Source organism: Microbulbifer maximicatervae (SeqCode), assembly GCF_052468155.1.
The window spans coordinates 3,868,335-3,926,005 of sequence record NZ_CP174335.1 but is presented as its reverse complement, the minus strand read 5'-3'; the positions used below and the strand labels follow the sequence as shown (position 1 = coordinate 3,926,005).

The 57,671-nt window shown below is 48.3% G+C and carries 52 protein-coding genes (2 of these 52 cut by a window edge); 39 read left to right on the top strand and 13 right to left on the bottom strand.

Annotated features, from left to right (window positions below):
- The 11 genes from gspF to ACJJIY_RS16670 all read left to right on the top strand — a co-directional run.
- Positions 1-650 carry the 3' portion of a type II secretion system inner membrane protein GspF gene (gene gspF / locus ACJJIY_RS16720; RefSeq protein ID WP_413665695.1) on the top strand. It extends 568 nt beyond the left edge of the window, so the window shows 650 of its 1,218 coding nt (coding positions 569-1,218); the start codon falls outside the window, past its left edge; the stop codon is at positions 648-650.
- Between the two features lie 267 nt (positions 651-917).
- Positions 918-1,346, top strand: coding sequence for a type II secretion system major pseudopilin GspG (gspG, locus tag ACJJIY_RS16715; RefSeq protein ID WP_282932708.1), 429 nt, complete (start codon positions 918-920; stop codon positions 1,344-1,346).
- Between the two features lie 19 nt (positions 1,347-1,365).
- Positions 1,366-1,932 (top strand): type II secretion system minor pseudopilin GspH, encoded by a 567-nt coding sequence (gspH, locus tag ACJJIY_RS16710; RefSeq protein WP_445358414.1) that lies wholly within the window; start codon positions 1,366-1,368, stop codon positions 1,930-1,932.
- Positions 1,922-2,293: a type II secretion system minor pseudopilin GspI gene (gspI, locus tag ACJJIY_RS16705; RefSeq protein ID WP_444897205.1), complete on the top strand. Its 372-nt coding sequence runs from the start codon at positions 1,922-1,924 to the stop codon at positions 2,291-2,293. The genes gspH and gspI overlap by 11 nt, the downstream gene beginning before the upstream one ends.
- Positions 2,294-2,298: 5 nt before the next feature.
- Positions 2,299-3,027, top strand: coding sequence for a type II secretion system protein GspJ (locus ACJJIY_RS16700; protein WP_445358413.1), 729 nt, complete (start codon positions 2,299-2,301; stop codon positions 3,025-3,027).
- Between the two features lie 3 nt (positions 3,028-3,030).
- The gene (gene gspK, locus ACJJIY_RS16695; protein WP_444927724.1) at positions 3,031-4,032 is read left to right on the top strand and encodes a type II secretion system minor pseudopilin GspK; all 1,002 of its coding nucleotides are present in this window, start codon (positions 3,031-3,033) and stop codon (positions 4,030-4,032) included.
- 11 nt (positions 4,033-4,043) lie between these two features.
- Positions 4,044-5,387, top strand: coding sequence for a type II secretion system protein GspL (gene gspL / locus ACJJIY_RS16690; RefSeq protein ID WP_445358412.1), 1,344 nt, complete (start codon positions 4,044-4,046; stop codon positions 5,385-5,387).
- A 57-nt stretch (positions 5,388-5,444) separates the two neighbouring features.
- The gene (locus ACJJIY_RS16685) at positions 5,445-5,933 is read left to right on the top strand and encodes a type II secretion system protein M (RefSeq protein ID WP_413665700.1); all 489 of its coding nucleotides are present in this window, start codon (positions 5,445-5,447) and stop codon (positions 5,931-5,933) included.
- Between the two features lie 184 nt (positions 5,934-6,117).
- Complete coding sequence (locus ACJJIY_RS16680; RefSeq protein WP_282932716.1) at positions 6,118-6,390, top strand: acetyltransferase; 273 nt, start codon at positions 6,118-6,120, stop codon at positions 6,388-6,390.
- A gap of 109 nt (positions 6,391-6,499) precedes the next feature.
- On the top strand, positions 6,500-6,703 hold the full coding sequence (locus tag ACJJIY_RS16675) for a DUF2788 domain-containing protein (RefSeq protein WP_282932717.1): 204 nt from the start codon (positions 6,500-6,502) through the stop codon (positions 6,701-6,703).
- 46 nt (positions 6,704-6,749) lie between these two features.
- Entirely contained in the window at positions 6,750-8,963 is a 2,214-nt protein-coding gene (locus ACJJIY_RS16670; protein WP_445358411.1) for a hybrid sensor histidine kinase/response regulator, read from the top strand.
- A gap of 220 nt (positions 8,964-9,183) precedes the next feature.
- On the opposite strand, the gene ACJJIY_RS16665 is transcribed toward ACJJIY_RS16670, so the two are convergent.
- On the bottom strand, positions 9,184-12,324 hold the full coding sequence (locus ACJJIY_RS16665) for a TonB-dependent receptor (protein WP_445358410.1): 3,141 nt from the start codon (positions 12,322-12,324) through the stop codon (positions 9,184-9,186).
- Positions 12,325-12,615: 291 nt separating this feature from the next.
- Here ACJJIY_RS16665 and ACJJIY_RS16660 point away from each other — a divergent pair, with 291 nt between their 5' ends.
- Positions 12,616-13,383: a S1/P1 nuclease gene (locus tag ACJJIY_RS16660; RefSeq protein WP_445358409.1), complete on the top strand. Its 768-nt coding sequence runs from the start codon at positions 12,616-12,618 to the stop codon at positions 13,381-13,383.
- A gap of 999 nt (positions 13,384-14,382) precedes the next feature.
- Entirely contained in the window at positions 14,383-14,955 is a 573-nt protein-coding gene (locus ACJJIY_RS16655) for a hypothetical protein (RefSeq protein ID WP_413665704.1), read from the top strand.
- Between the two features lie 141 nt (positions 14,956-15,096).
- Here ACJJIY_RS16655 and ACJJIY_RS16650 read toward each other — a convergent pair whose 3' ends face one another.
- Entirely contained in the window at positions 15,097-15,993 is an 897-nt protein-coding gene (locus ACJJIY_RS16650) for an aldo/keto reductase (protein WP_445358408.1), read from the bottom strand.
- 859 nt (positions 15,994-16,852) lie between these two features.
- On the opposite strand from ACJJIY_RS16650, the gene ACJJIY_RS16645 reads away from it, so the two are divergent.
- The 5 genes from ACJJIY_RS16645 (at position 16,853) to ACJJIY_RS16625 (ending at position 21,635) form a co-directional block, all read left to right on the top strand.
- The gene (locus ACJJIY_RS16645) at positions 16,853-17,239 is read left to right on the top strand and encodes a c-type cytochrome (RefSeq protein ID WP_444913705.1); all 387 of its coding nucleotides are present in this window, start codon (positions 16,853-16,855) and stop codon (positions 17,237-17,239) included.
- A gap of 5 nt (positions 17,240-17,244) precedes the next feature.
- On the top strand, positions 17,245-18,639 hold the full coding sequence (locus tag ACJJIY_RS16640) for an FAD-linked oxidoreductase, L-gulonolactone oxidase family (RefSeq protein ID WP_444913706.1): 1,395 nt from the start codon (positions 17,245-17,247) through the stop codon (positions 18,637-18,639).
- 41 nt (positions 18,640-18,680) lie between these two features.
- On the top strand, positions 18,681-19,970 hold the full coding sequence (locus ACJJIY_RS16635; protein ID WP_445358407.1) for a DSD1 family PLP-dependent enzyme: 1,290 nt from the start codon (positions 18,681-18,683) through the stop codon (positions 19,968-19,970).
- Between the two features lie 91 nt (positions 19,971-20,061).
- Positions 20,062-20,487 carry a hypothetical protein gene (locus ACJJIY_RS16630; RefSeq protein WP_413665710.1) on the top strand — a complete coding sequence of 142 codons (426 nt, stop codon included), beginning with the start codon at positions 20,062-20,064 and terminating at the stop codon, positions 20,485-20,487.
- Positions 20,488-21,062: 575 nt separating this feature from the next.
- Entirely contained in the window at positions 21,063-21,635 is a 573-nt protein-coding gene (locus tag ACJJIY_RS16625) for a hypothetical protein (protein ID WP_444897219.1), read from the top strand.
- A gap of 1,633 nt (positions 21,636-23,268) precedes the next feature.
- Here the strand turns inward: ACJJIY_RS16625 and ACJJIY_RS16620 are convergent.
- Positions 23,269-23,508, bottom strand: coding sequence for a hypothetical protein (locus tag ACJJIY_RS16620; protein WP_444897220.1), 240 nt, complete (start codon positions 23,506-23,508; stop codon positions 23,269-23,271).
- Complete coding sequence (locus ACJJIY_RS16615; protein ID WP_445358406.1) at positions 23,505-23,903, bottom strand: hypothetical protein; 399 nt, start codon at positions 23,901-23,903, stop codon at positions 23,505-23,507. The genes ACJJIY_RS16620 and ACJJIY_RS16615 overlap by 4 nt, the downstream gene beginning before the upstream one ends.
- Before the next feature lie 130 nt (positions 23,904-24,033).
- Here ACJJIY_RS16615 and ACJJIY_RS16610 point away from each other — a divergent pair.
- Positions 24,034-25,172, top strand: a protein-coding gene (locus tag ACJJIY_RS16610) for an IS3 family transposase (RefSeq protein ID WP_444897222.1) whose coding sequence is annotated in 2 segments (ribosomal slippage) — positions 24,034-24,283 and positions 24,283-25,172 — 1,140 coding nt in all. Because the reading frame shifts where the segments join, the coding sequence is not laid out codon by codon here.
- A gap of 334 nt (positions 25,173-25,506) precedes the next feature.
- Here the strand turns inward: ACJJIY_RS16610 and ACJJIY_RS16605 are convergent.
- The gene (locus tag ACJJIY_RS16605) at positions 25,507-26,415 is read right to left on the bottom strand and encodes a LysR family transcriptional regulator (RefSeq protein WP_445358405.1); all 909 of its coding nucleotides are present in this window, start codon (positions 26,413-26,415) and stop codon (positions 25,507-25,509) included.
- A 153-nt stretch (positions 26,416-26,568) separates the two neighbouring features.
- On the opposite strand from ACJJIY_RS16605, the gene ACJJIY_RS16600 reads away from it, so the two are divergent.
- The 3 genes from ACJJIY_RS16600 to ACJJIY_RS16590 all read left to right on the top strand — a co-directional run bounded on the left by ACJJIY_RS16600 (position 26,569) and on the right by ACJJIY_RS16590 (position 29,144).
- On the top strand, positions 26,569-27,579 hold the full coding sequence (locus ACJJIY_RS16600; RefSeq protein WP_444897224.1) for an NADP-dependent oxidoreductase: 1,011 nt from the start codon (positions 26,569-26,571) through the stop codon (positions 27,577-27,579).
- A 263-nt stretch (positions 27,580-27,842) separates the two neighbouring features.
- On the top strand, positions 27,843-28,499 hold the full coding sequence (locus tag ACJJIY_RS16595) for a DUF6962 family protein (protein WP_445358404.1): 657 nt from the start codon (positions 27,843-27,845) through the stop codon (positions 28,497-28,499).
- Positions 28,500-28,550: 51 nt separating this feature from the next.
- A complete protein-coding gene (locus ACJJIY_RS16590) occupies positions 28,551-29,144 on the top strand; it encodes a cytochrome b (protein WP_444897226.1) in 594 nt (197 codons plus the stop codon).
- 268 nt (positions 29,145-29,412) lie between these two features.
- On the opposite strand, the gene arsJ is transcribed toward ACJJIY_RS16590, so the two are convergent.
- The 6 genes from arsJ to ACJJIY_RS16560 all read right to left on the bottom strand — a co-directional run bounded on the left by arsJ (position 29,413) and on the right by ACJJIY_RS16560 (position 35,745).
- On the bottom strand, positions 29,413-30,660 hold the full coding sequence (arsJ, locus tag ACJJIY_RS16585; protein WP_445358403.1) for an organoarsenical effux MFS transporter ArsJ: 1,248 nt from the start codon (positions 30,658-30,660) through the stop codon (positions 29,413-29,415).
- A gap of 121 nt (positions 30,661-30,781) precedes the next feature.
- Positions 30,782-31,786 (bottom strand): ArsJ-associated glyceraldehyde-3-phosphate dehydrogenase, encoded by a 1,005-nt coding sequence (locus ACJJIY_RS16580; protein WP_445358402.1) that lies wholly within the window; start codon positions 31,784-31,786, stop codon positions 30,782-30,784.
- An 84-nt stretch (positions 31,787-31,870) separates the two neighbouring features.
- On the bottom strand, positions 31,871-32,215 hold the full coding sequence (locus ACJJIY_RS16575; RefSeq protein ID WP_282932732.1) for a metalloregulator ArsR/SmtB family transcription factor: 345 nt from the start codon (positions 32,213-32,215) through the stop codon (positions 31,871-31,873).
- Complete coding sequence (locus ACJJIY_RS16570; protein ID WP_445358401.1) at positions 32,212-32,640, bottom strand: arsenate reductase/protein-tyrosine-phosphatase family protein; 429 nt, start codon at positions 32,638-32,640, stop codon at positions 32,212-32,214. Before ACJJIY_RS16570 ends, ACJJIY_RS16575 begins: the two co-directional genes overlap by 4 nt.
- A gap of 98 nt (positions 32,641-32,738) precedes the next feature.
- The gene (gene xthA / locus ACJJIY_RS16565; protein ID WP_413665722.1) at positions 32,739-33,554 is read right to left on the bottom strand and encodes an exodeoxyribonuclease III; all 816 of its coding nucleotides are present in this window, start codon (positions 33,552-33,554) and stop codon (positions 32,739-32,741) included.
- Between the two features lie 91 nt (positions 33,555-33,645).
- On the bottom strand, positions 33,646-35,745 hold the full coding sequence (locus ACJJIY_RS16560; RefSeq protein ID WP_445358400.1) for a carboxy terminal-processing peptidase: 2,100 nt from the start codon (positions 35,743-35,745) through the stop codon (positions 33,646-33,648).
- Positions 35,746-36,290: 545 nt separating this feature from the next.
- Between ACJJIY_RS16560 and ACJJIY_RS16555 the strand changes: the two genes are divergently transcribed.
- The 4 genes from ACJJIY_RS16555 (at position 36,291) to ACJJIY_RS16540 (ending at position 39,255) form a co-directional block, all read left to right on the top strand.
- Positions 36,291-36,872: a TetR/AcrR family transcriptional regulator gene (locus ACJJIY_RS16555; protein WP_413665724.1), complete on the top strand. Its 582-nt coding sequence runs from the start codon at positions 36,291-36,293 to the stop codon at positions 36,870-36,872.
- 357 nt (positions 36,873-37,229) lie between these two features.
- A complete protein-coding gene (locus ACJJIY_RS16550; RefSeq protein ID WP_445358399.1) occupies positions 37,230-37,796 on the top strand; it encodes a carboxymuconolactone decarboxylase family protein in 567 nt (188 codons plus the stop codon).
- Positions 37,797-37,936: 140 nt separating this feature from the next.
- A complete protein-coding gene (locus tag ACJJIY_RS16545) occupies positions 37,937-38,671 on the top strand; it encodes an SDR family oxidoreductase (protein WP_445358398.1) in 735 nt (244 codons plus the stop codon).
- Positions 38,672-38,781: 110 nt separating this feature from the next.
- Positions 38,782-39,255 (top strand): thioredoxin family protein, encoded by a 474-nt coding sequence (locus tag ACJJIY_RS16540; protein ID WP_445358397.1) that lies wholly within the window; start codon positions 38,782-38,784, stop codon positions 39,253-39,255.
- Between the two features lie 166 nt (positions 39,256-39,421).
- Here ACJJIY_RS16540 and ACJJIY_RS16535 read toward each other — a convergent pair whose 3' ends face one another.
- Positions 39,422-39,958, bottom strand: a complete 537-nt coding sequence (locus ACJJIY_RS16535; RefSeq protein WP_413665728.1) for a lipocalin family protein — start codon at positions 39,956-39,958, stop codon at positions 39,422-39,424.
- Between the two features lie 217 nt (positions 39,959-40,175).
- On the opposite strand from ACJJIY_RS16535, the gene ACJJIY_RS16530 reads away from it, so the two are divergent.
- The 12 genes from ACJJIY_RS16530 (at position 40,176) to ACJJIY_RS16475 (ending at position 55,657) form a co-directional block, all read left to right on the top strand.
- A complete protein-coding gene (locus ACJJIY_RS16530) occupies positions 40,176-41,435 on the top strand; it encodes an FAD-dependent oxidoreductase (RefSeq protein WP_445358396.1) in 1,260 nt (419 codons plus the stop codon).
- Between the two features lie 253 nt (positions 41,436-41,688).
- Complete coding sequence (locus ACJJIY_RS16525; protein ID WP_445358395.1) at positions 41,689-42,858, top strand: Gfo/Idh/MocA family protein; 1,170 nt, start codon at positions 41,689-41,691, stop codon at positions 42,856-42,858.
- Positions 42,859-43,056: 198 nt separating this feature from the next.
- Complete coding sequence (locus ACJJIY_RS16520) at positions 43,057-44,118, top strand: sugar phosphate isomerase/epimerase family protein (RefSeq protein ID WP_444913013.1); 1,062 nt, start codon at positions 43,057-43,059, stop codon at positions 44,116-44,118.
- A 56-nt stretch (positions 44,119-44,174) separates the two neighbouring features.
- Positions 44,175-45,497: an MFS transporter gene (locus tag ACJJIY_RS16515; protein ID WP_445358394.1), complete on the top strand. Its 1,323-nt coding sequence runs from the start codon at positions 44,175-44,177 to the stop codon at positions 45,495-45,497.
- Positions 45,498-45,553: 56 nt separating this feature from the next.
- Positions 45,554-46,561 carry a LacI family DNA-binding transcriptional regulator gene (locus ACJJIY_RS16510; protein WP_445358393.1) on the top strand — a complete coding sequence of 336 codons (1,008 nt, stop codon included), beginning with the start codon at positions 45,554-45,556 and terminating at the stop codon, positions 46,559-46,561.
- 70 nt (positions 46,562-46,631) lie between these two features.
- Positions 46,632-47,342, top strand: a complete 711-nt coding sequence (locus ACJJIY_RS16505; RefSeq protein WP_445358392.1) for a 3-keto-disaccharide hydrolase — start codon at positions 46,632-46,634, stop codon at positions 47,340-47,342.
- A 3-nt stretch (positions 47,343-47,345) separates the two neighbouring features.
- Positions 47,346-47,564: a twin-arginine translocase TatA/TatE family subunit gene (locus ACJJIY_RS16500; RefSeq protein WP_108733294.1), complete on the top strand. Its 219-nt coding sequence runs from the start codon at positions 47,346-47,348 to the stop codon at positions 47,562-47,564.
- On the top strand, positions 47,561-48,472 hold the full coding sequence (locus tag ACJJIY_RS16495) for a sugar phosphate isomerase/epimerase family protein (RefSeq protein ID WP_445358391.1): 912 nt from the start codon (positions 47,561-47,563) through the stop codon (positions 48,470-48,472). Before ACJJIY_RS16500 ends, ACJJIY_RS16495 begins: the two co-directional genes overlap by 4 nt.
- Before the next feature lie 251 nt (positions 48,473-48,723).
- Positions 48,724-50,520, top strand: a complete 1,797-nt coding sequence (locus ACJJIY_RS16490) for a GMC oxidoreductase (protein WP_445358390.1) — start codon at positions 48,724-48,726, stop codon at positions 50,518-50,520.
- 1 nt (position 50,521) lies between these two features.
- Positions 50,522-51,217: a gluconate 2-dehydrogenase subunit 3 family protein gene (locus ACJJIY_RS16485; protein WP_445358389.1), complete on the top strand. Its 696-nt coding sequence runs from the start codon at positions 50,522-50,524 to the stop codon at positions 51,215-51,217.
- 159 nt (positions 51,218-51,376) lie between these two features.
- Entirely contained in the window at positions 51,377-54,133 is a 2,757-nt protein-coding gene (locus ACJJIY_RS16480; RefSeq protein ID WP_445358388.1) for a TonB-dependent receptor, read from the top strand.
- 423 nt (positions 54,134-54,556) lie between these two features.
- On the top strand, positions 54,557-55,657 hold the full coding sequence (locus ACJJIY_RS16475) for a SagB/ThcOx family dehydrogenase (RefSeq protein ID WP_445358387.1): 1,101 nt from the start codon (positions 54,557-54,559) through the stop codon (positions 55,655-55,657).
- A 175-nt stretch (positions 55,658-55,832) separates the two neighbouring features.
- On the opposite strand, the gene ACJJIY_RS16470 is transcribed toward ACJJIY_RS16475, so the two are convergent.
- Complete coding sequence (locus tag ACJJIY_RS16470; RefSeq protein WP_444917098.1) at positions 55,833-56,495, bottom strand: TetR family transcriptional regulator; 663 nt, start codon at positions 56,493-56,495, stop codon at positions 55,833-55,835.
- Between the two features lie 272 nt (positions 56,496-56,767).
- Between ACJJIY_RS16470 and ACJJIY_RS16465 the strand changes: the two genes are divergently transcribed.
- Positions 56,768-57,671, top strand: partial view of an efflux RND transporter periplasmic adaptor subunit gene (locus tag ACJJIY_RS16465; protein ID WP_444917099.1) — the 5' portion only. It continues 281 nt past the right edge of the window; 904 of the gene's 1,185 nt are visible here — the first part of the coding sequence; the start codon lies at positions 56,768-56,770; the stop codon falls past the right edge of the window.

Sequence of the window (57,671 nt, the reverse complement as noted above, 5' to 3'; positions counted from 1 at the left end):
TGTACGTGGTACCTGATGTTATCGAGGTATTTACCGGCACCGGGCAGGTTTTGCCGCTGGCTACCCGCATCCTGGTCTCCATGAGCGATTTTATTTCTGCCTGGGGCTGGCTGGTGCCGCCGGCACTTGGGGCGCTTATTTTTGGCGCTGTGATGATGCTGCGGCGCCCGGCAATTCGATATCGTTTCCACCACCGTTTGCTGGAGCTGCCAATTATTGGCTGGATGATGCGAGGGACACAGAGTGCTCGCTATGTAGGGACCTTGGCGATTCTTACGGGCAGCAGTGTGCCGCTGGTTCAAGCCATGGGTATTGCCGGTGGAGTAATGACCAATACCTTCCTTAAAGACCGACTCGATGCGGCTCAAAAGAGCGTGCGCGAGGGCGGGAGCCTTCGTAAAGCCCTGGAAGATGTAGGCTATTTCCCACCGATGATGATCTATATGATCGCAAGTGGTGAGTCTTCGGGCACTCTCGATGAAATGCTTCAGCGTGCGGCGGATTCGCAAGAGCAGGATTTGCAGGGTGCGGTAACTGCCTTTGTGAGCATCTTTGAACCTCTGATGCTGCTGATAATGGCTGCCATCGTGTTGTTCATCGTTATGGCTATTATGATGCCGATTCTGAGCATGAACGAATTGGTTGTTTAATGCTCAAATTAGATGTAGGTCGAAGAGAAATTGCGTAGCTGCTTCAGGAGGTTGGTATGAAATCCTTGCGCAACAGCGCCGGCTTTACACTGCTAGAGGCGTCGAAGATTCTTGTTGGGCTGGGAGCGGCAGTTTTGCTGGGCATGTTGCTGCTTTAGGCTGGGGAATCGTGTAATTTACTGATTTGGTGACTTTTAAATAATTGGGGTCACGAAGGGTATCGTGACCCTTGGGGTTCCCAGAATTAGAGTGAACTAGGAGAGAAAAATGAAAACCCTACGTAAAAGTGGTGGCTTTACCCTGATTGAAATTATGGTGGTGATCGTAATTCTCGGGGTGCTTGGTGCACTGGTTGTACCTAATGTTCTTGGCAAGACCGGCGAAGCTCGAATGAAAGCGGCCAGGGTTGACCTGAAAGCTATCGAGACTGCACTAGACCTTTACCGCATGGATAACTTTGTCTACCCCAGCTCTGATCAGGGCCTGATGGCACTGGTATCCCGCCCATCCGGCTTCCCCGAAGCGAAGAACTGGACTGAGCCCTACCTGAAGAAAGCGCCAAAAGATCCCTGGGGCTATGAATATCAGTACATCAGCCCAGGCAGTGCCGGTGCCTACGACCTATTCACCCTCGGTGCCGATGGCAAAGCGGGCGGTGAGGGCGAAGCTGCTGATATCTACGTTACTGACCTGTAACACCTGAAATTTGCACTTGATGTATAGCATCGGTCGAAGCCGTGGCTTTACGCTGATCGAACTGTTGGTAGTGATTGTCATCATCGCCTCTCTGGCTGGCATGGCGACTCTATCGATGGGGAATTCCGGCGGGCGCGTGTGGCAAAAAGAAGCCCAGCGCTTGTCGGCCCTTTTGCAGTTGGTTGCGGATCGAGCCCTGATTGACAAAATGCATTACGGCGTTGTTTTTGAACAGGGCACTTATAGCGTGGTGCATTTTGAGCAAGAAACAATGACCTGGTTGCCGATAGATTCGGTTGCGTCGGGGAGGCGTGCTGCGCGTTTTGCCACCCATGAATTGCCGGAAATTGTTCGCCTTGAAGTGATAACTGAGGCGGAGCTGCCGTCGACAGAATCCACGGAATTTGCAGAAGAGACCAATGAAGATCGAGTCGTTCCGCAATTTGTTGCTCTCTCCAGTGGAGAGGTACTTCCCGTGGAAGTTGCCATGTACCTTGTCGAAAATGGCAACGATGTTCGAGGTGCAACTATTTCTTACACCAGCCTGAACGGATTGCAGCTAGAGTGGCAGGCCGATGAATTTTAAGAGAGCCCAGCGCGGTTTTACATTGGTAGAAGTCTTGATAGCCCTGGTTATTTTTGGGGTTATTGCCGCCAGTGTTCTGAAGGCAATGCAGCGCAGTGTTGGCCAGCAGCGGGTGATGGAGGATCGCCTCTCGGCAAACTGGGTTGCCCAACAAGTGCTCTCCCAAGTCCGTGTGCAAACTCCTTGGCCTCCTTTAGGGGAACAAACAGATCAGGTGGTCCTGGGGCAAAGGGAGTGGGAGGTTAGTGCCCGAGTGGAGGCCACCAGTAATGAGCGCTTGCGCCATATCATTATTGAAGTAGGCCACCTGGATGCTGAGTACCCAACTCTGACCCTGGATGCTTGGGCTGCGGAGGAGTAACTGATATGTCTTTGCGCCTTTCCAGCCAGTCGGGCTTTACCCTCATTGAAGTCCTCATAGTTTTAGTTCTTGTCGCCATTATCAGTGTCGGTTCCTTTTCACTGTTGGGACTCTTTTTTGACACCGAAGAGATGGTGGACCAGAGGGCCGAGCAGCTACGTCGCTTTTCTATGGCGATGTACCGTATTGACAATGATTTTCGCCAGGTAACTGCCCGCGCTGTTAAGAATGCCTACAGCGGTTATGAGCATGCGTTACGTGGTGATGAAGACGAGTTGGAATTTACACGCCTTGGTGCGGCAAATCTCACCGGGGAACCTCGGGGCGAGCTATTGCGTTTGAGTTATAGCATCGGATACGCCGAGGATCTTGAGATCGACTCCCTGACCACCGGCACTGGCCGGGAGGGCGAGGACGATATAGGTGGGTTATTACTGCGCAGTCGCTGGCAGGTCTTGGATCGGTCTCCCGATTCTGCGCCCATCGCCGAGCCTCTGCTAATGGGAGTCGAAAGTTTAAGCCTTCAATACCTGGACCCAGACACTGATGCCTGGGTTGCCCAGTGGCCACCGATCAGCTCGGACGGTTCCCAAACAGAAGCGGATATACGGCTTCCGCAAGCTATTGAATTTGTTATTGTCACTCGGCAGTACGGGGAGGTCCGTCGTGTCTTCCAGATACTGGCAGCGGAAGACAGTTCCTCTGCTGACGACGATGATGATGACGGGCGTTAGGCGATGAAAGGTAGAAAAATGCCGAGGTCGCTGGCTCGTCAAAAAGGGGTGGCTCTGATTGTTGTACTGCTGGTGATGGTGATTGCCATCGCGGCGGTATCCCACGCTATCTTGCGCGATCAGATTGCGATTTCCCGCAGCGGTGCACTGTTGGCCAACACACAGTTGGCAGAGTTTGTTGAAGCGGCTGAGGCCTGGACACGGGTAGCGCTGTTGGAGGATTTCGAGGAAGACCAGGAAGAGGAGGAAACCGCAGACCATGCCTTGGAGGCCTGGGCATTCCCAGTTCTGCAGTTCAATCCTGATAATGGCAAAATTCGCATGAATATCAAAGACTTACATTCATGTTTTAACGTGAATAATTTGTCTGATAGCAGCGATAGTGATCAATTCGAGATCTTCCAGCGCCTGGTGAATAATGTTACCGGCAAGTCTGACCTGGCCAAGTCAATTGCAGATTGGGTGGACGATGGCGATACCCCGCGAACCTCGGGGACAGAGGATGACGGCTACCTGGGAAGGGAACTTGCCCACAGAACACCGGACATGATGATCACTGATATTACTGAGTTGTCATCGGTAGTAGATATGGAATTAGAGGACTGGGAGAAACTTGTGCCTTTCCTTTGTGCCCTCCCGGAGACAGGAACCCTGGTGAATATCAACACGGCTTCTGAGGAGTTAATCGAGGCGATTGAGCCTTCCGCAAGTGTTTCCAAGTTGGTGCAACTTCGCGAGTCGGGCGGTTATATCAGTGACTCGAGTGAATATGCAGATTATGAAATCGCTAACTCGGGGCCTTTTACTTTTCAAAGCCAGCACTTTCTGGCGCGAATTGCTGTCCAACTCGGAAGCGATGGCGAATACAGGCAGTATTGGGAGTCCGCCCTGGTTCGGAATAGTACAGATGGCAAGGTTCGGGTGCGCCAGCGCCAGCGCCGGGCCTTTTCTGGTCAAATGATGCAGGAGTTGCTCGAGTACGAAAGCACTGAAGAGAGCGAATAGTTAGAAATTGTATGTTTAAAAAGAAAAGCATTAACGAGATTGAAGCCCCTGCAGCGCCTCCTCAGTCGTCTCTGGTTCTGCTGCGGCTGAGCGAAACTGCTGACCTGACTCTGCGCTTGCATCAGTGGCAAGAGGGTAATTGGCAACAAGTAGCCTTGGATTCAGAATTTGCTCAGACATTTAATCCCGAATTTGAAGCTGTCGAAGAGCAGCCTGAATTCCCTCAGCTCAACCTTCCTGAGGGAGCCAAAGCGCTACTGATGGTGCCTGGTAACTGGGTATGGAGCGGTCTCGAAACTATACCTAAGGCAGCTCGTCGCCAGGCAAGTGCCATTGGTTACATGGTTGAGGAGCATTTGGCCCAGGATGTCGAGGACTTACACTTTGCCTGCAGACCCCGCACCGGTGATCTCTGCAGCGTATACGCCATTGATGTTGAAAAAATAGAAGCGCTTCACTCCCAGTTGGAGCGGCTCCAGTGGCCGCTGGCTGCTGTAGTGCCGGAGTATGAATTACTTAGCTTGATCGAAGGTGACATTCGCCTGTGGCTGGATGGCGGCCAAGCGCATATCTGGAAAGATGCCGGGCAGGGTCTAACTGTTAATCGCGATTTTTTACAGCCTCTTCTCGGTTCGCTATTAGTTGATGAAGGTGATGAATCCGAAGGCGAAGATGATTCTGAAAGCGGCGAGCCGATCGATAACAAACAGGTAGTACTGCTGGGGGCTGGCGAGCAGGATGGGCTGCTGATTGCTGAGTTGGAATCCCAGTTTGGCGATGGCTTACAGCTGAACCAGCGCTCAGCGGAAGAAGTCTTTATTGAACGGTTCAAACTGGGGCTGCTAACAAACTTGCTAACTGGAGATTATCAGTTATCGAGTAATAAGAGCGCTGCGGCTTGGTGGATACGCCCGGCTAAAGTTGCTGCCGCTTGTTTTGTTATCCAGCTACTGTTTTTCGTTGGTGCCGGTGCTTTTTATCAGTGGAAGGGCAACCAGTCTGAAGAGCAGGCCCGGGCGATGTTTACGGAATTATTCCCGAATACTCGACCGTCTGCCCAGATGCGCCGACAGCTTGAAGGTTTCCTGAAAGGCGCGGGTAATCAGGGTGGTGCTTTCTCTACCCAGATGCAGCAGTTGAGCAAAGTCTGGATTGCTCACAAAGGGGGCGCATTAAAATTACAGTCCCTTCGTTTTGATGGCCAGCGTGGAGAAATGGTGTTGCAGCTTCAGGCAGAAAACCTGTCTGATCTCGATGCATTTGTCAGCAAGCTATCTGGCGGCGGGATCAAGGCGGACCTGTTAGGTGCGAACGAGTTGAAAAAAGGCGTTTCAGGCCGTATTCGCTTACGTTAGAGCCAGCGGTTTATATAAAGCAGCCAGGCGTAAGAAGAGATTGGTGGTAGCAATATAATGAAAGAACAGATCGAACAGTGGCGCCAGAAATGGCAGGCACTTCCGCCCAATGACCAGAGAGCCTTGGGTTTGCTGAGTATATTCGGAGCCGTAATTTTTATAGTTTATGGCCTGTATTCCCCGGCAAAGGGCTTCTTTGATGAGTCCCGCTTGCGAGCGGAAGAAAATCGTGAGCTGGTTAACTGGATGGAGGGCCAGCGTCCGACGCTGGAGCGAATAAAGCCCGCAGGCGGTGGTGCTGGCGGTGCTTCAGGTACTCTTTTGCAGCGCGTTACTGGTGCGGCAAAACAAAACCAGATTGTGATTAAGCGCTTTGAGCCTGAGGGTGAAAACCGCATCCGATTGTGGATTGAAGAAGTCCGTTATCAGGATTTGCAACCCTGGTTGAATCGCCTAATGCAGGAGAAAATGGCTGTTCGCACGATTAATCTGGATGCCCTTGCCGATGAAGGTATGGTCTCCGCTCGATTGACGATCGAAGGCTAGTAACCTCCCTACTGACAGGCTCGAATATAGAACTCGGGCCTGCTTCTCCCCAGTAACCACCCCTTAAGTACACTCGAATATCGACGCTCCCATTCGTGCGGCCCCCACAGTAGTCGGGCGGTTTTAGGCGGAAATGTCATCTTTAGCCCTATACTGGATTAGTAACGAGGAAAAAGGTGCCACTATGCTTTTTAAAGACATATCCACCAAGCATTTGGTAGAAGTGGCTGATATCGTCACACTTTCGAATCCCTACGAGCTGACTGTGGTAGGCCGTTATTTGTGGGGTGAAGAGATTCAGGACCCAGAAGTCTTCGATAAAACTGACTTATGCTTCCTCTCTGGTGAGCCACTTCCTAGATGCTGGCATGATAGCCGCTACCGGGATAAAGAGGTTCGCAGGCTTCGTTGCGGCACTCACGCTTCAGAGGATGGCGACTACTATCAGGGTGCTTGAATTTATAGTTTTACCAAATGGTACGGTGGTCGACTAGATTTTGCCAATGACTTACCAGTTGCCCTCAAGCACTGTACAATGCGCGCCAATTTTTTAAGCGAATGCACGCATGACATTTGAGCAGTTTGAAGAGTATTCCCTGTGGTTGGGAATCGGTGCACTAATTCTATTTATGGTGTTTATTGTTTGGAACCTGGCAAAAGACTCCAAGGCTGGTAGATTTGGGACATTTATTCTGTTCCTCGCTCTGGGGCTTGGATTGCTGGGGTTTCTAATAAAGACCGTTTTGGTTGAAGTACTCGGGATAGGCTAGGGAGCTTCAATGGCACCGGATACCCAGTCTCTCAGGGAAGGTCGCAATGTCTATATTTGATCGCCCTGAACTTAAGGTTCAAAAAGACAGACGTATTTGCCGCGCAACTGACATGCGTATCGCCAAATATACCCGGCGCGGCATGGTGCTCTCCCTTTTTGCATTTCTGATCGCAGCCTCTATTGGCGACATGCGCCTAGAAGCTCCGCGCCTGTTATTAACAATGGGAATCGGCCTGGTAGTACTAACCCTGATCAGGGGCTACTACGTTTTTCGCTTCGACCACCTGTATGGCTCGGGACCAAATCGTTGGCGCAATCGTTACTTTCTGTTCTCGATTATCGGCTCAGCCTGGTGGGGCATTACCTTATTTTACTTTGTCTACTTAATGGGGTTTGCGCCTGAGACCCACTTCCTGTGGATCTATTCAGTAATCTTTTGCTCCAGTGTTACCACCGTATTTTCTCCCTACCATCGTTTTCTGACTTGGTTCACCGCAACCTCACTACTACCAGCAGCGCTAATGGCACTGTTCTCGGGCATGATTCTGGGGACCATCTACGGAACTCTCACCCTCGCTTTTATTTGGCTGACTGCCCACCAGGGCCGTCGTGAATCGGAGAACTATTGGGAGCGTCTGTCTGCGATGCAGGAGCTGCAACAGAGAGCGAGTAGCCTGGCTGCAGCCCGCAAACACTCTGAAGCTGCAGTTGAACTGACCAATGAGTTCATAGTTAATATCGGACAGGAATTCCGCAGTCAGCTGTCTGATTCCCTTGGTGCCTTAGCGCTGCTCGAAGCTGAGCCATTGAGTGACCGTCAGCGCGAATGGGTAGAGCTGGCCAAGGTTGCCAGTAGCCAACAACTCAAACTGGTTGATAATGTGGGCTTGTTTACCCGGGTGGCTCGCAAAGATATCCGGTTGCGCCAGGGCCCGTTTAACCTAGTTAAGACTGTAGAAAAATCATTCAAGTTTGCAGCGAGAGCTGCCCACAGTCAGGAGTTAGAATTTAACTTCCAGATTGATGACAATCTCCCGGTGATGGTGACAGGGGATAATCGCAAAACGGCCCAGCTGATTCGCAATCTGGTGGACTCCGCTACTGGCATTGCCCAAAGAGGCGAGCTGTGGGGTGAGGTATCTTATAACCCGATCACCACGGTAGAAGGGCAGCTCTCGATCACTTTGATGGATGATGGGCGCGGTGAGATATTGCCGGACGAGAGCGAACTTTTCGGTGCCTTCTCCCGTATGGATACCACCCAGGTAACTACAGGTCTCGGACTCTCGATTGCTAAAGGCCTAGCCGAAGCAATGGGCGGTTACCTTCAACTGCATTCAACCCCAGATGGCAACCGCTATCAGGTGGTGATCAAGTATTCCACCGAGCCAAATCAGCGAACCTACCTCACGCCGGACAGAAAGTTACAGGATATTGAAGTCCTGTTAATTCATCAGAAGGGCCTATTTATTTCAGGTTTGGTGCAGGTGCTGCGCTCTTTTGGGATGGATGTTAAGTCGATCCGCTGGTGTGAAGGTTGTGAGTGCGAAGTCCAGCAGCTACTTCGCCAAGCGGTAGAACGCAACCAATTGGTAATGATGGCACCGGCAATGGGGGATTCGACTCTTTTCGACTCCATTACGCCTTTCTTTGAAGAGTCCCAAGAGGCTGGTGAAAAAGAGAGTCGCCTGGTATGCCTGGGCGGCTTTGGCCAGAAAAGTGAGTTTGCTCACTTGCAGCAACTCTTACCATCGTCACAGTATCTGAGCCGACCGGTGACCCGTAAAGAACTGCACGATGCGTTAGTGGGATTACTGTTTGGCGGTGCAAAAAGAAGCTGTCGAAGAGTGATTACCGGTGGTGCAGATCAGCCGCGTCACTACTCATTGCTGTTGGTAGAGGAGTCCAGGCCACATCAGTGGGTGACTGAGGAGATGCTTCAGGCCCTCGGCTACCAAGTAGATATAGCGGTAGATGCGGATGATGCGCTAGTTCGCTTGTCTGAAGGCCATTATGATTTGGTTTTAGTGGATTGCCAGCAAAATACGGATCACAGTGCGCAGATTATCGAGATACTGCGTCGCTGGGAGTCCGAGCATCGCCCGGATGATCGCCTGCCTATTGTTGCTGTAACCAGTACTACTGAAGAGCAGTTTGAGGGCCGTTGCCTGGCAGCAGGTATGGATGATTTTCTGACCAAGCCTCTGAGTAAAGATCTTCTTCGGGAAACCTTGGCGCGTTGGCTGGGTAGCGCTTAGCTTACAGAGCTTGCCTTAATGCTGAGTAAAAAGCTGTAAGTAAATGCGGCTTTTTTTTTCCAATCGCTCAACCTTTACGCCTTACTGCTTTTGAGGTGAAGAAGTTTAGCTCCAGAAAAGTAATTATCTCGGCAGCTATTGAAGGTAGAGAACCGGTTTCTGGAAAGACGAAACAAAAAAGGCCGCAGTAAACACTGCGGCCTTGCGGGGAAAGGTGGGATTAGAACTCGTAACGGATACCCATACGGGCGCTCCAAAGTGATGCTTCATTAACTCGGGTTTGCCCCGAAGTCTCATGAAAATCTTCAAAAACGTAGCGACCCTGATCATCAACACTGGCTGTTACTGCGGCTTGATAGCGTGGGAAGTCGGTCTGATACATTACGCCCCACTCATCATTTAGCAGGTTGCCCAGGTTCTCGATAACAAAGTATGCATTTACGCGATCTTCAGCGCGCCAACCTGGCAGCTCCTGATCAATACGCAAGTCGAACTTGGTCCACCAGTCGCTATTCAGAGAGTTGCGTTCCATGGTGCCGCTGTCCAGATCTTCTGATTCAACCCATGCAAAGAACTCTTCGGCACTAAAGCCATCCGCAAATACTACATTGGCGTCATCTGTTCCAGTAGGTACGTATAGAAGCGCGTTGTCTCGACCAACAACACCTGACAGGTTGTTCCCCTTAAATGTATAGCTATAGGGCAAGCCTTCGTTAGCGCTACCGAACAGGGTGAAGCGCGTTTCGTAACCTGCAAAAAACTCTTGGGCGTAATCGAGCTTGAGAGTAAAGCGGTGCGGTACTACATAGTTGGAAGTGGCCGTACCTGGGTTCTCGGCGTCAGTAGTCGCGATAGTGGTGTAGTTGGAGTAGGCCACAGAGCTGGTCATCGGATTGACGTCTTCAGCTTCGGTGAAAGCATAACCAACTGCCACATTCAGTCCAAAGTCGAAAGATTTGCTCAGGCCAAGGGAGAGCACGCTGGAGAAACCAGAGTCCCCATCCACGTTGGTAAGCATAAAGTCTCCGCTACGGTCATTGGAGCTGTCATAAATTGCGCGACCATCTACGGTGGTGCCAGCCTGTTCAAGCGAGATATCTTGAACAATGGCGGCATCCTGGTAGTCACTGTACAGGTAATCGGCAGACAGTAAGTAGCCAGATTCAAATTCATAGCTAGCACCAATTGCATACTTCCAGACAGATGGGATTTCGAAATCCGGGTCCATCAGGTTTACGCCGCCCGGGTAACCATCACCGCTGGCAACCTGATCGTAGAGGGACTGGGGGATATCGTAGATAGGATTGCCGCTGCCAGTCCAATCCATATCAAACAGGGAGGTGCCAGATCTATCCTGAGCCTCGACCTGTAATACGCCATTATTGGAATAATTGTTGGAAATCCAAACGTTGGGGTTGCCACCGGAGTAGAGTCCGACACCACCGTGAACCTCTAGGCTGTCATCGACGTTCCAGCTTAGACCCAAGCGCGGTTGCAACAGGTCCAGGCCGTCCATGGTGTGCTGGTTAGAGAAGCCGTAGGCTGCAGTAATATCAGAATTTTCCACCGGCTTATCATCACTGCTATAGCGGTCATAGCGCAAGCCAGCTACAACGGTCAGGTCCACGTCTGCAAAAGTGTATTCGTCTTGAATATATAAAGTATCAATGTCGTAGGCGAACTCTGCAGCAGCATCCAGAATATTATTGGTGCCGGTCGCATTTTCGTAGGTGATACGGCTAGGGGTGCCGGCTTCGAAGTCTTCTACACTGCTGAAGCGATACTCACCGGCGGCTTCCTGAATAAACAGGTTGTATACATCGAAGTTTTCATGCTCGTAGCCGGCAGTCAGGTTGTGCTCACCCAGAAGAAGCTTGCCTGCAAGTTTAAAGGTTAGGTTATCGTAGCTGAGCTTGTTCGCATGACGGGAGTCGTCAGCACCCAGATAAACGGTTGCTTCAGAGGGAATGCCATCCCCGTTGTGATCGTTAGAAGTATAAATTTGCACTTCACCGAAGTCGGTGCCGCCGAGTGACAGCTGGCGATTATCTAGTTCAGAGTAACCAACCTTTATTTCAGTAGAAAAAATGTCACTCCAGTCAGAGAACATTTGTGCAACGTAAGAATTCAGCTCCGCACCGCGCTCGTAGTAGTGGTTGGAAAGCTCCAATTCGACGTCATCGCTATCAGATTCGGCGATAGAGAATCCATCGTTATAGTTGTAGGTGAACGATGCTCGGTGATAGTCAGATATATTCCAATCGAACTTAACCAGGAGTTTCTCGTCTTCCTCTGGCAAGCTGGACGGAAGGCTACCGGGGTTGTAGTCGTATACTTCGTTGGAGATACGGATAATCTCATCCAGTTGCTCTTGGGATACACCCAGAACCTCAGTAGCCGCGCCGCTGCCGGCAGGGCCGCGGTAGAAGTTGGCTACACCTTCCAGTTTTTCGTAGGCAGCAAAGAAAAACAGCTTGTCTTCAACAATGGCACCGCCCAGGGTGGCGTTGTAACGTTTCTCATCAAAGCTGGGATTGGGAATATCATCCCCTTCGAGAGAGTCACCACGGAAGCCGTCATCAGTGTAATCATAGAAGAAAGAGCCGTGCCACTCGTTGGTACCGGACTTGGTAACAGCGTTGATATTACATGCGCTAAAGCCACCGTACTGTACATCAAAAGGTGCAAGCTCTACGGCTACCTGGTCTATGGCGTCGTATGAGAAAGGCATACGCTCAGTGGGATAGCCATTGCTGTTCAAGCCGAAGTTGTCGTTCATGCGAACGCCATCAACAGTCAGGCTGTTGAAGCGCGGGTTTGATCCGCCGCATTGAATGGAGTCTACGTTCGCTTCATCAATGTAAACGCGGGGGTCGAGGCGTAGGAGGTCTTTAATATCGCGGTTTACAGAAGGTGCGCTCGCCAGATCATCACTATTAAAGTGAGAAGATGGGCCGACAGCCAAGCGAGAATTGGTTATGGCTTGGCCAATTACGCTCACTTCTTCCAGGTTGGAGTTGTCTAAAGTTAAGGTTAGCGGCAGGGTATCGCCTACAGACAGGTAGATATTTTCTAATACCCGATTACCTTCGCCTGACTCTATAGTTACAGTGTAAGGTCCACCTACACGTAAGCCACTTAGGTTGAACTGGCCGGAATCGCTCACCTCTACAACCCGACGACTGTTTGAGGGGGTGTGAACTACCGTTACCTTGGCATCGCTAATTGTTTGCCCATTGCTACCGGTAATAGATCCGCGGATACCCGCTGCGGTTTCTTGTGCATAAGATACCTGCGCCATACTAGCTGCAGAGATAATCGCCGCGGATAACAATACGCGCGGGAACAGAGAAGGTTTCATAGCGTTTTCCTGGTCTAAAGAATTGCCAACTCAAGTGGCCCAAGTAATTATCGAGTTTTGCTCTTGCAACTTAGGTTCCAAGTTCCAATGGAGACTGTTATGTGATTTTTATTGGGTACTGTCTAAGAGCTGAAGCGATTATGTAGTGCACATATAAATAAATTATTACAGCCGTGAACTTGTCACATACTGGCGTTAAAGTACGCAGCAAATTCACTCTGGCGGACATGCCCAATGAGCATACGATTGATAATTGCCCGTATAGCAGTTGCATTATTTGGACTCACAGCTATGACACAAGCACACGCTTGGGGAGATGATGGTCACAGGGTCGTTGGAGAAATTGCATGGCATTACCTGGACCCGGAGGTAGCCGCCGAAATAGAGTTGCTCCTTGATGAAGTCGGTGAGCCGCACCTAGCTGAATCCACAACTTGGGCTGATCGAATTAGGTCTGATGAGACTTATAACTGGGCTGCGCCGCTTCACTATATAAACTTGTCTCGAGACTGGTCTGCTTATGTTGAGGAGCGGGATTGCCCAGCTGCAGGATGTATATTGAAGGCGATTCAAAGATATCAGGAAGTATTGGCCGATCGCTCGCGCACCAAGACGGAGCGTGCAGAAGCACTGATGTTTATTGCCCACTTTGTTGGCGACCTTCATCAGCCATTACATACCGGATTATTTTCAGATAAAGGGGGTAATGATGTGGAAGTCCAATTCTATGGGGTCGAAACGAATTTACACGCGCTCTGGGATATCCATATGGTCGCCCGTTTGTTTTTAGACTGGCAAGATTATGCTCAGGAGCAAACGGATAAAATAAGTACGGCTGAGAGGCAGATCTGGCAGTCTACCTCGGCCGAAGTTTGGGCCCGGGAGTCTCATCACTTAGCCCATGGTCTCGCCTATACCAGCGAAACACAACTTGGGGAAAAGTACTTTCTGCGCTGTCAGGACTCCCTTGAAAAGCGTTTGCAGCAGGGGGGAGTTCGCCTGGCCTCTGCTCTAAACCGTGCACTTGGTAACCCTGTGATCGATGTGGCTAATAAGTAAATTCTTTCTTGGGGCTCGCCTCACTCTACGCCATTGATGTGGTGAGCCAAAAGTGAAGTTTCAAAATCAGTCGAATTATCCTCTTTTATCTTTGTTCTCTTGATGTCTATTGGTTAATTAATTGGAATTTCATCAATTTGTCCGATAAGCAGCCGGTAATTGCCTAGAACTGTAGCTATGTAAAGTTATCTATTTCGAAAGATGGCTGAAATTTGCAATCATTATCCCCATTTAAATGTTTGCTCAAGTAAGTAGGGGGAGTGAAATCTTTAGCTCAAGTAGCTCGTGAGTAATGCGATTGAGCAGGTTGGAGAGGAAAAGTTAAACGCGATTGTGGATGAGAGAAAGGATTTTTAAAGTAGCTTCCCCTCAGTCTTTTGACTCTTCCTTGTACAGCTATGCCTGTAAAAGGAATCCTTTATACGGGAATTTTTAGTATGTGAGTTCTCTTATGGTTGTTGTTTTGTAATTTCCTAATAATTTTCATGATTCAACTATACTTGGTAATAAGCAAATAATATCTAATAACCACTTTATATCCTTTCATATCTTGAGTTTTATTGTGGACCCATTGGGTTGTTTGCGATTCTCTGATAAATTTTAGAGGATACATAACTCCTATTTTACTTTGCCTCTCAGTTACCCCTTCTCTTCAGCTTGAAATATTTCCCGTGTTGACACAGTGGTACCAGATTTGGTATCAAATAATCTCGAGTTATATAGAAAGTCTGTCAATTTTCATTAGGTCCTGAGTAATAAATATAATAATTCAGTGGCTTTAGCGATGAATTGAAAGAGTTCTTGAATTGTCAAAATATTAAATAACAATTTTGGCAAAAAATTTCATAGTCGTTATGGAGGATGTGGGCGATGAGCGGAAGAGGTTTTAATCCTAGGGCGTGTGGAGGATACTTTGCAGGTATTTGTTTTGTATCCAGTTTGAGGTCATACGGTTCTCTTTTTTCCAGGTTTTACGCGCAGTGGTGGAATAATGGTGGAGTGGAAAGTTCTCTGGGTAGAACATGGAATGGCCACACGGCATTAATATCAGGTCACAATGGTGTTATCGATACTATTGTAGGTTGGGACCCCAACAGTTCTTGGGATGCATTTAAAGGCTCAGTGGGCGGGCGTCACAATAGTATGAGGCCTATTGCTGGTCGTTGGCGTGATGACACAGGGATGAATGCAGACCCAACAGCTCAGTATTATGGCCTGCAAGTTAGCCAGACACAGCATGGTAATTTCAGAGATTTTTTGCAGCAAGATCTTTTGGGTACCCAGGGTTTCGGGCCCCACCTCAATAATATTGGAGTCTCATACCATTATGCATTTGCCCCAGGAAAGTGGATGGAGCGTTTGAGTTCCCTGGAAGGGAATAATAATGGTCAGCTGCAAGTCATTTCCAACTGTTCAGATGCTGCCTTCCATGTGCTTGCAAGCTTTCTTTATGAGTGGCGAAAGGCAAATCTGGTAACCGAACTGGCATCTTTTATGAATAATGGGGATGAGAAAAATAAAAATATGTCCCAGGGACGCTTGATGCAGTGGTCAAGCCAGATGGGGCCGTAGAACAAATATACTTATCTGGTTGATGGGTGGTGTAACCGAATTAAAGTTACACCACCCAATTGTTAAGCAAGAGGTTAGTCTTAATAAATTATTTTTTGCGTAAGCCAAGTAATCAATAATTTGTTAGGCTGAAAGCTGGATCTAGGGAACTTCAATTCCCTTAGAGGCGGTCCATATTCTATACCACTGCTCTCTACTCAAATTGAGTTTCAAGCTTTCTATCGCCGACTGAACGCGCTCAATTTTTCCCGACCCCATAATTGCTAGGGGCTTGGAGGGAAAGCGTCGTACCCACGCATAGATTACCTGGTCAATACTGGCTGCCCCGATTTCCTCCTTGATATCTTCCAGGGTGATTCGTAACCGTGTTGCTTGGGTGCTTGATCCACTAAAAATTTCCCCTCCAGCTAAGCAGGACCAAGCCATAGGATGAATTCTATATTGCTGCAGTTGATCCAGAGTTCCATCCTCCGCAGCGCTAAAATTGATAGGATTAATCTCGACCTGATTTGTCACCAGTAGTGAACTCAGGCGGGACTGCAACAAATCAAATTGCTGGGAGGTAAAGTTGGAAACGCCGAAATGTAATACCTTACCGGACTTCTGCAGTGCGGCGAATGTGCTGGCAATTTCATCTGCATCCATCAAAACATCAGGTCGATGAAGAAGCAGGATGTCGATGTGCTCTACACCGAGGTGGGCTAAGGAGTTATTAACCGAGTGCTGAATATGTTCAGCGCTGGAGTCATAGTACTTAACTTTCCTGTTTGGATATTTTTCAGAAAGCAATTTGATATTGCATTTGGTGACAATCTCGATGTGATTGCGAACAGATCTATCCAGCTTAAGGGCCTCGCCGAATAACTGTTCGCAGGAGTAATCTCCGTAAATATCAGCATGATCTACGGTGGTAACCCCTTTATCTATATGTTGCTTTAGGAATGTCAGGCGCTCCTGAGGGCTTAAATTCCAATCACTCACACGCCAGTAGCCTTGGACCAACTCTGACAGTTCTGGTCCTTTTGGAGAAGCTAGCACTCTATTAACCACTGAATACCTACCTGATCGAAAAGCATTAGGGTATTCCTGTTCCTGTTGATACTCAACGCCTAAAGTAGAAGGGTAGGCAGCCCAAAGTCGCCATCGGTGTCATAAATGTCATTGAGTCATGTTGATCGTTGAGCTAGCTGACAACTGAAACCGGAGCAACTTTAGAGTCATTTCTCAATGCCCTGATGTTCTGAGGATCACTAAAGAGGCTTGGGCTTTTACCTTCACAGGAGCACCGCATGGTTAGTACCGAGGAAAAAGTTTCCGGCTGATTGATAATTACTTACTCAATTTTGATGTTATTGATATCCAGCGCAATATTGTTATTCCTATACGCAGTTTTTGGGAATTCAATTTTAAGTATGCCATTCAATATATTCAGTCTTATGGGGTTGATGACAATACTGTTTGCGTCTTTGAATATTTTGGGGGTCTTTGCTGGCATTGCTGTCCTTTTGGATAAAAGGTATGCCCCAGAATTAGCTTTAATATTTTCAACAGTGAGTGTACTAAATGTTCCGCTGGGCACCTTGGTCGGCGGTTTCTATTTATGGCTATATATTCGTAAATATAAATAGCTCTTTTTGATGTTTGCAAAGCCTGTCTACTGTTAACAAGAGTCATTTTATCTCTGTAATAAATGCTGATTTTAACTTCGAGATGTGCATAGGCTTTGGTTCTCTAAGTGGTACGCAAATAAATTACGATAGAAATAATTGAGAACAGGCAACTCAAGTAGTTGTTTTAGCAGTCATCATGATTAACAATAGTGCCAGCGATATGTACACGATAGCTTTGGCAATAGCCAAAAAGAAATAAACAACAATAATGTAGTAGGTGTACGCATATGGAACTGGAAGTCTTGCGCCGGAGCTTTAAGCTCTTGTCTCTTTTTTTGGTACTAAATGTCATTCAAGGATGTTCTGAGCCTCCACAGGATAGTGAAAAAAGCCGGGCAATGTTGACCCAAAGAGCGCTGTCTCTTGCGCCCGCTGATCCGGAAATCGCTGAAATATATACTCGCACTTGCCGCAGCTGTCACAGCACTGGCGCCAGCGCCGCACCCCTTACCGGAGATTTAGCCAACTGGAAGCCCCGTATGGAGAAGGGGATGGATGTGTTGGTGGAAAATGCGATCAATGGGTTCCAGGGTATGCCGCCACTAGGCCTTTGTTTTGAGTGCTCCCCCGAGCAGTTTGAACAGTTGATTGTCTTTATGGCTACAGCGGAGTAAAGGATATGGGGTTCAATCGTCGCCAGTTTATTAATTCTATCGCGATCGGCTCCGCATCATTAGCGGCCGCGCCCATCTCATCAGTTGCACGTACCTTATTGCAAGCTGCAGCCCCACCGACAAAAAAAGCGGGTGTTCGATGGCGGAACTGGTCTGGTTCACAAGAGTGTCTGCCGGCCCATCGTCTGGCACCCAAAGATATTCCTGCACTGCAAACGATAATTGCGGAAGCGCAAGGTACGGTCAGGGCGGTAGGTGCGGGTCACTCCTTCACTGCACTGGTACCCACTGACGATACAATTATTTCATTGGGCCGTATTACTGGCGTCGCCGACCACGATTCCGACAAGGTCCAGGCGACAATCTACGCTGGCACCCGTGTAGCAGACATTGGCCAACCCTTAGAGGATATCGGTCAAGCGCTGATTAACCAACCAGATATCGATGAGCAGACTTTAGGTGGTTGCCTGGCAACCGCGACCCATGGAACAGGTGCAGGCTTGGGTTGTATGTCCAGCTATGCAACGGGTATGGAACTGGTGACCGCAGGAGGGGATACGCTCTGGTGTGATGGTGAGCAAAACCCCGAGGTGTTCGCGGCAGCGCAAGTATCCCTTGGCAGCCTGGGTATGGTGACCAAGGTGCGTATGCAGAACCAGCCCAGCTACCGTTTGCGTCGTGAATCTTGGGTAGCGCCCCTGGAAGAGGTGTTGGATCAGGCTCCAGCACTGGCAGAGGCCAATCGGAACTTTGAATTTTACTATATCCCGTTTTCTGGGATGTGCATGGCTGATTCCCACCAGCCGACCACAGAGGAAATCTTCTCTACGGAGCGGGAAGATACTAATGAAGCAGTAATGACCCTGAAATCTGTGCGGGACTGGCTGGGTTGGTCACCGAAGTTGCGTCAGTTTGCGCTGCAAAATGCGATGGAAGATATCGAGAGGGAAGTCGTTGTCGAGTCCTCCTGGCGGAATTACGCCAGTGAGCGAAACGTACGTTTCAATGAAATGGAGTATCACTTGCCCCGCGAGGACGGTTTGAAAGCCTTCGCGGAAATACGTCGAACGATTGAGGAAAATAACCTGGATGTTTTCTTCCCTATCGAGGTGCGTTTCGTTAAAGCTGACGATATCTGGCTGAGCCCATTTTATAAGCAAGATTCCGTATCCATCGCCATACACCGCTACTTTGAAGAGGACCACCTACCGCTGTTCCAGGCCATTGAGCCCATTATGCGCAAATATGGGGGCCGCCCGCACTGGGGCAAGTTAAACAAGCTACAAGGCTCGGACTTTGCCGAGCTCTACCCTCAGTGGCAGGATTTTCTTGAGGTTCGCCGAGAGCTAGACCCCAGTGGTAAGTTCTTAAACCCCTATCTGAAAACGCTTTTTACCTGAGCAACGCTGCTCAGCAGTGACCCCTCAAAGAGGAAAGCACAATGGATATCAAGCGACGAAAGCTAATACTAGGTGGGGTCGCGTTAGGAGCGGTGGCAGGTGTCGCCGTTCTTCGCCCTAAAGCGCAAGGGCAGGGAGGGCACAGCGAATACTTCTCCAGTGTTTCTAAAGCTCTGGATAATGCCGGCTTTTCTGGTCCCACCTTGCTCGTAGACCTGGAGAATCTGCAAAAGAACGCCGATATATTAGCCGGCCACCTCAGAGGTCACTATGACTACCGGGTAGTGGCTAAATCTTTGCCCTCGCTAAACCTGCTGGACGCTATTACTCAGCGAACAAATACTAATCGCATCATGGTATTCCAGCTGCCATTTCTACAGCAACTGGTTAAATCTTATCCAGCGAGTGATATTTTGCTGGGGAAACCTCTCCCGATTACTGCGGCAAAGGCCTTTTATTCTGGCACTAGGGCGGAGCATTTTGATCCTACCCGGCAGTTACAGTGGCTGGTTGACAGCCCCCGCAGACTTAATCAATACGCCGATTTGGCGCGATCGCTCAAACAATCCTTGCGAATTAATATCGAGATTGATGTAGGCCTACACCGGGGTGGCATCGCCAATGCGGAAGATCTCTCCGCGATGCTCGGTATCATTCAGCGGGAACCCTATTTGGAATTTTCCGGTTTTATGGGTTACGACGCCCACGCCGCAAAAATGCCAGGTGTTCTCGGTGGACCTGAAAAGGCAATCACTCGGGGGTTGGATATTTACCAAAGCAGGGTGGAGCAAGCTAAGATCCAGCTGGGAAGTGCATTCCCGAAGGCGGCCACTTTGAACGCTGCCGGTAGCCCAACCTACCAACTGTACAAATCTCGAGCAGACCGGGCTCCCTGTAACGAGATTGCCGCTGGCTCGTGCCTGGTTAAACCGGTGGGCTTTGATATTCCCACTCTGTCTGATCATTTACCAGCGGCGTATATCGCAAGTCCTGTATTGAAGAAACTGTCACAGACACAGATACCCGGCATAGAAGGGCTCACCGGACCCTTTAGTTGGTTGAACCCAAATCGGGAGCATAGCTTCTTTATATCTGGCGGCTATTGGAAGGCGGAGCCAGAATCACCAAAAGGTCTATCGATCAACCCCATCTATGGCCGCTCCAGCAACCAAGAAATGCTGAATGGCTCAAAAAAGGTACTGCTGAATGAAGACGACTGGGTCTTTCTCCGGCCCACACAGAGTGAGTCCGTGTTCCTGCAGTTTGGTGATATTGCGGTCTATAGCAAAGGCGAGATAGTGGATCTCTGGCCGGTAATGAGTAATTCCTGAGGATTCAACCCCTACAATGGAGTAAGTACAAACTTGTTTAATAAACGTACTGACCTTAGTGACGGGTAAACAACAAGTCTTGGAGATATTGATGATCTATGAAGTTGTTTTGGTGTTAAACACGATTTGGTTTCTGATGGGATTTAACGTTTTCTCTTTGAGGAACCATATATTTGCGAAGTTACTGGTACCCAGGGAACAAAGGGATACCCCCGTATTTAATATCTTGGCAGAATCGGGAAAATTTCTGGGTGGTTTTAACCTGTCGCTGGCGCTACTCAATATACTACTGCTAATCAGCCCCTCAGTATTTGCTACGGAGGTGCAACGCGCTACGTTGCTGCTGGTGTTTGCTGTCACTCACGGAACACAGTTTATTTACAATGTTCCGGTAGCCCTACAAAACCGAAAAGGTGAAGGGCCGTGGCAAGTTAAAGGTGTGATGCGTTTTATCTTTATCACTGACTTTATAATGATGTCACTGAATCTAATAGCCGCACTTTGGATACTCCTCTAAATTTTAAACCCTATGAAATTCGGTCACGATGCTTGTTGTGGCCGATAATGATCAGCATGCCAAATCAGTAGTGAGAATGTCATTGCTAAAGTCGGTGGGCGAACTTTAATTTCTACAAAAAGCGTCGGCGTATAATGTCTCTATTGCAGTTATTGGGTCAAACTAAATAGGTACCCAATAATGTGTCGGCGGTGTTTATATTGGTTTTCGCCGGACAAAATTTGAGTCATTTCTTACGGCGCAGTACACAGGTGGTTGTGTCCTCAGGATTGCTGATATTATATTCAGGGCTTGGGAGGGATTGTTAGTTTTCCCCCAGTTTAACTATTTGCTTATCTGATTTCAGGCAGATAGTTTCCCTCGCTTTCCAAGTTTATAAGTTGACAACTAGTTGCTAACGGAATTTCCTCAATTACAGGGACGACATAATGTACTTTAGAGTTAGTTCTGCGGGGTATGATATTTCAGGCGATATTGATTGGTTTGCGAGCTCTAAGCCTTTCAATCCTCCACAAGGGATTGTGCATAGATCACTGCATAACTAAGCAGGAGTTATAGGTCCATTGCCAGGAGATATGGCTCGCTCCGCTATGGGGCTAATTAGCGGTGATTTGGGAGCAATAATTGGGGATCGAGATTCTGGATTGGGGCGCAGCTGGGAGAGACTTCACCTAATTGGAGTAAGCGCGGGTATTTTACATGAACGCCGTTACTCTAATTACAATACGATCATTGGCAGTCATGGTCTCAATACTGCGATGATCCCCTTTGAGGGTATTGCGAACTGGGTCTTAAACCAAAATCGTAAATTTTTCTATATTGTCAATGTGGACAAACAAAAAGTACTTAACTTTACGGATCGAAATGGAAACGTCAGAGTAGAATTTGTACCCACGAAGCTCCGTCAGGCCATCACATATACATCGGAGCTGGACCCTAATATTTGGATTACTATACGGCAAGAACACCATGACTCTCGGACGGCAAGTTTAGCTGATAATCAAGCTATTGATTACAGTGCAAGTATTACTGATGAGCTGAAAATGAAGAAAAGTAATTGGGAGCGTATTCGGGGTCGAATAGCCGCCATTGATCAACAGATTATTGATTGCCAAAATAATGCTCGCTGGAATCTGATAGACCTTTGACTTCTTGCTGATAATTATGTTGCAAACAATAATCTGATTATATAGTTTGTGACTAATTATGGTAACTTGGCGAATTAAGGCGGCCCGATTCATAAGAGATTAGCTAGATTAATGAATTAGTATAAAAGGGGTTTATATATTGCTTCTCTGCGCTTATCCAAGTAACCGATAAATAGCGAGCTAAATGCCGATATTTTAATGGTCACTCTTAGAGTCACCTACTTTGACTTAAGTGTTGAGCAACATGCGATTCAGTGGCGTGATAGGATAGCTAATAAGGGCCGCTTACTAGACTCAGTAGGTATCTAAAATTAACCACCGAAGTAACACTTAAATTGGGTATGTAAATACCTCAGGCATATTAGGTATAATCAAATGAACAAATATCAACAATATGTTAATATTTTCATGAATTCCTAGAATGCTTATAGGTAGCTACGAGCATCTGGTAGTAATTGAGATGGATAAGGGCTGGCGATGTAGTACGATCCTGTGATCTGGTTCAGGATATCGAAAAGCTCATCCTTGAAGTATCATTTGGGTTTGTTGAGTATGAGAATTCTAAAGGTTTTGGTCATATCGGGCTCGATTCTGTCCACTGGTTGTACAGTTTTTCTTGGGGAGCCGGACACTAGAGTTAAGCGATTTGGTGATTGGGAGCTTTGCACAAAGCTGGCCGATAAAACTTTTAAATATCATTCTCAATGGCACTGGGCTATAGCCAATGAGATTAAGGCTAGGGACCTGGGGACTTCACAGAGATGTAAGTCAACGTATACCGCAAGGATGAATCGTTTTACGGCTAGAAGCGTGATTAAGTCTGTATCATTTGAGGATGCTTTGAACCATAACTTTGAGTAAATCCAATATATGCCAGCTATCAAGCGTCCTTTATTTGTAGTTGACGATGGCTGGTAATACCCACCACATGGATTTGTATACCTCTTTCAAATCAAGCTATTTAAAGCGCGTGATTGGATAGTATTACCAAGTCTTATACTGGGGGAGTAGGGCGGTGTTGTTGTTTCAACAGCACCCACGAGTGTGGCTTGGTGTAGTGAAAGTTACATCTCCACCAGCTTCTGAATGCACTTTTATTAATAGCTGAGATATAGCTGCATACAAGTATGTTCTTAGCTTTGAAGGCAGGATTGGCAACTTGGTTAATGTAGTACTTCCGTTGGAGTAGTTGGATATATCGTATATAGATAGTTAATAGCCAAGGCAACTACAGCTTCTTCGGCGTTGAACCACTGGGGTAGAAGGGTTTCTAGTCGCATACAGGCTTCAAGGTAGCCTTTTTGGGTTGACCATCATCATGACGTTGAAATACCTGATTTGCTGCTTTGGATATCTGCCGCCATTTTTTCATGTCTGGGCCTGTAGGTATGCGAGAGTGGATGCTAAGCATTATTTTTACGGTTATCTGCTGTCTTTCAAGTGATATAGATGGCTAGGAGTACCCGGATTCACGGATAACGGCTTTAGATGTTATTGCTAAGTAGACACCCGAGGTAAAAACGGGCTTCCCGCTCTGTTGGTCTTCGGCTTTATAAGGGTTAGTGAAGATAATGAAGGTTAGAGATTGGAGGGCGCCTACCTTCCAGTAGTATTTTTCGGGTAGGCGAAATTATTAATTAAATTGCTGAACTTCAAAAAAACCTAAAAGCTCGTCCTTTCGACCAATATTTTGTGTATAAAAGGTCCACTGACCACTATCATCTCGAACCCCGAATACCCGTGCACAGGTATCGTAGTATGCGGTACCAAGTTTTGCTTGCTTTTTCTTGAAGTTTGCTCCTTTTCTACCTCCTTTGGGGCCACCTATTGAAAGTCGCCTCTCCCCGGTTACATCGGGAGTTTTTACCATCATCTCCAGCTCATCTCTTTGCTTGCTCCCGTCCTCCCTTGGGAAACATCACCTGCAACATGGATAACCGTTACACTTTTACTCTGGTCGTCATGGAACTTGAAGGTCATTCGACAATTACTGAGGTGAGAGGTAAAGAAGTAAGGGGGACTTTTACTATTCAGAGTTACAGGCACAGCTTTTTGTCGAGCCCAGGTGAGATATGTTGCTTTCTTGCCAGAATTTCCGCTTTTTACCATCATGATTTTGTTGGGTTTTACAAACTCAAAATCAAACTCAATTTCGTAGGCTCCTGATTTACTGTCGAAGGCCTCTGTATTAAAGTCGAGCTCATAGGTTTTAAAGGCTAATTCAACATCTTTTTCTAATAAGCTGATAAAGTCATCATAACTTGGCATGGCTCAATCCTTATGTCGCCGGCTGTTTTGATATAAATGGTTTGCCTTGGTTTATTGGTACTAGCTCTGTAGTGGTCTAATCCTTCCGGACACTTCGCTAAGATGGTAAAACTACCAAGCGAGGTGAAGTATGACAACAAAAGGTACACGTCGGCATTTCAAGCCGGAATTTAAGAAAGACGCCGTAGCGCTAGTCTCTGAGCAAGGGTATTCAATTTCTAAAGCAGCAGAGGCTGTAGGAACAACAGCCAATAACCTGCGACGCTGGATAAAGGAACTGAAGCAGGAAGAAGACGGTGTGAGGTTGGATGTAGGTGAGCGTGCAGAATTAGAGCGATTACGATGTGAAAATAAGCAGTTGCGGATGGAGAAAGAAATCCTAAAAAAGGCCAGCGCCTTCTTTGCGAAAGAAATGAAATAAAGTACAGCTTTATTGAAAAACAGCAAGGCAGCTTTCCTGTTAGGGTGCTCTGCCGGGTAATGCAGGTAAGTAAGTCTGGTTATTACGATTGGTGTTGCCGTGGTAATAGCTCAATAGATGCTCAAACATGGCAACTATGCCATCGTTTGAAGGCCCTATTTGCAGAATCTAGACAGAGCCTGGGAAGTCGTCGGTTAATGAAGCTGTTACGTAAAGAAGGCTTTGAAGTTGGGCGCTATCGAGTCCGCAAGCTCATGAAAAAGCTAGGCTTGGCAGTAAAGCGCAAGAAGCGATTTACACTGACGACAGACAGTAAACATCACCTGCCGGTCGCAGAGAACCTTCTGAATAGGGAGTTCTCACCGAGTGCTAAAAATCAAGTTTGGACGACTGATATTACATATATTTGGACTTCGCAGGGCTGGTTGTACTTGGCGGTAGTGATTGATCTCTATTCGCGCCGGATTATTGGTTGGCATCTAGATCGGAAGATGGAAACGGCCCTGGTAACTCGTGCGTTGATGATGGCTGTCAATTTGCGTACGCCCCCAAAAGGTCTCCTGCATCACTCTGATCGTGGCAGTCAGTATGCCAGCCATACCTACCAAACGTTATTGAGTCAGCATGGGATGGTGTGTTCAATGAGCCGTAAGGGAAATTGTTGGGACAACGCACCGACTGAACGTTTCTTCAGCAGCCTGAAGCGGGAGTGGGTAACGGGAAACCTTTATCCGACAAGGGAGGATGCGGTAGCAGATGTAAGAGCCTATATTGCTTATTACAACTCACGAAGAATACATACAACACTGGGAGACCTAGCCCCTATCGAATTTGAGAAATGTGCTTAAAGAAGTGTCCGCTTGGAGTTGACCACAACACTCTCCCTTTTAGTTACTCATAGATAAATATACTTTTGGCATAATTTCTATCTTTCAACCTAGCATATCCCCCATTATGCTTCCAAGAAAATCTACGGGTAGCTTGAAATAGATCAATTTTTATTTTTCTGTGAGGTTGTTATATGTCCAGTGTGTTGGTGACTCGGGATATAAGTTTGTAATCGAATATAAACCTCTTCGAATAGTAACGAGAGAAAAGTGATTCTCTAATGGCGATCTTAATCAAATCAGTATCAGTGATCGATATGATTTAAATAGTAAAGCAAGGGGTTTTAGCTTTCTTCTATCGCCCATTCAAATTTTCATAGATAAAATCTACGCAAAGCTTTATTTTGGGGGTTTGGTATTTAGTGCGCTCATAAAGAAGAAATACTCCCAGATCGCCACCGGGGCTGACTGAGACTTTACCCTCGCAAGGTACCTGTACAAGCTCCCCTGTATCTAGATAGTTACAAATACTCCAGGAAGGTACGCAGAACATACCGCGGTGATTGAGGGCGGCTGCTGTTAATGCTTTACCGTTATTGCTGATAACTTTTGGGGTCAACTTCAGGGGCTCCCAGTGCTCGTCATTGAGTATGTACCACTCAATGACGCCACGTGGCCCCCGGTATTGCAAGGTAGCAATTGACTCAATCGCCGACTTGCTTAAGGGGAGGCTATGCTCCAACTTGTCGATAAACTGCGGTGTAGCTACAAGGGTGAACTCATTATCCGATAGGCGTTTGGCAATAACATGCTCATCCGGGGCAAACCCTCCGCGAATCGCAATATCAATGGGATCTTTTCCTAACTGGGACAAGTCATCGTTATAGGTTAAGTCGAATACGATGTTGGGGTAACGTTGGGCAAACTTCTCAAGAAGGGGGGTTAAATGCTGCTCTCCATAAGTTGGAAGACAGCTGATACGTATCAGACCTTTGGGCGCTTCAAATGTATGGCTAACCAGTTCATCAGCCTGTTCAAGCTGGCGAATTGCTTTACTTATCATCGAATAGTAGAGCTTGCCGAGCTCAGTAACCTTGACTTGGCGGGTACTGCGTTGCAGTAACTCCACTCCTAAGGACTGCTCCAGATCTTTTACGCGGCGGGAGATTGATGAGGCGGGAACCTCAAATTCTTCAGCAACTGCAGTAAAGCTATTCAGTTCTACCACCCGCTTGAAGTAACGCAATGCTCTGATTTTGTCCATAATCAACTTCTAACTGTCTGTCATCGTCTCAAAATATTCCCCATTATTGCCAAAATGACAAAAGACTTATACCTATTACCACCTGTTTTTATGATGGCAGTATGGGCACTATCGCTTTCAATGTTTGTGTTGAACCGATTGTTAGGATGACCAATGATAGCTTTGAAAATGACTCGCTATGGGGATATTGATAGCAGCCTGGAGTTTCAGTCAGCTGAGGTTCCCACCCCCAAGGCTGGTGAAGTTTTGCTTCGGGTGCATGCGGCTAGCGTAAATCCAGTTGATAATATGATGTTGCGGGGGGAGCTTAAATCGGTACGAAAGGAAGTATTTCCGGTTGGTATTGGCCGGGATGTCAGTGGTGAAGTTGTAGCAGTGGGGGATAATGTTGCTGGATACAGTGTAGGGGACCTGGTGTTTTCCAGGGTGGGGGAGGATCATGTGGGCACTATTGCAGAATATCTCACCGTTAGTGTTTCCCACCTGGCTGCAAAGCCCGAAAACTTGTCACACAGTGAAGCGGCGGGTATTCCGCTTGTTGGGCTGACCTCCTATCAGTCTTTGATCAAAGTTGCGGGCTTGAAGTCCGGAGAGAAAGTGCTGATACATGCAGGCTCAGGTGGTGTTGGCTCTATGGCGATCCAATTGGCGAAGTCTGTAGGCGCCTATGTGGTGACTACAACAAGTAGCGCGAATGTGGAGTGGGTGAAAGCACTCGGTGCCGACCTTGTTATTGATTATAAAAAAGATGACTACCGGCGATTACTATCTGATATGGATGTCGTATTCGATACTTTGGGTGGTCAGTATGCTTTGGATGCATTTCAGGTCCTGAAAATCGGTGGGCGTGTTGTCTCAGTTAAAGGGGCTTTAGATCCGCAGACAGCTGAAGAGCTTGGGCTAGGTTGGTTGCTCCGCAAGCTATTGGCGCTTAAGTCGCGAAAGCTGATGAAGGCCGCGAAGGAAAAGTCCGCGCTCTATAGAATGGTTATTATGGAAGCTAGTGGAGAGCATCTGAGTGAGCTAGGAAATTTGTACCAACAGAAGATACTATCCCCGGTGATAGACAAGATCTATTCTTTAGAGCAAGGCAAAGAAGCTTTCTCATATCTCGCTTTGGGACGCGCTAAAGGCAAGGTGATTGTATCAGTTATAGCCAGTTAATAAGAGTTGAAACGATCAATAAGTGTCAGTGCCGCCTTGAGATATAATGGCGCGCTGGCTCTTGTCTGTCTCTGTGCTTTTTAAACTTTGCATCTACCTTATTATTGAGGTTGCACTAGAGAAATTGATATTATTGAGTTTTCGTAGATGACACACCTATGTTCAATTGATCTTCATAAAGTCTGATATATCGCTATAAAGGGTTACGATCTGGGTTGGATAGAGAATGTATATGAAAGTGTGTCGACTATATTCGAAATAGAATGACTCTAGTACATGGCGAAATAGACCTATTAACTGCAATTACTAATGTCGGGCTGGCTCTGGTCGCATTTATTGGCGCCCTTTATTTGTTGGTGTTTGTAAGGAGGAAGCAGTGGAAAAGAAGTATTTGGCTTATTTTTTTCACTATCATGTTCATAGCCTCATTAGTGGCAGCTATCTATCACGGGTTTGAAATCCCTCCATATTTTCGAGTTTGTTTATGGTATGGAGTGCTTGTTTTACTTGGTTTACTAATTTCTTCTTTTGTTCTTGCGGTTAGCGTAGATTTGGTGAATGAAGGTTTTTCCAAACGGGCTATTTTTCCAGTATTATTTATTTTTCTGATAGTTTTTGTTTTCTCGTTTTCACTTAAAGATAAAATTTTTGCCTTTGCTGTTTATCAGTTTTTAATCAGTGCAGTGGCTTTTATAGGGTATTCTACATTAGCCTTAAGGAGACAAAGCTCACCGCGTGGCAGTTGGTTTATGGCACTTGGCTCGATAGTTAGTATTGTTGCAATGGCTGTCCAGTTAGATGGAAGTTTATCAGTCAGTATCATTTGGGACCTTAATCACAATATTATCTATCATTTTGTCCAAGCGTTTGGTGTTGTACTCTTTATTTTGGGTTTACGTAGATTCTACTCGGAGAAATAGTAGGCGAATTGCCGATAGAATATAGTTTTCGGAAGTGGGAAAGAAATAGGAATGAACCTGAGAAATCAACCTGACAGTTACGGTTCAGTAGCCAAGTGGCTACATTGGTTAACGGCCTTATTGTTTTTGGGTTCCTATATTTCAGTCTACTACCGCCAGTGGTTTACCCAAGAGGAAACACCGGCGAATTGGACTGCCTTGCAGTTACATCTATCTATTGGTGTCACCATTGGGGTGATCGTCATCCTAAGAATCGTATGGCGTCTCACTAATCCGCCACCGCCATTAGAACCAGGTAGCTCCCTGGAACATTTTGCCGCTCATACCGGTCATGTTCTTCTCTACTTGATTATGATCGTCGCTCCGCTAACAGGGTATATCGGAACAGGCGTGGATACGGATTACTTTTTCCTGTTTGAAATTCCTAAGTTTGAGAGCACCCAAGCCTTTGTGGCGATAGTTCAGGATCGGATGGGGATGACATTCGAACAGTTTGAGAAGCCAGTCGATTTTATCCATAAAGAGATCCTGGGAGAGTGGGTGGTCTGGATCTTAATCTTGGGGCATGTAATGGCCGCTCTATATCACCACTACATCAAAAAGGATCGGACTTTGCTAAGAATGACCGCGACTAAGAAGTCATAGTTCCTGCGATGGTTTTGGCAGAAAGTAGTGGCAAATAGGCATTGAGCGCCAAATCCAGACATTTTAACCTCGAGTTTTTGCAGCTCCTGTGGAGCTGTGCACTTGGACTTGAGGTGGGTGTTATATGAGGTATTTGGTCCTTGCTTTGATTCTATTTCAAATGGGGTGCATACCTGAGTCCAAACTATATCGAATCGCGCAATTCGAAATGGTCCCTCAGCCTACTTGCCAGCCTTCGCTGGCAAGTAGCACTCATGCTGCTATCGGATCAGCTCCTATTTAAGCTGCCAACCTCCTGAGCCCCGGTTTTGTGTCTGGGCAAACCCAGTGAAACCAGTGCGGTTAGCAGAAGAAAAGCGCTGGAAATAAGTAGGCAAGCCACCAACCCCTGAGTTTGGAATACCCACCCTGAGAGCAGTGTCCCTAGCAATCGCCCAGCTGCATTTGCCATATAGTAGAAGCCCACATCCATAGAGACGCCATCTTCCCGAGCATAAGCAACTATCAAGTAGCTGTGTAAAGATGAATTTACGGCGAAGAGTACAGCAAACATCAAAAGTCCACCCATTACGGCGGGCTGTGGATCCACCCCTTTGTGTAATGCGATTGCGATTAATGCGGGCACTGCAGTGAGCGCTATTGCCCAGAAGAGCGCGGTTCGCCCATCCGGAGCCTGGGCTGAACGTGCCGTCGTGACCTTTGGGGCCAGGGTTTGCACTATGCCGTAACCGATCACCCAGGATGCCAGGAAGGCACCTACCTGCCAGTGGCTCCAACCGAACTGGCTGGCCAGGAAAATCGGTAGGGCAATAACAAACCAAACATCCCGGGAAGCAAACAAGAGTAAGCGCGCGGCTGACAATATGTTGACTGCGGGACTCTTGGAAAAGATATCTCTGAATCGGCTTTTTGCTTTGGCTTTCCCTAAGTCCCGCTTAAGAAACTTGAGACTCAATATCCAAACTATTCCAAGAGCTAGGGCCATCGATGCAATCGCGCCTTGAAAGCCAAGTGAGGCGAGTAGGGCACCGCCGAGAAAGAAGCCCAAGCCTTTTAGCGCGTTTTTCGAACCGGTAAGAAGGGCGATCCATCGATACAAGGTGCCACTGGCCTGATCGGGCACCAGTAACTTGATTGAGCTCTTCGCACTCATTTTATTCAAGTCTTTGGCGATACCGGAAAGGGCTTGGGCGGCCATAACCAAGGGGACCGAGAGATACTGACTGGGTACCAGCAGCATGGAAAGAGCAACAATCTGTAAGGCCAGCCCCAAATTCATGGTCCGGTTGAGTCCAATCCGGGCACCGAGCCAGCCGCCGACAAGATTAGTGACTACGCCAAAGAATTCGTAGAAAAGGAAAAGCAAGGCTATTTGCAAAGGGCTGTAGCCGAGTTCGTGAAAGTGCAGCAGCACCAGCATGCGCAGAGCGCCGTCAGTCAAAGTAAATGCCCAGTAATTGCCTGTTACCAGCAAGTATTGGCGCACTGGCGACGATAAATTGTGAAGAAACTGCATGATCTTGTTCTGTGTACTGCTACTTACTAAAAGCAGGAGGAAAAAAATATGAGCTCATGGAGAGGCGTACCCCTCAGGTGCAGTGTGTTCTTTCCTTCCGGCCCCGTTGTACTTTGGCTGCTTAGCCCATGGTGCCAATCATTCGAGCCAATTCCGCCGTGCGGTTGGCGTAACCCCATTCATTGTCATACCAGGCGTAAACTTTTACCTGGGTGCCGTTAACGACCATGGTCGATAGAGCATCGATAATGCTCGATCTGGGGTCGGTTTTGTAATCCACAGAAACGAGGGGCCTTTCCTCATAGCCGAGGATATCTTTTAGTTCACCCTCTGCAGCGTCCTTAAATAACTGGTTTACTGCCTCTGGGGTAGTGGGGGTTTCCACTTCGAAAACACAATCGGTAATGGATGCGTTGGCGAGGGGAACACGAACTGCGTGGCCGTTTAGGCGGCCGGACAACTCTGGAAAGATGGTGGCAATAGCTGTAGCTGAACCTGTTGTTGTGGGAATCAGGCTGGCACCACAAGCGCGGGCTCTGCGCAGATCTCCATGGGGTGCGTCGAGGATAGTCTGGGTATTGGTGATATCGTGAATAGTGGTGATTGAACCGTGACGAATACCCAGGTTTTCGTGAATAACTTTTACTACTGGAGCAAGGCAGTTAGTCGTACAGGAAGCGGCGGTAATAATCTGGTGTTTGTCCGGCTGGTATATATGTTGATTTACTCCAAGGACAATGTTTGGTACTCCAGCTTCTTTAACTGGTGCAGAGACCAATACCTTCTTTACCCCTTGATCCAGGTAGGGTTGAAGAAGTTCGGTAGCTCTCATTTTACCGGAGGCCTCTACAACCAGATCACAGTTTTTCCAATTGGTATCTGCAATAGCGGAATTGCGGCTACAGGTTATTGTTTTGCCATCAACCTGAATTGTGTCATCAACGGCTTTCGCCTCTCTGTACCAGCGCCCGTGTACAGAGTCAAAGTTGAGCAGGTGGGCGAGAGTGGCTGCATCACCGGCAGGGTCATTAATCTGGACAAACTCAACTTCAGGCCAATCCCAGGCAGCGCGCAGTACCAGTCGGCCAATTCGGCCAAATCCATTGATCCCAATTTTGATGGTCATTGTTAATTTCGCTCCATTTCTGCCAGGCACATATGAAAAATCATATATATCTGGATAGTTTAAATCTTAGGTCGGAAGGCGGTATCAGCAGCACAGACTTGTGCGCTCTGGCCGGTCTCCCATTTGAATCAGGTTGTTGAGGTCTTCGGTAATAAAGTGCTGGTTCGCCTGCAAGGTATCGAACAGTACAGACTTTGCCCAGGCATTTAAGTCCGGGTTGATTCGGTAAAACACCCACTGCCCCTGGCGGCGGTCTTGGAGCAGGTCTGAACTTCTCAGCAAGGCGAGGTGCCTGGAAATTTTCGGCTGGCTCAATTCGAGGGCCGCAGTTAGCTCGCATACGCAAAGCTCTTCCTCGTGAGCAATAAGGAGCAATGTGCGTAGCCGCGTATCATCGGCCAGGCATTTGTAAAACTGTACTGGGTTCATGCCGCTCTTTTTCGTAAATCCGCCTCGGCTTGGGCCAAGACTAGTAGTTTGATGCGAGTGCTCAATTCACGTGCCGTGGTGTAAAAAGGGCAGAAGCAGTGTCGCTTTGTCGGTTCCTTAAAATTCCAGGCAATCATCTGGTCAACTTTTGGGGAGGGTACGTACTCTTCCCGGCTTTTGTCGCAAAGTGTGATGACCAGGTCAAAAGGTTGGTCAGCTACATCTTCTACAACTTTGGGAATGAGTCCCTCTGTTGAAACCCCCAGTCGCTCCAGCGCTTGCAGAGCGCGTGGGTCCACTGTATGGACATTGGTTCCGGCGCCAACGGCTTCGTATGAATTGCCTCCAAAATGCCGCAACAGTGCCTCAGCCATCAGTGAGCGGGCAGAGTCCCCAGCGCAAACAAACAGAACACGCCTTTTCATTGGAGGGCTCCATTTGGCTTTTTAACAATTATATATGGAAAACCATATATTCATAGTCTTAAAAATAGCCCACTGAACCAGCGGGCTATAACCTGTGCTTAGAGCTTAAACTCGGCCCATACAGGCGCGTGGTCTGATGGGCGTTCCATAGCTCGAATATCGTAGTCCACGCCAGTCCCGACACATTTTTCCAGAAGAGGGTTGGTGGCTAGAATCAAGTCGATACGCAGGCCGCGTCTGGGCTCGCGATCGAACCCACGGCTTCGGTAGTCGAACCAGCTGAATACATCGTCTGTTTCTGGGTTTTGTGCGCGGAAAGTGTCGGTGAGCCCCCAGCCTTCAATTTTTTGAAGCCACTCGCGCTCTTCTGGAAGGAAGCTGCATTTTCCATCGCGCAGCCAGCGCTTGCGATTGGGTTCACCAATACCAATATCCTGGTCGCTGGGTGAAATATTCATATCGCCGATAACCAATACAGGCGCTTCCGGCTTACACGTGGTTTGCAGGTAGGTATCCAGGTCGGCGTAATACTTTTGCTTGGCCGGAAATTTAACCGGGTGCTCGCGATTTTCACCTTGCGGGAAATAGCCATTAATAACCGTGAGGGGCTCAGGACCGCCGATATCAAACTTGCCGGCAACCATACGGCGCTGGGCGTCGCTGGCATCAGTTGGGAAACCGTATTCGCGATCAATAAAAGGTAGACGTGAGAGCAGGGCAACGCCGTAGTGTGTTTTTTGGCCAAAATAAATCAGCTCATAGCCCAGGTCTTTTATCGCATCTACTGGAAAATCTTCGTCGGTGACTTTGGTTTCCTGTAGGCCGATGATATCGGGCTGATGGTTGTCTACCAGGGCCTGCATCTGGTGCAGGCGAGTGCGAATACTATTGACGTTAAAGGAAACAACCTTCATCTCTTCCCCCAAAATAAAAAAGGTCGGGCTAGCCCGACCTAAGAGTTAGTTCGCGGACCGGGCGCACGCCGCGCCCAGTGCCTATCAGTATTTAGAAGTTGGCAACTTGGGGCGGGGCCTTGCTGGCCTTATCGGCGAGGCCGATAAAGTCCGCCATTATATAGCCCGCTTCATTCAAAATTGGATCTTTTTCCAACTTGATCTCTACAGGACCACCAATGTTAGCCACCTCTTCAGATTCGCTTTCTTCGTATGCCTCAAAGTTCTTGTAGGGTTCAAGGCCTTTAGCTTTGCGGCGACGGTTTTCCATATCCAGCAATCGCTGATTAACGGACTTGCGCTCATTCTCTCTAGTTGATTCGTTGAGAGAGACATACTTCTTGTCAGCCCGCTCGGCGTCGAACTTGAACTGATCGCGCAGGAAAACAAAATCTGGATCTGTTTCCGTGCGCTTGTTGTGCTTGGTAATCAAGTTCGGGATCAGCATCTTCAAGTTGAAATACTTCGCATGAGGCACAGCGTGGATACGGTCCCAGGGCAGGGCAGTATCGTAAGCACTTTCACCTACATTTTCGGCATCAATCAACTGTGGCATATCGATGTCCGGCTTCACACCCGCGTGCTGTGTGCTGTCTCCGGAAACCCGGTAGAACTTGGACTGGGTAATTTTCAACTGGCCTTCCTTCAGGGGAGCCATAGTTTGCACAGTACCCTTACCAAATGATTGGTTGCCCACTACCAGACCGCGATTGTAATCCTGGATTGCACCGGCAAAAATCTCGGATGCAGAGGCGGATAAGCGATTAATCAATACCATCAGCGGCCCGCGGTACATGGCGCGTGAGCGCGAGCGGTTGTGGCGGGAAATCTGCTCGTTGGCATGACGGATCTGCACAACAGGACCCTGATCAATAAACAAGTCTGTGAGCATGGTGGCTTCTTGCAGTGAACCACCGCCATTGTTGCGAAGATCCAGAATAATACCGTCAACCTTTTCCTCTTTAAGCTCACTCAGCAGACGGGCAACGTCTCGCGTGGTGCTCTTATAGTTGGGGTCGCGGCGGCGATAGGCATCGAAGTCGATATAGAAGGTCGGCAGGTTAATCACACCAATCTTGTAACTCTTACTGCCGTCAGAGAATTCAAACACTGCCTTCTTGGCCGCCTGATCTTCAAGCTTAACTTTGCTGCGCTTGATCAAGATAGTCTTGTGAGTGCCGTCGCCACCAGTGGGGATGGTCTCCAGGCGAACATAGGTACCGGCCTTGCCGCGAATCAAGTCAACAACATCATCCAGGCGCCAGCCCACTACATCGACCATTTCGCCTTCTTTATCCTGGCCAACACCCACGATTTTATCGTTGGGCTTGATCTTGCCGGTGCGGTCGGCTGGACCACCGTGTACCAGGCGAGCAACTTTGGTGTATTCCTCGTCTGCCTGCAGCACAGCACCGATACCCTCCAAGGAGAGGGACATGCTCATATTAAAGTTTTCCAATGAGCGCGGTGACAGGTAGTTGCTGTGTGGATCGTAGAGACGAGTGAGTGAGTTCATATAGAGCTCAAATACGTCGTCGCTCTTCTGCTGCTCGAGGCGCTTCTTTTGGCCTTTGTAACGGCGTACGAGAAGGTCTTGGATTTCCTCATCGGTTTTACCGGTAAGGCGCAGATTCAGGATGCTGCTCTTTAAGCGCTTACGCCAAAGCTCATCTGCAGCGCTGATCGAGTTGGGCCACTGGCTTTCCTCCCGATCCAGCTCAAGGGTCTCTTCCCGAGAAAAGTCATAGGCGGGCAGGCCTTTCTCTAGTTGGGACAAAATATTATCTAGCCGATCCCCCATACGCAGGCGGAAACGGTTGTAGATACTGAACCCAGCGGTGACATCACCAGCGCGAAGCTGGTCATCCATCTCTGCTTCCCACGCGCGGAACTCATCGATATCAGAGGCGAGGAAGTAACTTTTAGTGGGATCGAGTGCATCGATATACTCGTTCCACAAGTTCTCGGACATTTCGTCGCCGATTTTGATTTTGTTGTAGTGCAGCATTTCAAGCTTGCTGACTATCTCTTGTGCAGTACCACCTTGACCCTCTTCGGGGGCTATTCGCTCTGGCTCTGCCAGAACACTTGTGGAAAGAAGGCCAATGACCAAGAAGCCGGAAAAGTAAGCGGCGATCCGATTGGTAAGCATAGGGAGTCTCTTTATACGTCCTACTTCATAGGCGTCCGGCCCTTATGGCTCGGCGACCTATAGCTTAGGACAAGTATAAAGGCTGAAAGCTCCAAAGGGCATGAAATACCTCTAATCAGAGATGGATCTTTTTCTTTAACACTGTATTTAGCAAAATAGCTTTCCTATTGGGTGTGAAATTGAGGCATTTTTTCTCGTTTTGAAGGCTTGAGTATGTATGGTCATCATAACTATTGTGTAACTGCAACTGTAAAAAAGCGTTAAAAACAAGCACTTTGACTAATAGGTCAGCACCACTTTGATGACTTTGAAGGCTTTTAGGGTCATGAAGTTGCACCAGTTACCACTTTATTAATTCGAGTGAGCGCTCCTCGGCTAGAAGTGTTGCTCCAATAATCACTGTGACCGCAGAAATGGTGTTTTGATTTCGGAGCAATAGGCGAATATCGGGCGAGTGCCAGTATCTGAATCTGCGAATCGTGTTTTTACCACTTGGTCCAAACAGTGGTAACATGGCCAGTAGATTTGTTTGAGGTGAGGTGCTTATGCCTTGGGAGAAAAGTTTCGATGTCGATAGCGCAGTCGATAAAGCGACGGAAGCCTTTTGGAAGAAAGGCTTTGAAGCGACTTCTCTGGCCGACCTGCTCAAAGCTACTGGGCTGACTAAAGGGAGCTTTTATAATGCCTTTGGCAGTAAGAAGCAGCTTTTTACCCTGAGTTTACTCAAGTATGAGAGAGAGCAGCGGCGCGACGTAATGGCCCGGCTTGAGTCGTTGGAAGATCCTATCGGCGCTATCAGTCAGCTTTTCGACTCCCTAATTGAACAAAGCCTTGCAGATCCGGAAAAGAAGGGCTGCTTTTTGGTTAATACCGCACTCGATATGCCTAACCTGGATAGCGATATTGGGGATGCTGTAAAAAAGGGCTTGCGGGATACTGAGTCATTTTTTGCAAGGCAGGTTCGCCTGGGGATAGAGAAAGGTGTGATATCTGATCGAGTAGACCCGGAAGTCTGCGCCAATAGTTTACTGACTCTTTTAGTCGGCTTGCGAGTGTTGGCACGTGGAGTTTTTAATAAGGAAAGCCTCTCCAGAATTAAGGTACAGGCATTAGACTTGCTGCGTTGACCTGATCTTTCTTCTGGTGTTGAAAGCTTTTCGTAGGGCCTTGGCGCCGTCCTTTGGGTTGTCAGGGCTGCACTGTGATTTCCCTCTCCAGACCTCCATTGATCCTCCTGTCAATTTTGTATTGGATAGGGCTTCATATTTTCCTGTTCATTCTCAGTAGGCATTAATGCATAGCAAATAGTTATATAAATCATATTTACCGATCGGTACAAACTCATTAGTATTGTTTGTAGCAATCGGTACATACAGTTTACAGGGGTGTCTCCCCTTATTTTTTAACCAGGTTTGGACCGATCGCTACAAACAAGTGAAACTATCTAGTTAGGAAATATGATGGCTACCTAGTTAGGAAATATGATGGCTACTTTCAAGACTCACACGATTGAATCCGCTCCTGTTGTTGCTCAGCCTCTTCTTGCAGGCGCTAAGAAATCGATGGGCTTTGTGCCCAATCTATTCGCAACTATGTCAGAAGCCCCCGCATTACTTGAGGGTTATACGACCTTGGCGGGAATTTTCGATAAAACCAATCTTTCCGAGACAGAGCGCCAAATCATCTTAATGACAAACAACCGCCTGAACGGGTGTCGTTACTGTATGGCTGCTCACACATCCATTTCCCAAATGGCCGGTGTTGAAGCGGAAATTATTGAAGCATTGCGTAGTAACACACCGATTGCAGATGAAAAGCTTGAGGCATTACGTACATTTTCTGCGGTAGTGAATGAAAGCCGTGGCTGGCCGACGGAGGAACAAGTTAGCGCTTTCCTTGCTGCTGGCTACACGGAGCAGAGCGTACTGGAAGTGGTTCTAGGTACCGCTTTAAAAGTTATGTCGAATTATACAAATCACATTGCCGAGACCGCCCTGGATAGTGCCTTTGCAGTTAATGAGTGGACTCCCGAAGGAGAGGCAGTGGCCTGATTTCTGGCCTGGGCTTGATTGGCCATCCAGCCCTCACTGAGGAGACATGGGGTGGCCATCAACAATTCGTAGCGGAGCCCGCAACTGTGTTGCGAATCGAAATTTGAATTTATTCGGCTTAAGTAACTGAGGTATACGAAATGACTCTTCAAGCTAGCAATATCACTGCATTAATCACAGGGGCAAATCGAGGTATCGGCAAGGCCATTACAGAGGGGCTGTTGGATGCGGGCGCGGTTAAAGTGTATACCGCTGTTCGCGACCTAGCCTCGGTGAGGCAGCTCGTTCAAAAGTATGGTGAAAGGGTTGTCCCCATTGAATTTGATCTTTCACGTGAAGAAACCATTCAAAACGCTGTAAAGGTTGCCGGTGATGTCAATCTGGTTGTCTCTAATGCGGGCGTAGTGAAGCTATCGACACCCTTGGACGATGATGCTGTGGAGAGCTTCAAGTATCAAATGGAGGGCAATGTTTACCCACTGATAAACCTGGCCAAAGCGTTTGGCCCTGTTTTGAAATCTAATGGTGGGGGTGTCTTTGTCCAAATGAACTCACTGGCATCCATCAAAAATTTTCTCCCATTTACTGGTTACTCCGGCTCAAAGGCGGCTGCCTATGCAGTAACTCAGGGTTTGAGGGAGGCCTGGGTCGAGCAGGGGACTCAAGTTATCAGTGTTATTGCTGGTCCAATCAAGACGGATATGGCTGACTCCGCAGGCATGGGAGAGGGAGCCCCTCCAGCGAGCATCGTGTTCGATGGCATTATGAAGGCACTAACAACGGGTGATTTTTTTGTTTATCCAGATGAGATGGCTCAAGAGGTCGCAAAAATTTACGCTCCCTATGCCAAGGGCGTACTTGAGATAGAAAGCTAATGTAGAACCCAAGAGAGGATCGGGCAATGTTACTAGATACACCAGTATGTGATTTCGGATGGAAAGCCCCAGACTTTACCTTGAAAGACCCTGACGGCAAGAGCTTTCGAATGTCGGATCATCTGGGAAGCAAGGGGCTGTTGATTGCATTTATCTGCAATCACTGCCCCTATGTTCAGGCGATTGCAAATCGTCTAGCTGAGGATGTGCGAGAGCTACAAGGACTGGGCATTAATGTTCTGGCCGTTATGTCAAACGATTATCGCGATTACCAGGTTGACAGTCCTCCTTATATGGCGAAGTTTGCCCGAGACCATGGGTTTACTTTCCCCTATTTGGTTGATGAAGATCAGTCCGTTGGGAGAGCTTACCAGGCGGTATGTACACCGGACTTCTTCGGGCTGAATAAGGATGGAGAGCTCCAATATCGAGGCCGAATCGATGATGCGGGAATGGGAAATCCGGCTGGCCGAACCAGGGAGCTGGTCAATGCAATGAAGTTGATCGCAGAGACTGGGACAGGGTCGGAAAAGCAGCTGCCAAGTATGGGGTGCTCTATTAAATGGAGTGGTAACTATAACTGATATGGGTTGCTAGCTGACAGGAATGCTTTGGTGAACATAAAGCACACAAAAATATAAGAAAATACATTAATGCAATGAGTTAACCTATTGATTATAAAGAATTAATGAAAAGTTAATGTGGTTTATTAAGTGGCGGGTGCCAGAAGTGTGACACCCGCTTTCTTGTTTACTCAGTAAGCTGGCGGGTCATGATGATGTGGTCAATGTTGTAACCATGCTTTGTAACTGCCAGGTCTAGTAGATAGTCTGTAATAGCTTCATCCAGCTGGGGAGTGCGGCTTAACAGGTAGAGGCTGGAGCGGTCTGGATCACCAACGAGTGACCACTGATAGCCAGGATCTAGCTCTAGTATCCAGTAGTCGCCGGCAGCTTTACCCTCAAAGAAGGTGATAGCGAGTTTACTGTTCGTCTCATCAATGGGGACTCCAGTACCCTGAACACTGATCGGGAACCCATATTTTGGGTGTAAGATTCGACAAAAATTGAAAACGCTGATAGATCCATCATCATTGAGGCCGTAGTCCGCAGTTACCGCAGTACAAGCCGGCTGGAAAATTTGCGGTAGCCGGGCAATCTCATACCACTTGCCGAGATACTGATTCACATCGACATAGGGAACCGTTTCCAGTTCATCATCTGCCAGAACGGCCTGGGTACTGAGTGCAAACAGTACAATCCCTATACCTCTCAATAAACTCTTCATTTCCTCGCTCCTTGTGTTCGCAGTTTTTTAGGCCGCCAGCTTCATAGCTAAGCGACAATCTCTTTACGGGGATATAACTGGAACGGATTAACCAAGTTCTGTGTTTAATCTGAATTTTAAAAAAGTGTCACCTAGGTGAATGAGCTGAGGTCCTAGAAGTTGACAGAAGGCCAGCCTTTGCTAAGTGGTGATAGATAGGATTTGTTTGAGGCTGACCATGGCTAAAACGGTAGACGTAGACGTCCTGGTATTAGGGGGCGGAATTCAAGCGATTTCATTGTTGCGAGAGCTATCAACAGATTTTTCTGTGCTGGCAATAGACCAGGGGTTAGACGATGCCGAGTCGTTACACTTTCATGGTTATTTCTCCTCAGGCTGGAATGCGGCACACCCAAGTGCGGCAAAGGCTTACTTAAAGGCCGCACAGTTTTGGCGCACACAACTGGAGAGCGATGGTGTTGATAGCCACATAACAGATTTCTATGCCGCGCTTCCCCGAGAATTTTTAGATACTGTCGAGCCCAACTGGATTGCGGCGGGTATTCCAGTGGAAGAGGTTCCGATACCAGCTCCACTGGTAACAACTAGCTTGCCGTCGCATCAGTGCTTTCGATTTGCTGATGACCTTATGTTTGACGGCGCTGAAGCCTATCGACGTTTTAGTGCTCCTGTTAGCGAGAAGCTGGTGAAAGGGAGTATCCGAAGGTTCGACAAAGATAGTGGTGGCGTGACTGAGGTCTCTGCCGATATCAATGGTAGCTCCCACCAAATAAAACCCCAGTTGGTTCTCTCAGCATGCGGGGCGGGCAATGCAGCAATACTCGAAAGTCTTGGAGTGCCAGCTCAAGGAGTGCGGGATAGCCAAGTTGTCCGGCCCCTACATATGTTGCTGGCTAAGGGTGCTAATACCCCTCCAATCTCAGCCTTCCTGATGGACATGGTAGTGGCATATCACCCGCTGGAAAGTGGAGAGGGACTTTGGATACTCACCCTCAATCCAGAGCACCCCAGGTTTCGCTCTGGTGTGGTTGACATGAGGGTGGCCCCGCCCATAGAGAGGGCGTTAATCCGGGATACCCTGGATAGATTGGCAAATTGTATGACCGGGTTTGAGGATTGGGCAGCCGGCTGTCATTGGGGTGTTTACGCAGGTTGGAAAACTGACGCTCCAGGGCCGGATGGGGATGCTCTTGTGCAGTTAAACTATCCGCGTCCATACCACATCCACAGCTTTGATATAGCCAATTTCTTGGCGGTTTGGCCGAATCACTGGGGTCTCGCCGTGGAAGCTGCAAAGGAGGCCGGGAAATGGGTTCGCTCAAAAGCTAGGCCTCGGCATCCCCAATCTGAAGCGACAGGTAGCTTGCTGTCGCTGTCAGTTGGTCATCAAGCTATTTGTAATAAATGGCAAAGCGACGAGCTGAAGTGGCACTCTTGGGCTGAGTTTGTCCAGAAAATGGGCCTGCCAATCAGGTGATTTGCTTAGTATTTCGGCGTCGAGCCATTAGTCTATGAGTCCAATAAGGCGATATTAACAACGTATTTCGCTTGCAAAGACATTTTTTTTCTGTATCTTAAATTGAAATGTAACCGGTTACATTCTGTTTCAAACGGTGGAGTGCTACGAAAACCGCGATTTGGAAACAGCGTGTCCGCTTACAAAACACGGAAATAAAAATAAATAGGCTGTTTATTCAGCTGGTTCATTGAGTGGCCCGAGGGGATGGGGTTTGGTTAAAAAAATAAGAATGGGCATGGTTGGTGGTGGGGAGGGTGCTTTTATTGGTGCAATCCATCGGATGGCTGCAGCTCTCGATGGTGAGATAGAGCTAGTCGCCGGCTGCTTTAGTAGCGATTCCGGCCGCAGTCGTAAAACTGGTGAAAAGCTGGGGCTACACCCGGACCGGATTTACCAAAGCTATCAACAGATGTTCCAAGGGGAATCCCGTCGCAGTGCTGATGATCGAGTTGAATTTGTATCTGTAGTAACTCCCAACCATCTCCATTTACCCGTTTCTATTGCTGCGTTGCGGGCGGGATTCCATGTCCTCTCCGACAAGCCAGCCGCTTCCACTTTGGAAGAAACACTTGAGCTTAAAAAGGAAGTGGAGCAAAGCGGGCATCTTTATGGTTTGACCCACACTTATGCTGCTTACCCTCTGGTTATGCAAGCGAGAGCAATCCTGGGCAGGAGAGAGTTGGGGTCTATTCGACGAGTTACTGTTGCCTATCCGCAGGGCTGGCTGGCACTAGCCGGTGATTCCACGGGAAGTAAGCAGGCGAGTTGGCGAACAGATCCTGCACGTTCGGGAGAAAGTGGCTGCTTTGCGGATATAGGCACCCATGCTCATCATCTGGTGGAGTTTTTTACTGGCCAGCATATCTCTGAAGTCTGCGCAGACGTGCAAGCGGTAGTTGATGAAAGAGCGTTGGATGATGACGGTGCAGCGCTATTTAAATTAGATCAGGGCGCCCGAGGAACACTTACAGCCAGTCAAGTCTGTGGAGGAGAGGGGAACAACCTGAATATCAGTGTTTACTGTGAAGACGGTTCGCTGTTTTGGGAGCAGGAAGCCCCAAACCAATTGCTAGTAAAGCGCAGGGGGCAGCCTGTGGCGATTTGGAAAGCCGGTGCGGATTGTGAGTATCTGGATGGAGACGTCAGGTCTTTCTGCCGGACACCTCAAGGACACCCGGAGGGCTATATAGAGGCCTTCGCCAATATCTATCGCGATTTTGCTGGTCAAGTCCGAGGCCGCCGGAAGGGGTTAGTTTCAAAGAACAGTCCTGCCGTTGGCAACATTGATGCAGGTGTTCGCGCAATGGCATTTGTGCGCGGTGTGCTGGAGAGCAGTCGCGCAAAATCCTCATGGGTTTCCCTGGCGCCTTATTGGAAGTGAGTGGCTAGGTCCAACCTCACAGAATTTAGGTATCTCTGGCAGGGTGGGCGTCCGGCAGCTAGTACGGCACAGGGAGGTGTCGGTGTCGGCCTGCGGCCAGTTACCTTTTGAAGAGTTTTCTCAAAAGGTGCAAACCAATCGCTTGGAAAGGGTTGGTTGCAGAATTAATAAGTACAGCAGTAAAAAGGATAACAATAAATGAAGGCACCCAGAATTCAGGGGCCCGGAATTTTTCTCGCCCAGTTTCTCCCATCGAGCGAACAGCCAGCATCGCTTGAATCTATGGCTCGTTGGGCATCAGACCTGGGGTACAAAGGCATCCAGGTTCCCACTTGGGACAAGCGGATTTTCGATCTTGAGCTGGCCAGTAAAAGCCAAGCTTACTGTGATGATGTGCTGGGGATCTGTGAGGAGGCTGGGGTACAGATTTCTGAATTGTCTACGCATTTGCAGGGGCAGTTGGTCGCAGCTCACCCAGCCTATAAGGAAATGCTGGATATTTTTTCTCCAGAGGCAGTACGCGGAAACTTGCAAGCCCGTGCAGAGTGGGCGAGCAATCAATTAGTTCTTGCAGCCCGGGCCAGTGCCAACCTGAAGCTCAAATCCCATGCAACTTTCTCCGGCGCTTTACTCTGGCACACTTTTTATCCTTGGCCCCAGCGCCCAGCGATGTTGGTTGAAGAAGGTTTTCGCGAGCTGGCCCGTTTGTGGCGTCCAATATTGGATGCGTTTGACAGCGCGGGGGTCGATGTCTGCTATGAGCTGCACCCTGGTGAAGACCTGCATGATGGCTTGACCTTCGAGCGGTTTCTTTACGAGGTGGAAGATCACCCTAGAGCCAACATCTTGTATGACCCAAGCCATTTGCTTTTACAGCAAATGGATTACCTAGCCTTTATCGATATCTATCACGAGCGAATCAAGGCTTTCCATGTGAAAGATGCGGAATTTCACCCGAGTGGAAGGGCTGGCGTATACGGCGGTTATGCCCCCTGGATTGACCGGCCCGGTCGCTTTCGCTCCCTGGGGGATGGCCAGGTAGATTTTCGTGGGATTTTTAGCCGACTGACCCAGTACGGTTACGATCGCTGGGCGGTATTGGAATGGGAGTGTTGCATTAAGGATCAACAGCAGGGGGCCAGCGAGGGTGCGCCATTTATTCGGGAGCACCTGATAACCGTGGCTGACAAAGCTTTTGATGATTTTGCCGGTGCTGAAACAGATCGCGCTCGAAATCGTAGGATTTTAGGGCTGGACTAATTTTTGCCAATCCCAGTGGACAACGAATAACAATAAATCATGCGGAGACTGGATAGATGAGTACACAGACAAAGGCTTTGCACAGGAACGTCTTCCTAGTGGGAAATCTGTCAATCTTTATGATTGGCCTTGGGTTTGCTGTGAGGGCTTCGATCGCCGGCAACTTACAGTCGGACATTTATGATCATATTGATCTTGCCAACTCCACTGCAATGGTTGGAGAAGCGCTTGGATTTACCTTTTCAGGGTTTGCCCTAACCCTGCTATTTGGCAGCGCATTGGTGGACTTGGTCGGTATCAAACGGATGTTAATGCTCTCATCAATAGGCTACGTGTTGGGCAGTCTGCTTATTATTGCAGCATCATTAGTAACCCCCGGGGAGGGCGTTGAGAATCTGGTTCTTGCGGGGCTGTTACTTACCGGTTTGGGCTGGGGGGCAGTGGAGGCCGCCAGTAACCCAATGGTTGCAGCGGTTGATCCTGAAAATAAAACTCACCGCCTAAATGTACTACATGCCTGGTGGCCTGCCGGGATTGTGGTGGGCGGATTACTTGGGTTAGCCATTTCTGCGCTTGAACTTCCCTGGCAGTTGAACCTGATTGTTTTGGCCCTACCGGCTGTGGTCATGGCGTGGCTTGTGTCCAGAACAGAATTCCCGGTAACTGAACGGGTTTCTTATGGCATCAGTTATGGCGAGATGTTTAAAGAAGTTTTCAGGCAGCCGATGTTTATCGTGCTATGGGTCTGTATGTGGCTAACCGCTGCAACAGAGCTGGCTCCAGGGCAGTGGGTTGACCTGACGCTCTCTCGAGTAGTCGGTATGAAGGGCATTCTCATTCTGGTTTATGTCAGCATGTTGATGTTTGTAATGCGCCACTTTGCCGGACGGCTGGCCAAAAAACTCTCTCCCATTGGGCTCTTGTGGCTCAGTAGTTTACTTGCAGCTGTTGGCCTCTATTGCTTAGGAATGGCGAGAACCCCGGTAACTGCATTCTTAGCGGCAACAGTTTGGGGCATCGGTGTCTGCTATATGTGGCCTACCATGCTCGCTACGGTATCCGAGCGTTTTGTACGCGGCGGCGCACTGTTTTTGGGGCTGCTGGGGTTTGCTGGGGGAATGTCTATTCAGTTTGTTCTGCCGAAGCTTGGAGAAATTTTTGACAGCGCCAAGATTGAGGCTGCCGGTGGTTTGGAAGCCTTTGAAAAGTTAACGGGCGATGAACTGGATGCTGTGTTGGCAACCGCCTCTATCGAATCATTCCAGTCACTGGCCATGGTTCCCCTTATCTTGCTGCCGATTTTTGCGTTTATCTGGATTTGGGATCGTAGGCAGGCTGCGAGCAAAGTGCAAGGTGTCACTGCAGTAGGCAACCAGTAGGCGTTTTCCATTTGTGCGAAAATAGTCGACTACTAACAACAAAGTAACGGAAAAGTATGTCAAACATTCGCGAAGTTGCACGTCGCTCCGGTGTTTCCGTCGCGACCGTGTCCAGAGCCCTGAAAGACCCGCAAATGGTTTCTCCGCGGACCAGGGAGCGGGTGCTGAAAGCGGTGGAAGAGGCCGGCTATCGGCCCAATATGTTGGCGAGAAACTTTAGTTCCGGTAAGTCATTTGCAGTGATGGTTCTGGTCCCAAATATTGCCAATCCTTTTTTTTCCAAAGTTATCCGAGGGATAGAAAAGGCAGCTCAAGACCAGGGTTACTCCGTTTTACTGGGAGATACCAAGGGCGAACCAGCTCATGAGCAGTTCTATGCGGGAATGGCACTGACGAATCAGGCAGATGGCCTTATTCAACTGGATAGCCGCTATCCATTTGCAGAGAAAGATGCAGCTTTAGCAGCGTCGATTCCAATGGTAAATGCGTGTGAGCGCATTGCTGAAGACGACCGCTATCCGGTTGTTGAACTGGATAATTCTGGCGCGGCGCAAGCCATGGCTCGCCATTTGATCGAGCTGGGTCACCGCCGGATCGGCATAGTGACCGGCCCGCTTAATAGTCCGATTGTGCGTGATCGCCTGGCCGGTTTTGAGGAGGAGATGCAACGGCACGGTCTCGAGTTGAATTCTGACCTGGTTGTAAACGGAGAATTCACTATGCCGTCTGGTACGAAGGGTGCAAAAAAACTGCTCTCTTTAGCCTCTGCGCCTACTGCCATTTTTTGTATGAATGATGAAATGGCTATTGGCGCTGTTCATCAAGCGAAGGAAATGGGTTTGCAGGTGCCTGCGGATGTGTCGGTGGCGGGCTTCGATAATATTGAGTTTTCGCAATTTACGGACCCGCCCCTGACAACAATTGACCAGCCTGCAGAGAAGCTGGGCAGATATGCGATGGAAACCTTGCGCCGCATTATTGACGGAAAACCGTTAAAAGCGAGTCGAACTATTTTGCCCTTTGATTTAGTGGCAAGGGGAAGTACTGCCCGCTATCAGGATTAATAAAGTACGGATGTAAAACCATCTCGGCGAACTGATTAGATAAACACCAATTCATGTGGAGATAACAACGATGAAAAAATTCACTGAGACAAAATTTTGCACGTCTTTACTGGCTTCTGCAGCACTGCTAGTCACATTGGGGGGTTGTGAACGGATGCCGGAAAAGTCCGGTATACAAGCGGATAAGGACTGGAGGCATTTATTCGACGGTAAAACGTTGCAGGGTTGGACCGGTGCCAATGGCTCCCATGTAGGAGAGGCCTGGCAGGTCGTTGATGGCAACCTGGTGCTCACTGCTGGTGGAGCGGGGGATATCGTCACTGCAGATAAGTTTTCTGATTTTGAGCTGGAACTGGAGTGGAAGATATCTGAAGGCGGAAACAGCGGCATTATTTATCGGGTAGCTGGTGGCAATGCACCAGTCTGGATGTCAGGTATGGAATACCAGGTACTGGATAACAGTGCTTTTCCCGAACTGGAAAAACTGAGCCACAGCGCGGGATCAGTCTTCGACTTGTATGCACCCAGCGAGGATGAGGTAAAGCCGGCAGGAGAATTCAATAAAACGCGTATTCGAGTGGAGAATGGTCGGGTTGAACATTGGCTGAATGGAAGCATGATTGTCAGCTATGAACTTTGGTCTGAAGATTGGGATACACGTCTTGCCAACAGTAAGTTTTCCTCTTACCCCGATTTTGCCCGTAGTGAGAGCGGCTTTATTGCTTTACAAGACCACGGCGACAAAGTGTGGTACCGCAATATCAGAATTCGGGAGCTGTAAATCATGGGTATTTCAGGCGTGGGTATTTGGCAGGTACTTATTGTTCTTGTGTTAGCGGTTCTACTTTTTGGTAGTGGCAAGATCCGCCGTCTGGGAGAAGACCTTGGAGGAGCGATTAGTGGTTTCCGCCGCTCATTGCATCAAAGCGATAAGGATGGCACTAGAGAAGATTCCCCAGGTAACTTGTCTGGCAATCTACTCCAAGCTGGGGAGCGGGAATGAAGCGTAGAACTTTGCTACAGGTTGGTACCGGCTTGGCTGCAGCTGCTTTTACCGCACCCTTGTTTGGCAATAGTGGGCGAATCATTACCAATACCCCAGGTGGCCCTGTGAAAATTTCCCTGGCCCAATGGTCCCTGCACCGGCAATTGCGAAGTGGCACTCTCAAGGTATTGGATTTTCCTATTAAGGCAAGAAAGGCATTTGCAATTGACGCGGTAGAGTATGTCAATCAGTTTTTTGCCGATAAGGCCAGGGATCAGAATTTTCTTTCAGAGTTGAAAGTGCGTGCAATAGATCACGGGGTTAAAAGCCTTTTGATTATGGTTGATGCAGAAGGTGATCTTGGCAACCCAAATGCTAGCGAAAGACAACTAGCGGTAGAAAATCATTTCCAGTGGGTTGAAGCGGCCAAATATTTGGGTTGCCACTCTATCAGGGTGAATGCTGGCGGACAGGGTAGTAGCAGGGAGGTTAGTTCTGCTTGTAGAGATGGGCTGCGGGCTCTCTCAGAATTTGCCTTGGATTTCGACATCAATATTGTGGTGGAGAACCACGGTGGCTATTCCTCAAACGGGCTTTGGTTATCCCAATTATTACAGTCAGTGGATATGCCGAACTGTGGAAGTTTGCCAGACTTTGGAAACTTTGGTGACTACGACCGCTACTTGGGAGTAGAGCAGTTGATGCCCTTTGCCCGCGGAATCAGTGCAAAGAGCTTTTCATTTGATAAGCGGGGAAATGAGACCAATACGGATTTTGCCCGGATGCTGCGGATAATTCAAAAGGCGGGTTACAAGGGGTATATCGGCATTGAGTATGAAGGCGCCGGCGATGAAGACTGGGGGATCAAAGCAACGAAAGAGCTTTTGCTGCGCTTGTCGCGACAGGGTGAGCTATATAGCGAGTAAATAATAATTATTTGGTTAAAATGTAACCGGTTACTCTCATTTTTTGATCAAAGTATTTGGGGGTTTCTAGGTTCGTTAAAAATGTTTATAAAAATTAATCTTTTTGGTTAAAAAAACATAAGTTAGACATTAGATGTAATGGATAAGTAAAAATTTTTGGCAAGAAATGTAACCGGTTACAGATTTATCTTATAAATTATTTAAAATTAAACGAGTAAAACAAAAATAATTGATGAAGTAGGAGAGAGGCGATGCCGAATGATGACTTCGAGAAGAAAGAGTATGACGCACTGATTGTTGGGTCTGGTGCTGGCGGCGGTATGGCTGCCTATGTACTAGCCACTGCAGGGCTAAAGGTTCTATTGCTGGAGGCGGGGAGATCCTATGACCCGGTTAAGGAAACCCCAATGTTTAACCTCCCAAAAGATGCGCCCTTGCGTGGGGGGAGCACACCGGAAAAGCCGTTCGGTTTCTATGATGCAACGGTTGACGGAGGTTGGCAGGTACCTGGTGAACCTTACACTCAGGGCTCTAGGGAAAGAGGCCGCCGTTTCGATTGGTGGCGTGCCCGTATGCTGGGTGGTCGCACGAACCACTGGGGACGGATTTCCCTGCGAATGGGTGAGTATGATTTTAAACCCTATTCAAGGGACGGACTCGGTTTTGACTGGCCGATCAGTTATAACGATCTCGCCCCGTACTACGATAAAACCGAGATGCTCATTGGTGTCTATGGCACCAACGAGGGGTTAGAGAATACTCCCGACTCTTCTGCGGGTGTGTTGCTGCCGCCCCCGAAGCCCCGTGCCTATGAACTCCTGGCCAAAAAAGCGTGCGATAGACTGGGGATCCCTGTAATTCCCTCTCACCTGGCTATTCTCAGTGAGCGCCTAGATCACGAAAATATTCCGCAGAAACTATTCCCGGAAAATAAACTTGCCCAGGACGTTACCCGGGAATCGATGAAATCTCGTGCAGCCTGTTTTTGGGCCACGCCCTGTGGTCGCGGTTGCTCTATCAAGGCGAATTTCCAGTCCACGACTGTACTGCTGCCACCGGCATTAGCGACGGGCAACCTGGATATCATTACTGATGCCATGGTGCGTGAAGTTACCGTTGATAAGAAAGGTAAGGCAAACGGGGTTATTTATATTGATAAAGATACCCGTCAGGAAAGATTTGCCAGTGCCCGCGCTGTGGTTGTTGCAGCCAGTGCGGCTGAAACTTCGCGCATTCTCCTTAATTCCAAAAGCACTTTATTCCCCGATGGTATCGCCAATGGCAGCGGTGCCGTAGGGAAATACCTGATGGATACAGTGGGAGCTGGTATCGGCGGGCAGATTCCCGCTTTGGAAAGTATGCCTGCCCACAACGAGGACGGCGCATCGGCGATGCACATGTATATGCCCTGGTGGTTGTACAAGGAACAATTGCGTGGTGACCTGGATTTCGCCCGTGGCTACCACATTGAATTCGGCGGTGGTCGCAGTATGCCGGGCGCAGGTGCCTTCGGCGGTATGGGTGATTTTACCAATGGTGCTTATGGCAAAGACTTGAAAGAAGCCTGCCGGCGTTACTACGGCTCCTTTGTGTGGTTTGACGGTCGCGGGGAAATGATTCCCAACGAGGACAGCTACTGTGAAATTGATAAGGACCAGGTAGATCAGTGGGGCATCCCGGTGTTGAAGTTCCATTGGAAATGGAGTGACCAGGAATTGAACCAGGCCGCTCACATGCACAAAACCTTTGCTGAAATCATTGAGGGTATGGGTGGTAAGGTCACCTCTACCGTGCAAACCGACGGTGCCAAGGCAATTATCAACGGCGGTGCGATTATTCACGAAGTCGGCACCGCGCGCATGGGCTCAAATCCGAAAGATTCCGTGCTCAATCCTTACTGCCAGTCCTGGGAAGTACCGAATCTCTTCCTTACTGACGGCGCACCCTTTGTCTCCAATGCTGATAAGAATCCAACCCTGACCATTATGGCGCTGGCCTGGCGCACCTGCGACTACATCGTGGACCAGTTCAAGAAGAGGAATATCTGATATGAGCGAGGAAAAAACCAATCTGGGTCGGCGCAACGCCCTGCGTTTGATTGCTACCACCGCTGCTGCAGTTCCAGTCATTGGCTGTTCTGAGAAAGTAGCGCAAAAAGTTGTAGTGAAAGAGGAGGTGCCAGCGGCTGAACCGGTAGTAAAGAACCTGGACGCCCCGAAGCAGACTCTTGCCAGGGGCACGCCGACAGATCCGGATCTCCTTAATCCCGTTGTGCCTTGGGAGATGCAGCTTGAAATAGGTGAGTTAGCGGTATTGGCAGCACTTTGCGACGTCATTATTCCCGCAGATGAAACTTCTCCGAGTGCCTCTTCAGTAGGTGCCCATCACTACATCAACGAATATGTCAGCGCCCCATATTCCAATAATAAAGCAGATCTTGTCACGATTCGGGGAGGAGTTGTTTGGCTGGAGGGTGAGTCCAAGCGCAGATTTGGAGGTTCCTTTGTCGATCTGAATGAACCTCAAAAAATAGCCATCTGTGAGGATATCAAGTGGACTCGCACGGCGAAGCCAGAGTTCCAGGCTGGTGCTCGTTTCTTTGCCAAAGTTCGAGTTCTCGTGTCCACCGCTTTCTATACCACCGAGGAAGGTATGGCGGATATTGGCTATGTGGGTAACCGACCAATGGCGAGTTTCCCTGGAGCACCCCCTGAAGTTCTCAAGCGACTTGGCTTGGATAGCTAAAAACGCTTTTTGCTTTAGCGCTATACGCACATATAAAAATATCGAGACAGAACTGGATCGATAAGAGTAGGGCATATTCCGGTGGCCCGGCAAATGATATGTCGGGCTTTTAGGGTGAACGGAAAGCTAGAAAAAAATAATAAAAGAGAAATTTGAGCAATGAGAGAAATACCCTTAAATACAAATCGCCAGCTAGATCTATTGCGGACGTCCGTAAGTGTTCTAGTGTTGTGCAGTGTTGTCGGTATGGCAAATGCCCAGAGCACCAGTGAATCTGATACAGAGAGTCTGGTGCTGGAGGAGGTAGAGGTATTGGGTATTCGCCGGAGCATGGAGAAAAATCTCGATGTAAAGCGTTTTTCCAATGCGGTGGTAGACTCAATCACCGCTGAAAATATGGGTAAATTCCCCGATAAGAATGTTGCAGACTCTTTGCAGAGGGTTCCGGGAGTATCCATCGTTCGAAGCGGCGGCGAGGGTGCCGAGGTAAGTATCCGAGGAACTGCACCTGAGCTCACTTTTACCCAGCTAAACGGAAACTATATAGCCACTCCCGGCGATGATCCATCCCGATCATTTTCCTACGCATTGCTACCTTCAGCGATGATCTCCCGAGCGGATGTGTATAAAAGTCCAGAAGCAAAACTGGATGAAGGCGGGATAGGTGGTACTGTAATTTTACACACCCGCAAGCCACTGGACCTGGATTCCGGGGAGGGCATGTTATCCATTGAGAGTACTTATGCTGATGTTACTGGGGAGTACGAACCTCAGTACACCGGTTTTTACTCATGGAAAAATGATCAGGAAACCTTTGGCGTATTGTTTGGATACTCAAAGCAGGATCGTCAGAACCGGGTAATTAGCACCTCGGTAGAAAACTGGGGTTGGCAGGGAGATGAGTCCCCCCAGACTGGCGTAGAGGCCAGGGGGCCGATGGTGGATATCGACGGTAATGAATACCGGGATTTCTATGCGCCGCGAGCCGTTGTCGGTAGTGTCTTGGAAGAGGAGCGGACCCGGGATGGCATGCAGCTAAGTGCCCAATGGCGTCCGGTAGAACAGCTGGAATTTGGTGTCAATTATTTCCGCTTTGAGCTAGGCGGCAACTCAGAGAATTATCGTATCGTATTTCCTGAGTGGAACTACGGGGATGCAATAGCGCCGGGCAGTCTCAAGTTTGATGAAGATGGTGATACTCTTCTCGGCATTGGTATGCTCGATCGGGGCCAGGCAGAGTTACAGTCTCCACAGGTAGCTGGTGACTACACTCGAGCGGAATATGTTTCGGATACGCTGGATTTCAATATCAGTTACGAGGGAGATGGATATAGTGCTCGGTTGGTAGTCGGTAATACCAGTGCAGAGGGCGGCCCCTCTGAGAAATTGTTTGCATCAGTCAATTCCCGTTATGGCACTGCAACCGATTGGAGCTGGGATCTCAGCAGTGGTACTGCTGAAATTGATACCAGTGCAGATCTGGGAGATCCCAACACTTATCCTTTATATGACTGGTTCTCATCCCATTGGACCAGCAGCGAGGACGAGGAGAGTTACTACCAGCTGGACGTTTCCATCGATATGGATTATGCCTGGCTTACCTCCCTGGATGTTGGGGTTAAGTACCGGGACCATGAGATAAACCGCCGCATCACCAAACAATCCTGGGATGATGATAATCCTCCCTGTCCAACGATTAACTGGGGTGATGTTGATGGAGCTTGTTACCCCTGGTGGCCAAGTGATTCATTCCACACTGACCCCGATGGTGTGCCCGACACAATCGATATCCTTTCAAACGGCCCTCTCGATAATATTATCGGCGGTGTGAATGTGCCAAATTTCGCTTATCTGGAGTTTGATAAGTTAAAAGAGTTTCTATACGCAACCTATGGTGACCCTACGGTAATCGTCGAGAAAAATCAGGTTTACCGGGTTGGTGAGGAAATTACGGCTGCTTATGTACAGCAGAATTTTGCCTCGGCAGACCTGCGCGGAAACTTTGGTATTCGAGCAGTCCAGACCAAGCAGTATGCGAGCACCTACGACAATATTGATGGGGTGTTACAGGACGAACCCAATATTCGTGACAGCAGCAATACTGATATTTTACCTAGTGCTAATATCGCTTGGGATATCTCCGATGAACTGGTTATGCGCGCAGCTCTCGCTAGAGTCGTAGCGAGAGTGGAATACGATAATCTCGGTGGTTCTGAAGTGATCCACGCTCCTTTGCCCGGCTCAACAGTCAGTCAAGGGTATGCAGGCAACTCTGAATTGGAGCCTTATAAAGCTGATCAGTTTGATTTGGGGCTGGAGTGGTATTTCGATGATGCCTCTGCTGCAGGACTGACCTTGTTCAGAAAAGATATTGCTTCGTTTGTAATCAACGGCAGTTCTATGGTGACAAGGGATATCGATGGTGTTACCCGGGCAGTGTCTATGTCTATGCCGGTCAATGGCACTGATGCTACCGCACAAGGTGTAGAACTGTTTGTTCAGTATGCCTTTGATAATGGCTTTGGAGTCTATGCAAACTATACCTTCACAGATACGGAGCTAGCTGAGATTGACTCTGAAGGTATCAAAACCAAAACAGAAATTGCCGGCACTTCGAAGGACCAGTACAACCTATCCCTTTACTATGAAAATATCGACTTTAGCATTCGCGCTTCTTACAATTATCGCAGTGACTATGCAGACGGATTCCACAATGGCATGAACACTTTCACTGATGAATACGATCAGTTGGATGTTAATGCATCTTATCGCTTGATGGATAACCTGACGTTGACCGCCTCAATAATCAACCTTACCGAAGAGAAGGTGGATAGATATTGGGGTGAGGAAAACAGGGTCTGGGGCTCCTCATATTCAGGCCGACGAGCTTATATGGGGCTGACATATAGTTTCTAACCTCATTGCTACCCAGTCACGCGGACACAGGGACGTGTCCGCACCTTTCTGTAAATTTTTAATTTCATATCAGCGTACTCAGTTTAGGCGCAATTGAGTATTTTATTAGCTCTCATATATCAATTCGATCTAGGAAATGTGTGCATTTTATACTAGTACTCAGTTAAAGGAGTAATTTAAAGTAGTTTGAATGGAGGGATTTATCATGAAAAGGGTATATATAGAAGACGCAACACCCTATGCTCTGGGAGTTTGTGTCACAGTCTACACTACCTGTTAATAGAAGGTAGTTTTTCACAAAAAGTGAGATGGCCCTTGAAAATGAGGGACGTCTCACTCAGGGCTAATACAGACAAATCAAGAATTTAGCGATTCTGCCTTTCTAGTTTTTTTACTACTTCTAGTAAATATGATGGTTAAGCGATGATGAAAGGCGCTGCTTTATTAGATAATTTCTTTCTCTATTTCAGTGAAAATGAAGTCATCTTGTGGGATGTTGTTCATCACGATCAGTGGGCTTTGGATAAAGAAACCCTCATAAATATTCTGGATAAATTTTATTCCGATGTGCAGACAGGAGAAACTAAGGCAGCAGATTTCCTTCAAAGTAATGGAGCCTTCATCATTGGTGATTTAGCTCGGAAACAATGGGGTTGGGATGTACTATCCTGGTTTTACCATTATGGCACCAAGCTTTCGTTACCGCCCTCGACTGAGGGCAAAGAAGGGGCTAGTGAAGATCCCAGGGTATCTTGGGTAGGACAGTATGTTGACTACTGTAAACAGGTGCCGGAAAAGGCTAAAGGCAAGTACAATTATCCAGAAGTGGATATTCCACTGAATAGCTTTCCTACCACCAATCAGTTGGAGTCTGTGTTTGGGACCCGGTTTTCTTCACGAAAATTTGTACCGGGTACCACTTTAAAACGTGAGCTTTTGGAAAAAATACTTTTTCATTGTGTAAAATTTCGTACTTCTCCGTTTGTTGAAAAGTTTTATAAGGCCCACTCAGACAAAATAAATTATTTTGGATATTTTCGCAGCAGCCCTGCTGGCGGCGCCTTACAAGCTACAGATATTTACCTGATAGTGCATTCGGTACAGGGGATTGATCCTGGTATTTACCTTTACAATCCAATTGATCATGGATTGACCAAAGTCGGAGGTCCTGTTAGCCATGATAAGATCCGCCGCTTGCTGGTCGGTCAGCCCTATGCCGAGGGTGCCGCAGTTAATATTTGCTTTGTCTGCAAATTTAATCGGTTCTGGTCCAAGTATCGTCATTCCCGTATCTATCGGATGGCTTACCTTGAAGCCGGCCATCTATCTGAGAATATATTTCTCTATGCACACTCTCTTAAGCAAGACGTATTTATAGCGGGCGCTTTTTACGATGAAGAGTTTGAGAGTCTGCTGAAGTTGGATAAAGACAGTGCCATGGTCTTCTTTATGGCTATTGGTGAGGGAGAACATGCTTGTTTTCCTGTTGAGTACTTGCCTTCTGATTCAACAAAATTGGTTTAATGGATAATAGTTAAGTGTTTTTGTTAGATAAGAGCGCTTTGACTTCGCTGTAACCAATGATTTAAGGGTCAAGATAACGAGTGGGGGCTTTCCAATAAACAGTGAAAGAGAAAAGGTATCTATGGTGAGGCGAGCACTGTAAGGGAGTATGCCCCACCGACATTGATAAGGCGCGTCAGTGCAGGGTGTGGACCAGTTGTGAACTTAAGCGCATGGTGGGGGAGAAGCGGATCATATCGATTAGAGAGTCGATATAGCGTTCACCGAGTTCGCCGATATCTTCAATTCTTGAGGATAAGAGCCAAGTTTCAATCACACCGAACAGGCCACCGTGTAACATCTGCATCGCGAGGTCTGTATCAAGATCTTCGGGCAGTTGGCGCTCGGATACTGCGAGGGCAATCAGTTGTGCCATTCGCTCAAGCCCGCGGGTGCGCCCTTGCTTCATACGCAAGTGGGCTTCATTATTCTCGGTAACCTTTTCTTCACAGGGATGGAAGATAATCTCAAGTACCTGCTGCCACTCTGGGTTACAAGCAATTTCCTGAAACAGCCACACCCAGCGGGTTCGCAGTGTACCGAGGGGATTGGCGTTGAGTTGCTCGCCGGCGTTATTACAAAGTTGTTCGCCGGGTAGTACCATGCGTTCTGTCAGAGCGAGCAGCAAACCGGTTTTGCTGTGAAAGTGGTCGGCAACAGCACCGCAACTAACTCCAGCCAGCTTTGCGACTTCGGAAAGGGAAGGGCGACACACTCCATATTCATGAAACACATTGAGCGCGGCGTTTAATATACGCTCACGGGTGGTCAAAATTTGCTCATCTCTGCGTTTGGTCATAAGGAACAGCGGCTTCTTTAATCAATTATTAGTTTCACTCTGGCTCATTTTTGCAGCGTTTAACCGCAAGTGTGCAAAGGGGTTTTATGTGCAAACCCTTGAATATACTGGGTGAAAGTGCATGTTAGATGAAAATTGCACGATTATGAACAGTTGATCCTGTTTCCTACGTACTCATAAAATGCCACGCTACTTTACTCAGATTTCCTTGTCACTTAAAAATTCCGCTAACTGCCAATATTTTGTCCGCGCAGTCATTTTTAGAGGTAACCATGTTAAAAGCCCGAGCTCTCACCAGCCTTTTGGTCGCTTCCGCATTGTTGGCGGGGTGTAACGAGGAAGCTTCGGCTCCACCGGGAATGGCCCCCCAAGTGACCGTAGTCACACTTCAGCCGGAATCCGTCACTCTTACCAGGGAGCTGCCGGGGCGGACTTCCCCCTTTAAAGTGGCTGAGGTTCGTCCGCAGGTTAATGGCATCATAAAACGCCAGTTGTTCCGTGAAGGTGGCCAAGTTAGTGCAAATCAGCCACTTTACCAGCTAGATGACGCTCTTTATCGTGCTGACGTCGATAGTGCTAGGGCAAGTTTGCAAGGCGCAAAGGCGGCTATGAACATCGCTCGCCTCAAAGCCGAGCGTACTGCGAACCTGGTGGGTAATGGTGCTGTTAGCACGCAGGAAAATGATGCTGCGGAAGCCGATCTTCAGGAGGCCCGAGCCGATGTAGCCGCAGCTCAGGCGGAGCTGCACAGGGCGGAAATCCAGTTGGAATATGCAAGGGTCACCTCTCCGATTACAGGCCGAATTGGCAAATCTACAGTTACTCAAGGTGCTCTGGTAACGGCCAATCAAGCCGGAACTTTGGCTACTGTGCAGCAACTAGATCCGATCTATGTTGAGGTTACCCAGTCGGCAGCTGAGCTTGTTAGCCTCCGCCGAGCGCTTCAAGCGGGCACATTGGCCGACGCCACTCATCTACCTGTGACAATCCTATTAGAAGATGGCAGCGAATTTGAACACCAGGGCAAGCTGGAGTTTGCCGAAGCCAGTGTCAACCCCTCAACGGGCAGTGTGTTGTTGCGAGTAGTTGTTCCAAACCCGGATACCATGCTGTTGCCGGGTATGTATGTACGCGCAATTGTCGGTAGTGGTGTCCGTAAAGACGCAATTCTGGTAC

Bases quoted from the DNA above. Each gene is read 5' to 3' on its own strand.
- arsJ (WP_445358403.1), bottom strand. From the start codon at position 30,660: ATGCAGTTTCTTCACAATTTATCGTCGCCAGTGCGCCAATACTTGCTG.
- gspL (WP_445358412.1), top strand. From the start codon at position 4,044: ATGTTTAAAAAGAAAAGCATTAACGAGATTGAAGCCCCTGCAGCGCCT.
- ACJJIY_RS16605 (WP_445358405.1), bottom strand. From the start codon at position 26,415: ATGGACAAAATCAGAGCATTGCGTTACTTCAAGCGGGTGGTAGAACTG.
- xthA (WP_413665722.1), bottom strand. From the start codon at position 33,554: ATGAAGGTTGTTTCCTTTAACGTCAATAGTATTCGCACTCGCCTGCAC.
- ACJJIY_RS16470 (WP_444917098.1), bottom strand. From the start codon at position 56,495: ATGACCAAACGCAGAGATGAGCAAATTTTGACCACCCGTGAGCGTATA.
- ACJJIY_RS16640 (WP_444913706.1), top strand. From the start codon at position 17,245: ATGGGGTTCAATCGTCGCCAGTTTATTAATTCTATCGCGATCGGCTCC.
- ACJJIY_RS16500 (WP_108733294.1), top strand. From the start codon at position 47,346: ATGGGTATTTCAGGCGTGGGTATTTGGCAGGTACTTATTGTTCTTGTG.
- ACJJIY_RS16570 (WP_445358401.1), bottom strand. From the start codon at position 32,640: ATGAAAAGGCGTGTTCTGTTTGTTTGCGCTGGGGACTCTGCCCGCTCA.
- ACJJIY_RS16505 (WP_445358392.1), top strand. From the start codon at position 46,632: ATGAAAAAATTCACTGAGACAAAATTTTGCACGTCTTTACTGGCTTCT.
- ACJJIY_RS16575 (WP_282932732.1), bottom strand. From the start codon at position 32,215: ATGAACCCAGTACAGTTTTACAAATGCCTGGCCGATGATACGCGGCTA.
- ACJJIY_RS16675 (WP_282932717.1), top strand. From the start codon at position 6,500: ATGACATTTGAGCAGTTTGAAGAGTATTCCCTGTGGTTGGGAATCGGT.
- ACJJIY_RS16670 (WP_445358411.1), top strand. From the start codon at position 6,750: ATGTCTATATTTGATCGCCCTGAACTTAAGGTTCAAAAAGACAGACGT.
- ACJJIY_RS16485 (WP_445358389.1), top strand. From the start codon at position 50,522: ATGAGCGAGGAAAAAACCAATCTGGGTCGGCGCAACGCCCTGCGTTTG.
- ACJJIY_RS16495 (WP_445358391.1), top strand. From the start codon at position 47,561: ATGAAGCGTAGAACTTTGCTACAGGTTGGTACCGGCTTGGCTGCAGCT.
- ACJJIY_RS16545 (WP_445358398.1), top strand. From the start codon at position 37,937: ATGACTCTTCAAGCTAGCAATATCACTGCATTAATCACAGGGGCAAAT.
- ACJJIY_RS16520 (WP_444913013.1), top strand. From the start codon at position 43,057: ATGAAGGCACCCAGAATTCAGGGGCCCGGAATTTTTCTCGCCCAGTTT.
- ACJJIY_RS16600 (WP_444897224.1), top strand. From the start codon at position 26,569: ATGATAGCTTTGAAAATGACTCGCTATGGGGATATTGATAGCAGCCTG.
- ACJJIY_RS16660 (WP_445358409.1), top strand. From the start codon at position 12,616: ATGACACAAGCACACGCTTGGGGAGATGATGGTCACAGGGTCGTTGGA.
- ACJJIY_RS16475 (WP_445358387.1), top strand. From the start codon at position 54,557: ATGATGAAAGGCGCTGCTTTATTAGATAATTTCTTTCTCTATTTCAGT.
- ACJJIY_RS16625 (WP_444897219.1), top strand. From the start codon at position 21,063: ATGGCTCGCTCCGCTATGGGGCTAATTAGCGGTGATTTGGGAGCAATA.
- ACJJIY_RS16530 (WP_445358396.1), top strand. From the start codon at position 40,176: ATGGCTAAAACGGTAGACGTAGACGTCCTGGTATTAGGGGGCGGAATT.
- ACJJIY_RS16685 (WP_413665700.1), top strand. From the start codon at position 5,445: ATGAAAGAACAGATCGAACAGTGGCGCCAGAAATGGCAGGCACTTCCG.
- ACJJIY_RS16580 (WP_445358402.1), bottom strand. From the start codon at position 31,786: ATGACCATCAAAATTGGGATCAATGGATTTGGCCGAATTGGCCGACTG.
- gspG (WP_282932708.1), top strand. From the start codon at position 918: ATGAAAACCCTACGTAAAAGTGGTGGCTTTACCCTGATTGAAATTATG.
- ACJJIY_RS16590 (WP_444897226.1), top strand. From the start codon at position 28,551: ATGAACCTGAGAAATCAACCTGACAGTTACGGTTCAGTAGCCAAGTGG.
- ACJJIY_RS16510 (WP_445358393.1), top strand. From the start codon at position 45,554: ATGTCAAACATTCGCGAAGTTGCACGTCGCTCCGGTGTTTCCGTCGCG.
- gspH (WP_445358414.1), top strand. From the start codon at position 1,366: ATGTATAGCATCGGTCGAAGCCGTGGCTTTACGCTGATCGAACTGTTG.
- gspI (WP_444897205.1), top strand. From the start codon at position 1,922: ATGAATTTTAAGAGAGCCCAGCGCGGTTTTACATTGGTAGAAGTCTTG.
- ACJJIY_RS16700 (WP_445358413.1), top strand. From the start codon at position 2,299: ATGTCTTTGCGCCTTTCCAGCCAGTCGGGCTTTACCCTCATTGAAGTC.
- ACJJIY_RS16480 (WP_445358388.1), top strand. From the start codon at position 51,377: ATGAGAGAAATACCCTTAAATACAAATCGCCAGCTAGATCTATTGCGG.
- ACJJIY_RS16560 (WP_445358400.1), bottom strand. From the start codon at position 35,745: ATGCTTACCAATCGGATCGCCGCTTACTTTTCCGGCTTCTTGGTCATT.
- ACJJIY_RS16645 (WP_444913705.1), top strand. From the start codon at position 16,853: ATGGAACTGGAAGTCTTGCGCCGGAGCTTTAAGCTCTTGTCTCTTTTT.
- ACJJIY_RS16550 (WP_445358399.1), top strand. From the start codon at position 37,230: ATGGCTACTTTCAAGACTCACACGATTGAATCCGCTCCTGTTGTTGCT.
- ACJJIY_RS16620 (WP_444897220.1), bottom strand. From the start codon at position 23,508: ATGATGGTAAAAACTCCCGATGTAACCGGGGAGAGGCGACTTTCAATA.
- ACJJIY_RS16630 (WP_413665710.1), top strand. From the start codon at position 20,062: ATGATCTATGAAGTTGTTTTGGTGTTAAACACGATTTGGTTTCTGATG.
- gspK (WP_444927724.1), top strand. From the start codon at position 3,031: ATGAAAGGTAGAAAAATGCCGAGGTCGCTGGCTCGTCAAAAAGGGGTG.
- ACJJIY_RS16615 (WP_445358406.1), bottom strand. From the start codon at position 23,903: ATGCCAAGTTATGATGACTTTATCAGCTTATTAGAAAAAGATGTTGAA.
- ACJJIY_RS16540 (WP_445358397.1), top strand. From the start codon at position 38,782: ATGTCGGATCATCTGGGAAGCAAGGGGCTGTTGATTGCATTTATCTGC.
- ACJJIY_RS16535 (WP_413665728.1), bottom strand. From the start codon at position 39,958: ATGAAGAGTTTATTGAGAGGTATAGGGATTGTACTGTTTGCACTCAGT.
- ACJJIY_RS16490 (WP_445358390.1), top strand. From the start codon at position 48,724: ATGCCGAATGATGACTTCGAGAAGAAAGAGTATGACGCACTGATTGTT.
- ACJJIY_RS16595 (WP_445358404.1), top strand. From the start codon at position 27,843: ATGACTCTAGTACATGGCGAAATAGACCTATTAACTGCAATTACTAAT.
- ACJJIY_RS16680 (WP_282932716.1), top strand. From the start codon at position 6,118: ATGCTTTTTAAAGACATATCCACCAAGCATTTGGTAGAAGTGGCTGAT.
- ACJJIY_RS16515 (WP_445358394.1), top strand. From the start codon at position 44,175: ATGAGTACACAGACAAAGGCTTTGCACAGGAACGTCTTCCTAGTGGGA.
- ACJJIY_RS16635 (WP_445358407.1), top strand. From the start codon at position 18,681: ATGGATATCAAGCGACGAAAGCTAATACTAGGTGGGGTCGCGTTAGGA.
- ACJJIY_RS16555 (WP_413665724.1), top strand. From the start codon at position 36,291: ATGCCTTGGGAGAAAAGTTTCGATGTCGATAGCGCAGTCGATAAAGCG.
- ACJJIY_RS16665 (WP_445358410.1), bottom strand. From the start codon at position 12,324: ATGAAACCTTCTCTGTTCCCGCGCGTATTGTTATCCGCGGCGATTATC.